Source organism: Acinetobacter sp. YH12251 (assembly GCF_013417465.1).
Taxonomy (GTDB): domain Bacteria; phylum Pseudomonadota; class Gammaproteobacteria; order Pseudomonadales; family Moraxellaceae; genus Acinetobacter; species Acinetobacter amyesii.
Window position 1 is genome coordinate 57,672 of record NZ_VPDZ01000017.1, and the last position, 45,085, is coordinate 102,756.

43 protein-coding genes and 2 pseudogenes (1 of these 45 running past the window's edge) are annotated in these 45,085 nt (G+C 41.8%); 20 read left to right on the top strand and 25 right to left on the bottom strand.

The window, feature by feature from the left end:
- The 3 genes from FTV27_RS14550 to FTV27_RS14560 form a co-directional block, all read left to right on the top strand.
- Nucleotides 1-433: the 3' end of an MFS transporter gene (locus tag FTV27_RS14550; protein ID WP_180079115.1), read on the top strand. The gene continues 953 nt to the left of window position 1, outside the view; only the last 433 of its 1,386 coding nucleotides appear in the window; its start codon lies off the left edge, out of view; the stop codon is at nt 431-433.
- A gap of 397 nt (nt 434-830) precedes the next feature.
- Complete coding sequence (locus FTV27_RS14555) at nt 831-1,067, top strand: VF530 family DNA-binding protein (protein ID WP_180008158.1); 237 nt, start codon at nt 831-833, stop codon at nt 1,065-1,067.
- A 128-nt stretch (nt 1,068-1,195) separates the two neighbouring features.
- Nucleotides 1,196-1,894, top strand: coding sequence for a DUF1826 domain-containing protein (locus tag FTV27_RS14560; protein ID WP_180079116.1), 699 nt, complete (start codon nt 1,196-1,198; stop codon nt 1,892-1,894).
- A gap of 43 nt (nt 1,895-1,937) precedes the next feature.
- Here FTV27_RS14560 and FTV27_RS14565 read toward each other — a convergent pair whose 3' ends face one another.
- The 16 genes from FTV27_RS14565 to FTV27_RS14640 form a co-directional block, all read right to left on the bottom strand.
- The gene (locus FTV27_RS14565) at nt 1,938-2,147 is read right to left on the bottom strand and encodes a hypothetical protein (protein ID WP_180079117.1); all 210 of its coding nucleotides are present in this window, start codon (nt 2,145-2,147) and stop codon (nt 1,938-1,940) included.
- A 203-nt stretch (nt 2,148-2,350) separates the two neighbouring features.
- The gene (locus tag FTV27_RS17385) at nt 2,351-2,626 is read right to left on the bottom strand and encodes a hypothetical protein (protein WP_373687159.1); all 276 of its coding nucleotides are present in this window, start codon (nt 2,624-2,626) and stop codon (nt 2,351-2,353) included.
- Nucleotides 2,627-2,820: 194 nt separating this feature from the next.
- Nucleotides 2,821-4,224: an amino acid permease gene (locus FTV27_RS14575; protein WP_180079118.1), complete on the bottom strand. Its 1,404-nt coding sequence runs from the start codon at nt 4,222-4,224 to the stop codon at nt 2,821-2,823.
- 213 nt (nt 4,225-4,437) lie between these two features.
- Nucleotides 4,438-5,076 (bottom strand): ATP-binding cassette domain-containing protein, encoded by a 639-nt coding sequence (locus tag FTV27_RS14580; RefSeq protein ID WP_180079119.1) that lies wholly within the window; start codon nt 5,074-5,076, stop codon nt 4,438-4,440.
- Nucleotides 5,063-5,761: a molybdate ABC transporter permease subunit gene (modB, locus tag FTV27_RS14585; RefSeq protein WP_180079120.1), complete on the bottom strand. Its 699-nt coding sequence runs from the start codon at nt 5,759-5,761 to the stop codon at nt 5,063-5,065. The genes FTV27_RS14580 and modB overlap by 14 nt, the downstream gene beginning before the upstream one ends.
- A 3-nt stretch (nt 5,762-5,764) precedes the next feature.
- The gene (gene modA, locus FTV27_RS14590) at nt 5,765-6,526 is read right to left on the bottom strand and encodes a molybdate ABC transporter substrate-binding protein (protein WP_180079121.1); all 762 of its coding nucleotides are present in this window, start codon (nt 6,524-6,526) and stop codon (nt 5,765-5,767) included.
- A 9-nt stretch (nt 6,527-6,535) separates the two neighbouring features.
- A complete protein-coding gene (locus FTV27_RS14595) occupies nt 6,536-7,786 on the bottom strand; it encodes a molybdopterin molybdotransferase MoeA (protein ID WP_180079122.1) in 1,251 nt (416 codons plus the stop codon).
- Nucleotides 7,783-8,706 (bottom strand): bifunctional molybdenum cofactor biosynthesis protein MoaC/MoaB, encoded by a 924-nt coding sequence (gene moaCB / locus FTV27_RS14600; protein WP_180023676.1) that lies wholly within the window; start codon nt 8,704-8,706, stop codon nt 7,783-7,785. The genes FTV27_RS14595 and moaCB overlap by 4 nt, the downstream gene beginning before the upstream one ends.
- A 93-nt stretch (nt 8,707-8,799) precedes the next feature.
- The gene (locus tag FTV27_RS14605; RefSeq protein WP_180079123.1) at nt 8,800-9,324 is read right to left on the bottom strand and encodes a molybdenum cofactor biosynthesis protein MoaE; all 525 of its coding nucleotides are present in this window, start codon (nt 9,322-9,324) and stop codon (nt 8,800-8,802) included.
- Nucleotides 9,325-9,326: 2 nt separating this feature from the next.
- Nucleotides 9,327-9,578 carry a MoaD/ThiS family protein gene (locus FTV27_RS14610; RefSeq protein ID WP_180011191.1) on the bottom strand — a complete coding sequence of 84 codons (252 nt, stop codon included), beginning with the start codon at nt 9,576-9,578 and terminating at the stop codon, nt 9,327-9,329.
- Nucleotides 9,579-9,580: 2 nt separating this feature from the next.
- Nucleotides 9,581-10,618, bottom strand: coding sequence for a GTP 3',8-cyclase MoaA (gene moaA / locus FTV27_RS14615; RefSeq protein WP_180079124.1), 1,038 nt, complete (start codon nt 10,616-10,618; stop codon nt 9,581-9,583).
- 356 nt (nt 10,619-10,974) lie between these two features.
- Entirely contained in the window at nt 10,975-11,598 is a 624-nt protein-coding gene (locus FTV27_RS14620) for a molybdenum cofactor guanylyltransferase (protein WP_373687160.1), read from the bottom strand.
- On the bottom strand, nt 11,598-14,390 hold the full coding sequence (locus FTV27_RS14625) for a nitrate reductase (RefSeq protein ID WP_180079126.1): 2,793 nt from the start codon (nt 14,388-14,390) through the stop codon (nt 11,598-11,600). The genes FTV27_RS14620 and FTV27_RS14625 overlap by 1 nt, the downstream gene beginning before the upstream one ends.
- A gap of 226 nt (nt 14,391-14,616) precedes the next feature.
- A complete protein-coding gene (gene nirD, locus FTV27_RS14630) occupies nt 14,617-16,227 on the bottom strand; it encodes a nitrite reductase small subunit NirD (RefSeq protein ID WP_180079127.1) in 1,611 nt (536 codons plus the stop codon).
- Nucleotides 16,228-16,340: 113 nt separating this feature from the next.
- Complete coding sequence (gene nirB / locus FTV27_RS14635; RefSeq protein ID WP_111884678.1) at nt 16,341-18,887, bottom strand: nitrite reductase large subunit NirB; 2,547 nt, start codon at nt 18,885-18,887, stop codon at nt 16,341-16,343.
- Nucleotides 18,888-18,953: 66 nt separating this feature from the next.
- Nucleotides 18,954-20,303, bottom strand: coding sequence for an MFS transporter (locus FTV27_RS14640; protein WP_180079128.1), 1,350 nt, complete (start codon nt 20,301-20,303; stop codon nt 18,954-18,956).
- Nucleotides 20,304-20,748: 445 nt separating this feature from the next.
- Here FTV27_RS14640 and FTV27_RS14645 point away from each other — a divergent pair, with 445 nt between their 5' ends.
- Both FTV27_RS14645 and FTV27_RS14650 read left to right on the top strand, forming a co-directional pair.
- Entirely contained in the window at nt 20,749-21,336 is a 588-nt protein-coding gene (locus tag FTV27_RS14645) for an ANTAR domain-containing response regulator (protein WP_180079129.1), read from the top strand.
- Nucleotides 21,337-21,339: 3 nt separating this feature from the next.
- Complete coding sequence (locus FTV27_RS14650) at nt 21,340-22,335, top strand: ABC transporter substrate-binding protein (RefSeq protein ID WP_180079130.1); 996 nt, start codon at nt 21,340-21,342, stop codon at nt 22,333-22,335.
- Nucleotides 22,336-22,411: 76 nt separating this feature from the next.
- On the opposite strand, the gene catM is transcribed toward FTV27_RS14650, so the two are convergent.
- The gene (catM, locus tag FTV27_RS14655) at nt 22,412-23,335 is read right to left on the bottom strand and encodes a cis,cis-muconate-binding transcription regulator CatM (RefSeq protein WP_180079131.1); all 924 of its coding nucleotides are present in this window, start codon (nt 23,333-23,335) and stop codon (nt 22,412-22,414) included.
- 103 nt (nt 23,336-23,438) lie between these two features.
- On the opposite strand from catM, the gene FTV27_RS14660 reads away from it, so the two are divergent.
- The 7 genes from FTV27_RS14660 (at nt 23,439) to FTV27_RS14690 (ending at nt 28,902) form a co-directional block, all read left to right on the top strand.
- Nucleotides 23,439-24,548 carry a muconate/chloromuconate family cycloisomerase gene (locus FTV27_RS14660; protein WP_180079132.1) on the top strand — a complete coding sequence of 370 codons (1,110 nt, stop codon included), beginning with the start codon at nt 23,439-23,441 and terminating at the stop codon, nt 24,546-24,548.
- Between the two features lie 20 nt (nt 24,549-24,568).
- A complete protein-coding gene (gene catC, locus FTV27_RS14665; protein ID WP_078190886.1) occupies nt 24,569-24,859 on the top strand; it encodes a muconolactone Delta-isomerase in 291 nt (96 codons plus the stop codon).
- Nucleotides 24,860-25,012: 153 nt separating this feature from the next.
- Complete coding sequence (locus FTV27_RS14670) at nt 25,013-25,699, top strand: 3-oxoacid CoA-transferase subunit A (RefSeq protein WP_078193765.1); 687 nt, start codon at nt 25,013-25,015, stop codon at nt 25,697-25,699.
- 19 nt (nt 25,700-25,718) lie between these two features.
- Nucleotides 25,719-26,369, top strand: a complete 651-nt coding sequence (locus tag FTV27_RS14675) for a 3-oxoacid CoA-transferase subunit B (protein ID WP_078193766.1) — start codon at nt 25,719-25,721, stop codon at nt 26,367-26,369.
- Nucleotides 26,370-26,494: 125 nt separating this feature from the next.
- Nucleotides 26,495-27,700, top strand: a complete 1,206-nt coding sequence (pcaF, locus tag FTV27_RS14680) for a 3-oxoadipyl-CoA thiolase (RefSeq protein WP_180079133.1) — start codon at nt 26,495-26,497, stop codon at nt 27,698-27,700.
- A 66-nt stretch (nt 27,701-27,766) separates the two neighbouring features.
- Entirely contained in the window at nt 27,767-28,546 is a 780-nt protein-coding gene (gene pcaD / locus FTV27_RS14685; protein ID WP_180079134.1) for a 3-oxoadipate enol-lactonase, read from the top strand.
- A gap of 71 nt (nt 28,547-28,617) precedes the next feature.
- Complete coding sequence (locus tag FTV27_RS14690; RefSeq protein WP_257230024.1) at nt 28,618-28,902, top strand: hypothetical protein; 285 nt, start codon at nt 28,618-28,620, stop codon at nt 28,900-28,902.
- 125 nt (nt 28,903-29,027) lie between these two features.
- Here the strand turns inward: FTV27_RS14690 and FTV27_RS14695 are convergent, their stop codons facing one another.
- The 3 genes from FTV27_RS14695 to FTV27_RS14705 all read right to left on the bottom strand — a co-directional run bounded on the left by FTV27_RS14695 (nt 29,028) and on the right by FTV27_RS14705 (nt 33,174).
- The gene (locus FTV27_RS14695; RefSeq protein ID WP_180079135.1) at nt 29,028-30,266 is read right to left on the bottom strand and encodes a CaiB/BaiF CoA-transferase family protein; all 1,239 of its coding nucleotides are present in this window, start codon (nt 30,264-30,266) and stop codon (nt 29,028-29,030) included.
- Nucleotides 30,267-30,316: 50 nt separating this feature from the next.
- The gene (locus FTV27_RS14700; protein WP_180079136.1) at nt 30,317-31,744 is read right to left on the bottom strand and encodes an MFS transporter; all 1,428 of its coding nucleotides are present in this window, start codon (nt 31,742-31,744) and stop codon (nt 30,317-30,319) included.
- Between the two features lie 209 nt (nt 31,745-31,953).
- Nucleotides 31,954-33,174: an acyl-CoA dehydrogenase gene (locus FTV27_RS14705; RefSeq protein ID WP_180023660.1), complete on the bottom strand. Its 1,221-nt coding sequence runs from the start codon at nt 33,172-33,174 to the stop codon at nt 31,954-31,956.
- Between the two features lie 246 nt (nt 33,175-33,420).
- Here FTV27_RS14705 and FTV27_RS14710 point away from each other — a divergent pair, with 246 nt between their 5' ends.
- The 7 genes from FTV27_RS14710 to FTV27_RS14740 all read left to right on the top strand — a co-directional run bounded on the left by FTV27_RS14710 (nt 33,421) and on the right by FTV27_RS14740 (nt 39,488).
- Nucleotides 33,421-34,356 (top strand): LysR substrate-binding domain-containing protein, encoded by a 936-nt coding sequence (locus tag FTV27_RS14710; RefSeq protein ID WP_180079137.1) that lies wholly within the window; start codon nt 33,421-33,423, stop codon nt 34,354-34,356.
- Nucleotides 34,357-34,460: 104 nt separating this feature from the next.
- Nucleotides 34,461-35,162, top strand: coding sequence for an NAD-dependent deacylase (locus FTV27_RS14715; RefSeq protein WP_180079138.1), 702 nt, complete (start codon nt 34,461-34,463; stop codon nt 35,160-35,162).
- A 187-nt stretch (nt 35,163-35,349) separates the two neighbouring features.
- Entirely contained in the window at nt 35,350-36,294 is a 945-nt protein-coding gene (locus tag FTV27_RS14720) for an ABC transporter permease (RefSeq protein ID WP_180079139.1), read from the top strand.
- A complete protein-coding gene (locus FTV27_RS14725; RefSeq protein WP_180079140.1) occupies nt 36,294-37,175 on the top strand; it encodes an ABC transporter ATP-binding protein in 882 nt (293 codons plus the stop codon). Before FTV27_RS14720 ends, FTV27_RS14725 begins: the two co-directional genes overlap by 1 nt.
- A gap of 81 nt (nt 37,176-37,256) precedes the next feature.
- A complete protein-coding gene (locus FTV27_RS14730) occupies nt 37,257-38,273 on the top strand; it encodes an isopenicillin N synthase family oxygenase (protein ID WP_180079141.1) in 1,017 nt (338 codons plus the stop codon).
- On the top strand, nt 38,270-39,151 hold the full coding sequence (locus tag FTV27_RS14735) for a hypothetical protein (protein WP_180079142.1): 882 nt from the start codon (nt 38,270-38,272) through the stop codon (nt 39,149-39,151). Before FTV27_RS14730 ends, FTV27_RS14735 begins: the two co-directional genes overlap by 4 nt.
- 7 nt (nt 39,152-39,158) lie before the next feature.
- A complete protein-coding gene (locus FTV27_RS14740) occupies nt 39,159-39,488 on the top strand; it encodes a multidrug efflux SMR transporter (RefSeq protein ID WP_180079143.1) in 330 nt (109 codons plus the stop codon).
- A 140-nt stretch (nt 39,489-39,628) separates the two neighbouring features.
- Here FTV27_RS14740 and FTV27_RS14745 read toward each other — a convergent pair whose 3' ends face one another.
- From FTV27_RS14745 to FTV27_RS14760, 4 genes are all read right to left on the bottom strand, one after another.
- Nucleotides 39,629-40,429, bottom strand: a complete 801-nt coding sequence (locus FTV27_RS14745) for a sulfite exporter TauE/SafE family protein (protein ID WP_180079144.1) — start codon at nt 40,427-40,429, stop codon at nt 39,629-39,631.
- A gap of 44 nt (nt 40,430-40,473) precedes the next feature.
- Nucleotides 40,474-40,968: a flavin reductase gene (locus FTV27_RS14750; protein WP_180021806.1), complete on the bottom strand. Its 495-nt coding sequence runs from the start codon at nt 40,966-40,968 to the stop codon at nt 40,474-40,476.
- A gap of 104 nt (nt 40,969-41,072) precedes the next feature.
- Nucleotides 41,073-42,101: a methionine synthase gene (locus tag FTV27_RS14755; protein ID WP_180079145.1), complete on the bottom strand. Its 1,029-nt coding sequence runs from the start codon at nt 42,099-42,101 to the stop codon at nt 41,073-41,075.
- Between the two features lie 79 nt (nt 42,102-42,180).
- Nucleotides 42,181-43,170 (bottom strand): putative oxygenase MesX, encoded by a 990-nt coding sequence (locus FTV27_RS14760; protein WP_180079146.1) that lies wholly within the window; start codon nt 43,168-43,170, stop codon nt 42,181-42,183.
- Nucleotides 43,171-43,794: 624 nt separating this feature from the next.
- Here FTV27_RS14760 and FTV27_RS14765 point away from each other — a divergent pair.
- A pseudogene (locus FTV27_RS14765) lies at nt 43,795-44,464 on the top strand (epoxyqueuosine reductase QueH).
- Between the two features lie 95 nt (nt 44,465-44,559).
- On the opposite strand, the pseudogene FTV27_RS14770 reads toward FTV27_RS14765, so the two are convergent.
- Nucleotides 44,560-44,964, bottom strand: a pseudogene (locus FTV27_RS14770) (ABC transporter substrate-binding protein); the annotation flags it as partial.
- Nucleotides 44,965-45,085 lie beyond the last annotated feature (121 nt).

Consider the following 45,085-nt stretch of genomic DNA (forward strand, 5'->3'; position numbering starts at 1 on the left):
TGGTCGAAAACCTATTTATATTTTAGGTTCAATCATTCAAATTTTAACTGCACTATTCTTATTCCCATTGGTTAGCACTGGTGAATATGTATACATTATGCTTGGTTTAGCAATACTCGCTATGGGAATTGGAATCACCTATGGTGTGCAAGCTGTTTATTATTCTGAATTATTTCCAGCATCAATTAGATTTTCAGGCATTTCAATTACTTATGCAATAGGATCAATCATTGGCGGTGCATTCGCACCCCTTATTGCAGCAGCCTTAATTACCAAGGGAAATGGTATTTTTTGGGTTAGTGCCTATTTAACTATTATGGCTGTAATTGCATTTTTTGCGATTTGTGTTCTTAAAGACCGCACAGGTATTTCACTGGAACCAACCGATGAAGCTGAGAATGCACAAAAGAAATCGCCATTTATTTGGAAATAATCTAAGCGTTTAGATTTTTTAAATGACTAGTACATTATGTCATTAAAAATAAGATCTGACTCGGACTTTTCAATCCGAGTTTTTTCTTGACCGATGCTTATAAATTTCTGCATATATAAACAGTCAAAAGAATTATAAGGCTGACTAACTAAAAATGAATTATTTAAATTAATTATTTTATGAATGTTAATTCTTCTTTTATTGATTTTAAGCTTATAAATCTCATACCCAAGATCTTATCTAGAGTGTTTCTTTGTTTTTAAGAAATTTTAGTCTTGCAAAATGGCTTCGGAAATATGTTAAATATTGAATATGAATCACATTTCAGTTCAAGCTCCCACTTTTTTCAACTCGCTCAGGTTATAATGATCGTCTACCAAAATACGATTGATCTAATATGAGCACCTCCAATGACCCTTTACACGGCAAAAAACTTGCTGACATCTTGGATGAATTATTGGATTACTACGGCGGTTTTGAGGGCTTAAGCCGTAAAATTGAAATTAGATGTTTTTGCATAGATCCAAGCGTTAAATCATCACTACGATTCTTACGTACTACACCTTGGGCACGTGAAAAAGTAGAAAATTTATATTTGTATGTCTTACGCCAAAAAGCCAAACAAAAAGCGTAACGATTAATACCTAAGCTCGAATAATCTTGTATAGCAGTTTATGTTTTAAGATAAAATAAAACTGTGAATCCTTCTAGCTATTCCTTGCACGCAGTATCTTCGCCTCAGATTTAATTTGATCCCTATTTATGAGCAATCCTTTTTCCCAGTATCCTCAAATTGGTGTAGTCACTACATTTTCTGAATTGATTCATCGTCATTTTGAAGGTCAAATGAATGCGCTTTGCTGGCAACGTAGCTTACAAGGCGACTTTAAAGAAATAGTCGAAAAACTCGAACTGATTGAAAATATAACCGAAATTTCCATAGATGATCTGAAGGAATTAAAGCTTTCAGCGCAAGGTCATTTAGCTAGAGAAATCATTTTAAATGACATGCAACAATTAACAGCATTTGGTGCATCACCCTCGCTGAATTTGCTTAAATGTTATGAACGCGATGATAAATTCGATTTCATCTCAACCGATGTTTATTCTTTTCATGTTGATCGATCACCCATCGCTACCGATACCTTTTTATGTACGTATTATGGTGCTTCTAGTGATATTGTGCCAAATGATCAAGTCACACAAAAAATCTTAATTCCTGAAATACGAGAGCAACTCAAAGCTTTATACGATGGCCCTGACTCAGAGTTTGATGACTTTTTAAAGGAATATTTTTTTGATTTACATTATCAACTCAAAGACAATGCTGTGCCTGTAAATTTAGGCAATGGTCATCTATGGCGTTTAGCGGTGGATCATCCTACACAGCCAGTTTTACCTTGTGTGCACCGCGCACCTGTTGAAAATGCAGGTGAATATCGGCTTATGCTGATTTGCTGATTTTAAATATTAATGGATCCTGAGTCCATACGATCCATTCTGTCTAATGAATGAACCGTAATTGAGATCGAGCTGAATTAAGGCAGCGGTAAAGCACTGGCAGTAGCCAAATATCTGTTTGTGCTTGGTCGTATTGTACCTTGGCAAATGTAGATTCGAAATTGCTGACATTTTCCGCAAAAGTACTTTGTAAGGCCATCGAAATACCAACAGCTAAGCCTAGACGTATAAACGCCGTAAAATATAAAGACATGATTTTTCCCACTCATTTATTAAAAAAAAGTGGCGGGAATGTTTTAGGCTACCCCGCCATTAGCGGGGCATAAACAGGAGGAGGTGTTTGCAGAAAGAGATCAGGCGCTTGATAAAAATTCGTCCAAACAAATTTTGGCGAATATTCAAAGGCCTGATGTGCAATAAAAAGAATCGATTGTTGGTTTTGTACAATCAAATGCGTCATAGACGGCAAATGGTCTTGATGATCTTCACCGAGTTGAGATCACTTGCGGTATTTTTGATTGGCTTGCTACTGGATTCATCAGATGCTTGATGCAACGAATGCTGTGGATTGGTTTCACTGCTGACGCATAAGGTATTTTGATGATGACCAAAATGATAGCTTTGAACAACTTGGGTTTGCTCTTCATGCACACAGAAAGCGGCTGCCACGTTCCAAAGGCTTTGGAACATGAACAATCCGACTAAGACTGTTATCCATGTCGCAGAACGCATATTGTATCAATCAAGAAAATTTTAACGATTATAAAGCTTGGAGTCGGTCGAAGGTCAAGTGAATCTTTGAATTTGTCTTAAAAATGGATTGCCATAGAGATATAACGTAACGCATTCGCTTTAATCCCCTGACACGGCACATTCTAAAGACAATCCATTGGTTCATGATTACGATTTTTATCAGCGAAACTTTTTTAATTTAGTTCTGAATCATTCTTCAACTTAGCTTTTCTTGTCACAACTAAGCCGCAGAGCACCACCAATGTCGTAACACCTAAAGATAATGAAGTTTCATAACTGTAGGCTGGAGATAAAAACATATAGATCAGCACACTTAAGATCACCAAAATGACTGCCCATGTCAGCCATGGAAATAGCCACATTTTAAACGCAACCTCAGTTCCATTTTTTTCGATTTGTGTTCTCAATTTAAGCTGTGAAAATGCAATCACTAAATAAACCAATAAGGCAATTGAACCTGTTGTAGACAGTAAAAATCCAAATACTTGGCCTGGAAATAAATAATTGACTGCACAGCAAATTAAGCCCACTACAGACGATGCCAATACTGCAATTGCAGGCACACCAGAGGCATTAATTGATGTGACCCATTGAGGTGCTTCTTTGCGTGTCCCCAATGAAAATAGCATCCTTGATGAACTATAAAGTGCGGCATTCATACAACTTGCAACCGCAATAAAGACCACACTATCAATAATCAATTTTGATTGAGGGACATTTAAACTGACCAAGACATATTGGAAGGTGCCTAATTGTTGTAATTGCGGTGAACGCCAATCGACCAATGCAACCGTTATAAAAATTGAAACCACAAAAAATAAGATAACCCGATACAACACTAAATTGGTTGCGCGTTTAATTTTTTGCTCAGGATCTTTTGATTCTGCTGCAGCGATCGATAAAATTTCTACACCAAAGAATGAGAATGCTGAAATCAATATTGCTGAAAGCACGCCACCCAGACCATTTGGCAAAAATCCATCATTTTTGAATAGATTTTCTACACCACTCACTTCAGGTGCTAAGGGCCAAAATCCAAATATGGCGGTGAGTCCAATGGCGATAAAAATTACAATAGCCAAGACTTTTATCAGAGAAAACCAAAATTCAAACTCACCAAAACTCCGAGTACTAAAAAAGTTCGCTAAACTGAGAAGCACAATAAAGAATGTCGCAAATACAGCACTTGATATTGAAGGAAACCATGCATGCAGAATTTCTGCACCAGCGATTGCTTCAATTGGAATAACTAAAACCCAAAACCACCAATATAACCATCCGATGGTAAAGCCCGCCCAAGGCCCAATGGCTTTTCTTGCATAGGTTGAAAATGAGCCGGTGTCAGGTTGAGCTACAGCCATTTCTCCCAACATTCGCATGATTAAAAAAACCAAAATACTGGTAGTAATATAAGCAAGAACGGCGGCAGGCCCTGCTTTTGCAATCGCAGCAGATGATCCAACAAACAGTCCAGCACCAATTACACCACCAATACTGATCATTGTAATATGCCGATTAGATAGCCCTGCACCCAGTTTTGCAGTTGAATTATGTGTGGCTAAGCTATCATCATGCATCGATTAGATTCCCTGTCTGCACGGTCAGTCGTACAAATCATTATTTCCAAGATCATTAGGAATAAAAAAGGGAAAACGCTGTGTTCTCCCTTGTTTTGTAACAATTTAATCTAGAAAATGAGTTTTTCATAGTTCTAATCAAAACTTTAAGATGCAGCTTAATACCATTTTTTCATCTAATTCACTGTTATTACTTATATAATTTATATTTATTTAAAAACTTATTTGACCATTTTCTAGATACAAAATATGGGCTTTTAAATAATCTAACTCATCGCCATGATGCGTAACATATATCATCGGCAGCGCCAACTGTTCTTTCACCGTGTTTAAAAATGGCAATATTTGATCTTTCAGCCTGCGGTCCAGTCCTGTCAGCGGTTCATCTAACAGCAGTAAGTCAGGCTGTGACAGCAATGCGCGTCCTATGGAAACGCGCTGCGCTTCTCCGCCAGAAAGTTCATGCGCCCGCCGTTTGAGCAGTGGCTGTAACTCAAGCAGATTAGTCACTTGCTCAAATTTAAATTTCGCATTTTCCTGAGCGCCTAAGTTCTCCGCATATTGCAGATTTTGCTGCACATTCATATGCGGAAAAAGCCATGATTTTTGAAAAATCAGCGCAATACTGCGTTGATGCATCGGCACGTTAATCTTCTGCGCCGTATCGAACACATCACGCTGATTCAGCGATATATAACCTTGCTGCGGCTGCAGCAAACCAACCAAATTTTTCAGCAGCGTAGACTTGCCGCTGCCTGATGGCCCCATAATGCCAAGCAGCTGTTCTTGCATCTGCAGCCGAGCCTGCAATTGAAAATCTGCATATTGAAACTGAAAATCACACTGAAGCATGGCCGGCTCCGAGTTTTCGCTGATAGAACTGTAAAATATAATAATTGGCAATCAATGCGCCAAAAGCCGCCAGCAGTGAAAGGATCACTAAACGCATTGCGGATTCTTCGCCATTGGGCTGCTGTATCAGCGAATAGATAGCAATTGGAATGGTTCGGGTTTCATCAGGAATATTACCCACAAAGGTAATGGTTGCGCCAAATTCGCCTAAACTTCGGCTAAATCCTAAAATGCTCCCGATTAAAATGCCCGGCAATGCCAGCGGCAGGCTAATTGATGCAAATACCCGTAACGGATGCGCGCCTAGGGAGCCTGCAACCTGCTCCAGCTGCTGATTAATCATTTGAAAAGACAAACGGATCGGCTGCACAATCAGCGGAAATGACACAATCATGGATGCTAAAACGGCACCTTTCCAATTAAAAGCCAGTTGAATGCCCCATTCATTGAGCAGCTTGCCGATCCAGCCATTTGAACCAAACAGCACCAATAGCAGATAACCTAAAACCACCGGCGGCAGCACCATCGGCATTTGTAACAGCGCTTCGACTAAAAATTTCAAATGAAACTCATAGCGCGCCAGCACCCAAGCCAGCCCAATAGCAAATGGCAAGCAAAATACAGTGGCGCAAACGGCAACCTTAGCCGACAGAAACAAGGCGCTCCACTCTTCTGGGCTGAGCATGCTTTAGCCTTTCACACCAAAGCCATAATGCTTAAAAAGCATTTTGCTTTGCGCATGGTCTTTAAGATAACGGTAAAACTTCACGGCCTCAGGTTTAGCTGCGCCTTGATGTGTTAAAGCCAATGGATAAATGATCGGTTGATGAGTATGATTTGGAAAAATCCCCGCTATTTTAACTTTAGAACTGATCAGCGCATCGGTACGGTAAACAATCCCCGCTTGGCACTCACCGCGTTCAACAAAAGCCAAAGCCGATCGTACATCATCTGTCCCGACAATCCTTCCATTCAAACTTGATTGCCAGCCCAACTTGGTTAGGCTTTGTTTGGCATATTTTCCAGCAGGTACAGACTCCATTTGCCCTGTACATAAGTGACCTTTGAATGCCTTGGCAAAATTAAACTGCGGCAAGGCTTTAAATTGCATATTCACCGCTTTAGGCGTAATCAGCACCAAATCATTGCTTAGCATGTTGAATACTTGCTTTGCAGGTATTTTCTGTTTTTGCACCAAATAATTCATCCAGTCCACATCTGCTGAAAAATACAAATCACTTGGCGCACCGGCTTCAATCTGTTTGGCTAAAGCAGATGACGCGCCAAATACCGGTACAATTTTGATGTCTGAATTCTGTGCCTGATATTGCTTTGCAATATCGCTGATAGCATTGCTTAAACTGGCTGCAGCATAAATTTTGACTGTTTCCGCCTGAGATGCGCCAGCAATGAAGCTCAGTCCTACTGCTAAAATAAATTTGAATCGCATAGCAAACTCCTAATGCTGAATAAATACGCCTTGAAGAATTTGTCCTGCTTGCACAGACTGCCCTGCAGGAATCCGAACAATGCAATTAGCTTGCATTAAATTGCTCAACATATGCGACTGCTGTTTAGACAGGCTGGTTAGTTGAAGCTTGCCTTGCTTATCAAAGTGCGCCGACATTCTTAAAAACCGCTCACGTGCATCTGCTTTTAGGTCATGTGTCATGACTGCGCTGAACCAGTCCAGCGCAAGTGTTTGACCTTGTAGGGCTTTCAATAATCTATCTGTATAAATTTGCATGCCGACATAGACTGCAGCGGGGTTGCCCGGCAGTCCGAGTAAATAACAGGAACTGCTGTCAGGACGTCGATATTGTGCAAACAGCATCGGTTTGCCGGGTTTTTGTTTCACTTTCCAGAAAATTTGCTGAAAACCGATGTCCAAGGCTGCCGGCCGAACAAAATCATAATCACCGACAGATACGCCGCCAGTCGTTAAAATTAAATCAAAGCTGTCTTTTAAACGGTTGAATAAATCTAAAACCGCCTGTTTTTCATCTGCAATATGAATCACTTCAACTTGGACGTGCTGCGACTGAAACCATGCTGAAATCAGCGGCGCATTGGCATCAAATATTTTACCAGCATGGTAATCTTCTATATTTTGCGCAACTTCATCACCTGTAATTACGACCGCAATTTTCGGATAGGCAAAAACTTCGCAGTGTGAAATACCAGCCATACTGAGCGCTGCAATTGATCCAACCGTCAGCTTTTGACCACGCGCTGCTAAACATTGTCCAAATGAAATTTCCTCACCTGCATCTCGAATATCTGCATGCGGGCTTAAGGCTGCAGTCAGTTCAATCTGCTGTCTATCCGCCTTTACAATTTCTTGCCGCGCTACAGTTGCCGTGCCTTCAGGTATCGGCGCGCCGGTAAATATGCGGACAGCTTGCCCTGCATTTAAGCTTATTTCAGCCGTTTGCCCTGCGCGGATTTCTCCAATCAGCTTAAATTGCGCGCCGGGTTTAATTTCACCCGCTGCGCAAATGGCATAGCCATCCACTGCGCTTTGCGCAAATAAAGGCAGCTGAATTGGTGAATGCACATCTGCCGCCAAATAACGGCCTAAAGCGTGCTGAAGCGCCAAAGTTTCATGCGCTAAACTTTGCGTATGTGTCTGAATCAGCGTAAGCGCTTCGTCCACTGAAATCAGTCCAGCCTCGGCCCCGCAGCCTGCGTGCAATACGGCTTGGTTCATTGGTAGCCTCCTGCATGCGGAATATTCTTCTGCACATCAAATAGATGCACCAAGGCAGGTAAAATGGCAATCAATGATTCTTTTGCGCCTTGTCTGCTGCCCGGCAGTGTAATGACTAAACTGTCATCAATATAGCCGGCAACACCGCGGCTGAGGGCTGCATAAGGGGTGCGTTTCTGCCCAAAACTGCGGGATGCTTCCATCAGCCCTGGAATTTCCCGTTTTAACAGCGGCTGAATGGTTTCAACGGTTAAATCTTTCTGGCCTAGACCTGTACCGCCCACGGTCAAAATCAGCGGATATTGCGTCTTATGCTGTTCAATAAGAGCCAAAAGCTGTTCAGGACTGTCCGGTATCACTTGATAGCTGATGTTGCTGAAGTTTGCTTCTTCTAAAATTTCGAGGACATTTTGCCCTGCAGTATCTGATTTTTTACCGGCAGCAACCGTATCTGAAAGCACAATAATCGACGCCGATAAGCTTTCTTTCAATACACGGGTAAAATGTGATTTACCGCCTTTTTTCTTTTGCAGTTTCACCTGATCTAGGCATAAATCTTCAGGCTCACAGTGAGGTTTCAGCATGTCATACAGCGTTAAACCGGCAAGACTGACCGCAGTTAATGCTTCCATTTCCACACCCGTTGGGCCAATGGTTTCGACCACAGCACTGATTTCGACATGCGCCTCAAATAATTCATATTCGACATCTGCACGGTAGATCGGCAGCGGATGACACAGCGGAATGAGTTCATCCGTGCGTTTTGCGCCCAATATACCTGCAATCCGTGCGGTTTTCAGCGCATCGCCTTTTTCTGTATTGCCATTACGCAGCAGTTCAATGCAATGTGGCGGCGCATGCAGAATTCCAGTTGCAATGGCTGTACGGTAACTTTCCGCTTTCATGCCCACATTTTTCATTGCTTTGTCCTTATCTTATTCATTTGCGTCTGCAGTATTAAATTTGGAGTTTTATAGGTGCCATTGGTAAATATTGGCGTTCAAATGCATGGTCTAATGGCTGTTTTGATGTGCATATTCACATGACTCGCCATGAATATGAGCATGCTGCGCTGCATGACTTGTCGCCTTGGGCACATGATCTTTACGAATACAGCAGCCCTCTACATATTGGCTGCTGCCGTCCATATAAAACTCTTCTTTCCAGACCGGAACTTCATGCTTAACCCGCTCAACCGCTTCTTCGCAGGCAGCAAAAGCCTCACGTCGGTGCGGCGCATAGGCCATGGCGATAATGGCGGTATCACCGACCTGCAGCGCGCCAATACGGTGTACAACCCGTACATATGACACGCCGTATTTGGCTTGAATTTCCTGTTCAATTTGCCGGATCATTTTTTCAGCCACAGGCGCATAAGCGGTATATTTCAAAGCTTTTACCGCTTTGCCTTCATGGTGATTACGCACCGCGCCTATAAATACACCTATACCGCCGCATTCAGGAAATGCCTTAATGCTGTCAAAATCGGCTTGGCTGAATACCGTGTCTTGTATGCGTGAAATATGCTTGAGCTCCATATTCAGCCTCCCGCCACAGGGGACAACAGCACAACGGTGCTGTCCTGCATCAATGCGGTTTGCCTTGGCACAATGTCTTCTCCCATAGCGCAGGCGCAGCGTTCAAGCATGCTGAACGACTCCGGAAATTGATCTGTAACTTGCTGCAAAACCTCTGCAATCGACTGCTGTGCGAAGCAAGTCAGACTCAAATTCTCTGGCAGCAGGCGTTCAATAGCGCCAAAAGATTCTATTTTGATGGTGATATGAGTCATCTTTAACCTCCAATCATATGCATGCTGATTTTTCTAGATGGGCTGGATTGGGTAGTTATGGCATGAAAGCCTTGTTCCTTCTGCCAAATGTAACCGCCTAATTTTTGCTGCAAAGCCATTGCATCGAGCGGCATTAACTCTGTTGTTTTACTGCTTTTCAGCTGCTGAATTTCATGGCTGAGATTTAAACCTTTTCGGGCAAACAGGCAGTTAAAAAACTCGCCTTGCGCATTCAGTCTTAGACGGTCGCAGCTGCCGCAAAAAGAATTGCTGATGGTTGAAATAACACCTATAGGCAAGCCGTTGATTAAGTAAGATCTGGCTGGTGACGCACCTTGACCGTGCAATGTTTGCACTTCAAAAACAGTCTTGAGTTTATCCAGTATGTCTTGTTCGGTAACGACCGCAGCTTTAGACCAGTTTTGATCACCATCCAGCGGCATAAACTCGATAAACCGCAGTTCGAAACCTTGTTGCAGCGCCCATTTTGTTAATGGAATGATTTGCTGTTCATTTAGACCTTTCATTAACACGGTATTGATTTTTATTTCAAAGCCCGCTTGCTGAGCCGCTTCAATACCTTCTAATACAGGCTGTAATTGTTTTTGTGTCAGCTGGAAAAATTGCGCTTCATCCAAACTGTCCAAGCTGATATTTATGCCATCTAGGCCAGCTTGTTTTAGGGCCTGTGCATATTGCTTCAGATAATGTCCATTGGTTGTCATGGAAATACGTTTAAGGCCTAGCTTTCTGAGGTGCTGCAGCTGTTCAATAAAATGTACAACGCCTTGACGCATAAGAGGTTCACCGCCGGTGATCCGGATTTGATCAATCCCGCGCAGCACCATAAACTCACAAAAATTGTAAAGTGATTCAAAACTAAGAAGATTATGTTTTTTCATCCATTCAGGATGTTCAGGCATACAATAGACACATTTAAAATTACAGCGGTCTGTCACTGAAATGCGCAACTTGCGTTTTTCACGGCCAAACTGATCCTTAAAAATGGTCGCTGGCTGTAATTGTGTCATGCTGTTCATGTTTATCTTCCATGGTGCTGTCATTTGCCCTGTCTTAGCTCAGTACAAATTTTGCGCCCTCTTTTCTTGCAGTAAAAATTGCAATAAGTGTTCCAACTTTGCGCTTTTTTGAATATTTATTTCAGAGGATTTGGTTTGTTTTTTTGACACACAAAATCAATAACTTATAAATAACTAATAGCAATTAAAAATATAAATTGCCGTTAAGCCCATTATCTAAGGTATAAAAGCAGTCTGTTTTATCTCTAGATATCATGCTCAAAAGCTTCATATTGGCTGTAGATTTTCTCTCTGGGTTCAAAAACAGCACATTAGGCTCATTATTTGAAATGAAAGCTCCGCAAAAGGTACAGCTTTTAGAGAAAATTCAGCTGACGGTGCTGCTGCAGCTCATCTAGAGAGTTAATGCTGTGAAAAAAGAGTGCATTATTTTGAAAACGTGCAACTTGCATGTGCATTTTACTAAAACACCCCTTTAAACTGCGCTGTTTTTGATCAAGATACACCTGCAGCATTGTGAGACTGCTTCGTTTCAGCAAACAAAATGGATACAGCGCTTTGCCATTAATTTCCACTACAGCTACTTCACACAAGGGATCCCGCTGCATGGCCTGATGCAATCTCGAAAGCACTTTCTTCGGGATATAGGTCACATCGCACGGGACAAACAAAACATAATCAGACTCAACATGTGACCACGCGCTTTTCATCCCCATCAATGGCCCTAAAAATCCGGCTTCATCATCTTGATAAAAGCGGATCGAGGGAATGAGCCGTTTATAAATCGAATGATCGCGATGGCTGTTGATCCAGACATTTTCAGCCCGTGATTTCAACTGCTGATGGATCTTAATCAGCTGAATTTCATTATCAAATTTTTGCAGCACTTTATTCATGCCGTTCATTCTGCGGGCCTGACCGCCCGCCAAAATAACCAAGTCTGTTTCTGGATAGCCTACTGATTTGGTGATTTTCTTCATCATTCTGCGTACTCCATCTGACAGGCTTTAATTAAGCCTCGAATTTCTGATAAGCACGAACCGCAATTGCCGCCAGCCTTTAAACATGCAGTAACTTGTTTTTCATGGGTAATATTCTTTTCTTTAATGGTTTCGATAATGGTATTTTTACCGACTTTAAAGCAGCTGCACACCAGCGGACCTGCACTGTTGGTCATGTTCATCGGCTGACCTGCCAGCAGCGCTTTGCGGTGCATTGCGCTTAGTCGTTCACGCTTAAACATGCCAGCAATCCAATCACGGTCTGGCAGCATAGAGCGTTGCGCAATATATAGACTGGCAATTAAATGCCCATCTTGCAGCACCACGGTATGACTCAAATCGGCAGTTTGATCTTCCAAATTCAGCCATTCAAAGCTTTCATCGGTAAATGGCAGTAATGTTTTCAGCTGCTGGACAGTGTTTCTAAATTTTTTACGATCTGCCAACTCAAAACGTGTCGCTTTCGCTGTTTTAATTTTGGTCCACCAAACCGTGTTTTGAATGGTGTTTTGCACCATTTGCTCAAAGCCGTCACGTACATACAGTACACCTTGCCACTGTATATAAAACGGCTGCACAAATACAGGCGTGTGTTTAAATTCAGGTTCGCCTGAAAGCGCATCGACCACAGGATTCACTACTTTGCCGATACGCGCATCCGATGCAACTTGGTCATTCCAATGAATTGGCGCAAAGATTTGACCGCGCCGAATTTTATTGCTGACCTGCGCACGTAAAATACATAAGCCCCAGTTAGATTTCACCTCAACCAGTTCACCATCTTTAACACCAAACTTCAGTGCATCTTGCGGGTGTATTTCACAAAATGGTTCGGCGATATGTGTACTCAAGTTTGCAGATAAACCTGTACGACTCATGGTGTGCCATTGATCACGGATACGGCCAGTATTTAAAACCAGCGGATATTCGCCGCAAATCTTGTTCAAAGGGTCAATAGCGGTTGTTGCTACAAACTTAGCTTTGGCATCGGCATGACTGAATTGGCCTGCTGCAAACAAACGGCTGACTGCATCAGCGCTCTGATCTAACTGCCAAACTGGCCATTGCACGGGCTTTAATTCAGCATAATCTTGTGCAGATAACTTACTTAAACCCTGCAAGTTAAAGTAGCGAAAAGACTCAGTGGTATCACGTTGATCTAAAGGCGCATTTTGATAAGCAGATAATTTTGCATGTTCAATAAATATGTCATAGCTGCTGCTGTAGTCAAAACCGCTATAACCCATCTTTTTCGCAACTTGTGCAATAGACCACCAGTCTGCTCTGGCTTCACCCGGCGCATCTAAAAAAGCAGTTTGACGTGAAATACGGCGTTCAGAATTGGTAACGGTTCCGTCTTTTTCACCCCAGCCCAATGCAGGTAAAAGCACATCTGCATATATTGCTGTGTCTGTGTCTTTGCAAATATCCGACACCACTACAAACTCGCATTGCTCTAAGGCACGTTTGACTTTATCTGCATCTGGCAAGCTCACAACAGGATTTGTCGCCATAATCCAGATGGCTTTTATTTTGCCGCTTTCAACCGCCTGAAACAGATCAACCGCTTTTAATCCCGCTTTATTGGCAATAAATGGACTTTGCCAAAACGCTTGTACTAATGCCTGATGCGCTGTGTTATCGACATCTAAGTGCGCAGCCAGCATATTGGCTAAGCCGCCAACCTCGCGGCCGCCCATCGCATTGGGCTGACCTGTCATAGAAAAAGGCGCTGCACCTAATTTTCCGATTTTGCCAGTCAGCAAATGGCAGTTAATAATACTGTTGGCTTTGTCTACACCGCGCGAAGACTGATTAACCCCCATAGAAAATAGCGACATAACTTTGTCAGTTTGCGCAAATTTTTCAAAAAATAGCTGTAATTTTTCTAAAGAAATACCTGTACGCTCAGCAACTGCTGTCATAGAAGCTTCTGTTTTACTTTGCTCCAGCGCTTGCGCCAAACCTTGAGTATGTTTGGTGATAAAATCTACATCACTATGATTATTTTGTACTAAATACTGCAGCAAACCGTTGAACAGTGCGACATCTTGCCCCGGTAAAATTGGCAAATGCAAATCTGCAGCCTCACAGGTACTGGTAAAGCGCGGATCAATGACCACCACGAACAAATCACGTTCTTCTTTGGCTTTCATAATGCGCTGATACAGCACGGGATGGCACCATGCTGTATTGGATCCGACCAGCACCACCATATCTGTATGCTCAAAGTCTTCATAGCTTGCTGGTACAAGGTCTTCACCAAATGCACGCTTATGTGCCGCCACAGCCGATGACATGCAAAGCCGTGAATTGGTGTCAATATTTGCAGTACCTAAATAGCCTTTGACAAATTTGTTAACGGCATAGTAATCCTCCGTCAGCAGTTGGCCCGACACATAAAAAGCGATGCTTTCACGTCCGTAAAGATCTATACATTGCTGAAATTTTTCGGCAATCAGTGCTGTTGCTGTGTTCCAATCTGTAGCCTGACGAGTATGAAATGGTGATGTTTGACGCCCAAGCATCGGCTGTAAAACACGTGTTTCTAATCCAATCGTATCGGCTAAGTTACTGCCTTTAATGCACAGCTTGCCATAGTTTGATGGATGGTTCGCATCGCCAGTCACGCTCACTTTTTGCCCTAAAGCTGTCTGTTCAACTGTTGCGCTCACGCCGCAGCCGACACCGCAATATGGACAAGTGGTTTGCGTTGTTTTAATTTTATTTTCTGTGGAGCTATGCAGTTCCACTATCGGGATGCTATTCACTTCTGCTGGCTCCTTTTCCAATTCTAACGAGGTATTGCAATAATTTTTAATATTAGACTACTTGCATAAGTAGATTTTTAATCAACACTTAATTCATATAGGAAGTTCCCTCTCCTTTTAAAGGATGAGGAACATAGTTCCGCAAGTGGGAGAGGATTTATATGAAAAGCCCCCTTATCCTAACCTTCGCCCAGTGGGAGAAGGGACTTTCAAAATTAAAGACGCATTACCCTGCTTTCTTTAATGCAAAATCCTTACCAAACAGCAATTTGTTTCGGATACTTGAAATTGGAGTTTTATCTGAAATCAATTCTGCATACCATGCCCCGTCTTCAGTATCGCCAAACAGCACAGCACCAATCACTCTATCTTTTTGAATAATAATGCGTTTATAGATTTGGCGTTTTTCATCATTCAAAATAATGTCTTCAAAATCATCCAACGGTTCAAAGTTGCCTGCAGAAAAAACATCACAGCCGCTGACTTTTAACTGCGTCGGAACCGTAGGCGCTTTGAAGGTTAAGCTGCCATGTTCGGCCAAATGCGATGCACAAATGAATGCCTGTCCCCAAAGCGGTTCAACTAAACCGAAAGTTTGGCTTCGGTGTTCAATACATTCACCCACCGCATAAATACTCGGATCAAAAGTTTGCATGGTGTCATTCACCATGACACCGCGGCCGCAGCGCAGTCCTGCACTTTGCGCAAGCTCAATATTCGGACGAATACCCACCGCAAAAACCACAAGATCTGCATCTAAAACAGTACCGTCTTGCAAACGCAGCTGCTTCACATGGCCATCTTCACCCATCAACTCTTGGGTATTTGCTGCGGTCATGATTTTTATACCTTTTTGTTCAATCGCATGATTGAGCATTAAGCTGGCTTTTTCATCTAACTGACGGTCCATAATACGATCCATCAAATGCAGTACTGTGACATTCATGCCACGCTGTTTCAGGCCATACGCAGCCTCTAGGCCAAGTAAACCGCCGCCAATCACCACTGTATTTTGCTTAGATTTACAGTAATCCAGCATGCGGTTTACATCATAAATATCACGGAAGCTGAGAACACCTTTTAAGTCAGTTCCCGGTATAGGCGGAATAAATGGCTTAGAACCTGTCGCTAAAATCAGACGGTCATAATCGATGACCAAGCCTTTTTCTGTGTATACCTGCTTGCGCGGACGGTCTATGCGTACCGCCGCATCACCTGCTACAAAACGGATATTTTTGTCTTTATACCAAGCATGTGAATGCAGCATGATATCTTCAATGGTTTTATCACCTGAAAGCACAGGGGAAAGCATAATTCGGTTGTAATTACCCCAAGGTTCTTCACCAATGACCGTAATTTCATAACGCTCTGGCGCCATATCCAGCAGATCTTCTAAGCAACGCATACCTGCTAAGCCATTGCCGACCAAAACAAGTTTCATCAACTCAGACGATGGCGCGTTATTGGTAATATAGGTTTTTTGAGCAGTTGGACTAATCAGCACACGGCCATTTTCAATTTTGCTTGGAAAAACCAAGAGTTTTTGGTCTTTATCTTCTAAGCAGCGTCCAGTAGCAAGGCTGAAATGCTGTTTATAAATGGGTGATGCCACAACACGCTCACCCTGCAAGTCACCAATAATACCGCGGGATATAACATAGGCTTGACTAAACGGATCTTGATTGCTCAGTGCATAAACCCGCTTTTCTTCACCGACACGGAATATCGCAATTTGCTGATTTTCAATCAGTGCGCCCACACCTGTATTTGGCGTAATATCTTCTAATGCACAAACATCAAACCAGTCTAAATCATTCATTTCTTTTAAAATTGTCATATTCTTCATCCTTTTTTAAACTTCTTTTAGTTCACCATCTTTCGTTTCCGCTTTAACGAGAAACCGAATAAGGATGTAAATCAAATAAAAGAAGTTTTAAATTCGTTATTCTCTTAAGCTTCAACCACTGGAATGCGTGACGAATCGCGTTCAGCTTCTGTTTTGGGTCTGATTTGACCGCGAACGGATGCAAACTGAATATGCGGATCATTTTGCTGTTCTGCTTTTGCATTCACGAAAGTCACAAAGCGTTTACGTACTTCAGGATCTTCTACAGCAGTACGCCATTCATCTTGATATGTACCCACAACATGGCTCATACGGCGTTCAAGTTCACCCGCTACGCCAAGCGAATCATTCACAACGACATCTTTCAGGTAATCTAAACCGCCTTCCATGTTGTCGCGCCATACAGAAGTACGCTGCAAACGGTCTGCTGTTTGAATGTAGAACATAAAGAAACGGTCAATGTATTTGATCAATGTTTGCGTATCTAAGTCTGATGCCAAAAGCTCTGCGTGACGTGGCTTCATACCGCCATTGCCGCATACATAAAGGTTCCAGCCCTTTTCTGTCGCAATCACGCCCACATCTTTACTTTGCGCCTCAGCACATTCACGGGTACAGCCCGACACAGCCATTTTCAGTTTGTGCGGTGAGCGAAGGCCTTTGTAGCGGTTCTCTAAATAAATCGCCAAGCCGACTGAATCGTCCACGCCATAACGGCACCAAGTACTGCCGACACAAGATTTCACCGTACGCAGTGATTTGCCGTAGGCATGGCCAGACTCAAAACCAGCAGCAATCAATTTTTCCCAGATTTCAGGCAGTTGATGCACTTGTGCACCAAACATATCAACACGCTGACCGCCTGTAAGTTTGGTATATAGACCATATTCTTTGGCAATTTGACCCACGGCAATTAATCCGTCCGGAGTAACTTCACCGCCAGCCATACGAGGTACTACTGAATATGAACCGTCTTTTTGAATATTGCCGAGGTAGTAGTCATTACTGTCTTGCAAGCCCGCATGGCTTGGTTTAAGTACAAAGTCATTCCAGCATGACGCTAGGATATTGGCTGCCGTCGGTTTACAGATATCACAGCCTAATCCATGGCCATGCTGTTGAATCAGGTCATCAAAGGTTTTGATTTCGTTCACACGTACCAAGTGATAGAGCTCTTGGCGTGAATAAGCAAAGTGTTCACATAAATGGTTATTTACAGTTACACCTTGACGCTGAAGCTCCGATTTAAGTACTTGAGTGACTAATGGCGCACAGCCGCCGCAAGCTGTTGCAGCTTTAGTACATTTTTTCAATGCGCCTAAAGAAGTCGATCCGTCAGCAATGGCTGAACAAATATCTGCTTTAGAGACGTTGTTACATGAACAAATCGTTGCGCTGTCTGGCAGCAGATCGACACCGCTTCCGCCCGATTTACCTGCAGATTGTGCATAGCCAGGCATGATTAGGCTTTCTGGGCTTTCTGGAACTTCTAAGCCATTCAGCATCATTTGCAGCAGGTCATTGTATTCTTTAGCACAGCCCACCAATACTGCACCTAGCAGCTTAGTTTTCTCTGCATTCACGACAATTTTTTTATAAACCTGAGCTGCTTCATCTGCATAGAAATAGCTTAAAGAATTTGGTGTCATTGCATGCGCATCGCCTACAGATGCAACATCAACTCCCATCAGTTTCAGCTTGGTGCTCATATCTGCACCAGCGAAAAGCGTGCAGTTTTGTTCCATCACATGCTTTGCTGCAATACGTGCCATGTCATAGCCCGGCGCAACTAGGCCATAAATTTTATTTTGCCAAAGCGCACATTCACCAATTGCATAAATGTCAGGGTTTGAAGTTTGGCAATAATCGTTAATTACAATACCGCCACGCTCACCAATGGCTAAACCACTTTGGCGCGCTAATTCATCGCGTGGGCGGATACCTGCAGAGAATAAGATGATGTCGGTTTCCAGTTCAGAACCATCACCAAACTTCATTACATGCTTCGCATTTGCACCGTCTTCAATGCAAGATGTTGCTTTTTGCGTATGGACTTTAACACCTAGATTTTCAATTTTCGAGCGTAAAACTTTACCGCCTAGATCATCAATCTGAACTGCCATTAAGCGTGGTGCAAATTCAACAACATGGGTTTCTAAGTTTAAATCACGCAGCGCTTTTGCTGCTTCTAAACCCAATAAACCGCCGCCGATCACCACACCTGTTTTAGCATTGAAGCTTGCGGCACGGATGGCATCCAAGTCTTCAATGGTACGGTACACAAAGCAGTTTTCACGCTCATTTCCTGGAATTGGCGGCACAAATGCATATGAACCTGTTGCGAGCACCAGCTTGTCAAAAGAAAGAATATCACCGTGATTGGTCGTGACCGTTTTATTGCACTGATCAATTTCAACTGCTTTGGTGCTCAGGCGTAAATCTATACCGTATGCATCAGCAAAGTCGCTGCGGCACAGGGTTAAGTCTTTCGCTGACTTGCCGCTGAAGTATTCAGTTAAGTGCACACGGTCGTAAGCTAGACGCGGCTCTTCAGCTAAAATGGTTAATTCAACATCATCACCTGCGTGTTCCAGTACAGATTCGATAAACTTGTGGCCAACCATGCCATGTCCAATCATGATGATTTTCATATTCTTTCTCCGCAATATTTTCTTTTGCACAGCCTAAGCCTCTATACGCTTAGGCTGCTATTTGTATTAGTTTTGAACTTCAGCTAGATTTCTTTCATTCACAGCTTGTTCAAATAAGCGCTGTTCTTTTTCTTTATGCTCTACAGAGAAGCGGATCATCAGCACACAGCTTGCAGCAATCACCACCAAACCGCCAAGCACCATCAGCGTGGTTTGAATATCCAACATGCCTTTAAGCAAGAATCCTGCAGCTACCGCACCAACGTTACCGCCTGCGCCGATAATGCCTGCCACGCCGCCTAAAGCATCACGGTCAATGAATGGCACCAAGGCATAGGTTGCGCCGCACGCCATATGGGTGAAGAGCGCAAAGACTGTCATGGCAAGAATGGCGAAGATTGGCGTGCTCATTTGCGAGAACAGTATTAAAAACAGTCCTTCTAGCAGAATCATCGCAAACAGAACTTTGGTACGGCCATCCAAGCCTTTGGTAGTCGCGACTTTGTCTGAAACAATGCCGCCGAGCGCGCGGGCAAACAGTGCCAATAGACCGAAGATCCCTGCTGCCATACCCGCTTCTTTTAATCCAAATTGGAAGTTGTCGACGTAATACAGCGCAATAATGTTGTGAATAAAGATTTCAATGCCGAAGCAAGCTGCATAAGCGCCAAATAAAATCCATACGCGATAGTTACGTGCAGCGTGCATGAGAATGGCTACACCGCCTTTTTTATCTGAACCGACTGCAACGCCTTGTTCACGCAGTTCTTTAAAGTTGCCTTGCGGGCAGTCTTGGGTAAATTTCCAATACAGCGCGCCTACGATCAGCATCATTACACCCGGTAGAATCAGTGCAATGCGCCAGCCCATCGCTTGCTCTACTCCAAACATAACGAGTGCGCCAAGCAATAAAGGCATGAGGGCTTGAGTTGCACCGCCGCCGGCATTACCCCAGCCTGCTGTTGCCGCATTGGCTGTACCCACCACATTAGGCGCAAACATAATGCTAGTGTGGTATTGCGTGATGACAAAGCTTGCGCCGATCGCACCGATCAGCAAGCGGAAGAAAAGAAAAGATTCATAGCTATTCGCAGATGCAACCCCAAAGACTGGGATGCTGCCGACAATTAATAATGCTGTGTAGGTCTTACGCGGGCCATATTTATCACACAAAGGGCCGACAATCAGGCGGACTAAAATCGTGATTGCAACCGCGGCAATATTAATATTGGCAATTTGATCTTTAGTCAGGTGAAATTCGCCTGCAATCACTGGCATCAACGGCGCACAGGCAAACCATGCAAAGAAGCAAACAAAGAATGCGAGCCAACTCATGTGGAAGGCCCGCATTGCTGCTGAAGAAAAATTAAATAGACTTATTTTTGTGGCTTTTTTGGCATTTAAATTTGAAGACATAACCTTCTCCTGACTGAACTGAACGCATGAATTACTCGGTTATGTCGCTAACACATAACAGAGTCGATCAGAACGGACGTCGTTGGCCGTCTAACAAATTTTTAGAGTCTTCATTGACTCAACAAATATTAAGCACGAGCCATGCCAAGTTTTTATTTTCGACTTCAATTCATCTTTACATTGCGGCTTTGAACGCCGACTTGTCAGAAATTAAGCGAATTAAGGTAAATAGATAGTCAATGTGCCTATAGAGATGCAGCTAAATGTTCAAGCGTGGTTCAGCCCTGCACAAGATCAGTGCATGGAAATGGTTCAATTTAAAAATGCGCACATAACTATGCTCAAACATAGAAGCAGATTTATATTTTGTATTGCCTTTAGATTTGGCATTTAATTTGCTTAGCAAGCTCAATACGTATCTGTTTGGCTCTGTCTGAGTGTTTGCATGCCAAAACTAAAAATAGCCCTGATTGATGATGATCAAGAACGCGCTGAATTTATTCAAGCCTCATTAATTCAGCATGACTTTGATGTGGTCGCCAGTTTTATAATTGATCATTTAAATATGTCATATCTGCAAAATATTCAGGCAGATGTGATTTTATTGGATATGGATCACCCGCATCGCGATGTCATTGAAAGCTGTGTCAGTCAATTTGACTTACCGACTATTCTGTTCACTAAAAATTCGAGTCTCGAAATTATCCGAAGCGCGATTGATGCAGGTGTCACGGCTTATATTGTCGATGGCATTGACCCTGCACGTTTGAATAGCATTTTAGAAATTTCGATTGAACAATATAAAAAGCATAAAAAACTACTGAATGATTTGGCTGAAACCAAGTGCAAACTGGCCGATCGAAAAGATATTGAAAAAGCCAAAGTGCTTTTAATACAAATGCATGGTTTAACCGAAGATCAAGCATTTAATTTACTGAGAAAAAATGCCATGAGTCACCGTATGACAATGGGTGAAATGGCGCGTCGGCTGCTTGATGCGCAAGCGTTGTTACAGTCTCAATTTAAGGAATAAACCATGCAAAAGCTTGAAAAAACAGATATTCAATTGGGCTATATTCCTTTACTCGACTGTGTTGCTTTGCTCTGGGCAGAACATCAAGGATATTTTGCTGAACAAGGGTTAAATGTCACACTGACTCAAGAACCGTCTTGGGCAAGTTTACGCGACCGTCTAGCTTTTGGTTTTTTAGATGCTGCCCATTGCTTATCGGCCATGCTGCCTGCGTCTGTGACGGGCAAAGACCATCTCGGCATCTCTTTGCAAACATCAATGACGCTCAGTACTAATTGTGCTTATATTAGTTTGAGTCAAAAGCTGTGCTATGAATTAAATATCCATGCATTAGATCTACCAAAAAATTCAGCAGAGAAAATTGCATCGGCGATAAAACAGAATCAAACGATTCAGTTGGCGCATGTTTTTCAGCATTCGATTCATCATTATATTTTAAGAGAATGGCTGGCACTTGCCGACACGGAACTCGCTCAAACGCAGACCTTTTCAACTCTTCCACCGCCTTATATAGTGGAAGCAATATCAACGCGACGAATTGATGGATTTTGTGTCGGAGAGCCGTGGAATACACAAGCTGAAATACAAGGCCATAGTCGTATTATCGTCAATAGCCAAGATATTATTGATCATATTCCAGATAAAGTTTTGGCTTTTACCCATGATTGGGCAGAAAAACATCCTAATACCTTAAACGCAATCCATCTTGCCATCCAAAAAGCGCAAAACGATCTGCTTCAACAAACGTATTTCTCAGAAATATTTTCTTTGTTAAAGCAATATCACATCATCCGTTTTGATTGTTCTGAGCAGATTCACGTCGAGGCTTTTCATCGGATCAAAAGCATTATTCAGAATTTTGGCAAGACCCAAGCACCACAAACGTCAGACTTTGAATGGATGATTCAAAAAATGCAGCAATACGATCAATTAAAGATTGAAGATGAAAAGGTTTTTGAAATAGCTCAGTCTTGTATTTATCAGGATGCTTTGGGCTAAATTTGTTGATGTTCCATAAGACTCTATCATCTGAATCGTGGATTTTAAGAAACATCAATCATCAAACCTTGATCAGTTATGCATCTGCATCGATAGCGCGTAAATCGATATTTTCTTCAAAAAAGACTTCGCGAATGCAATCCAGTATCTTTGGAATGTAATTACTATGATCCATATTGCGCACCGACAAAGAGATTGGACTATAGGCTTCCAAATCTAAGATTGGGATGTACATCAAATTTTTCATCCCAATATCACTGGCACTTTCAGGGATCAGAGAAATACCCTCTCCCGACGCCACCAAGCCCAAAGCCATATGAATTTCACGCACTTCGGTTAAATGTTTAGGCACAAGTCCTAATTCGGTAAAAATGGATTGGATGAGGGTGGAAAAATTCGGTTTAGGTGTCGTAGGGTAGGCAAAAATTGGTTCATCTAAAATTTGAGAAAGATAAATGCCTTTGTCTTTAAATTCAGCCAAATGATGATTTTTATGTATAGCTAAACGTAGCGCTTCTTTTCTTAATAAAATACGTTTAATAGACGGATCTGTTAATCGCAGTCGTCCAAAACCAATATCAATTCGACCGGTTTTTAAGGCTTCAATCTGATCGCGTGTACCACATTCTATGAGTTCAACATGAATATCTGGGTTACGTTGTCGAAATAAATAAATAATTTGTGGCAATAATGCGTATAAAAGCGAACTGACATAACCAATGCGGACAGTTTTATCGACGGCATTAATTCGCTGTGCCATGGTTGTGGCCTGGGCGGTATGCGTCAATATCTGTACAGCATGCTCATAAAAGAACATACCTGCTTCTGTGGTTTTCACGGGTCTAGAACCACGCTCAAACAAGGTAATCCCCAGTTCTTCTTCAAGTTTTTGAATTTGGCGGCTCAAAGGCGGCTGAGCAATACATAATTTTTCTGCTGCCTTGGTAATACTTTGCTCTTCAACCACGGTGACAAAGTAACGTAAGTGCCTTAATTCCATTTATATACCTTTTAAGTATCTAAAAATACCAAAATCGCTCTAGTTAAAGATATTACATTAAATTAGGGTATATAAATAGTTGGATAGATAAGAAATACGCAAGATGTATAAGTCGATTGAAACCCTGCTCGTGGAAATCCCAACAATCCGTCCACACAAGATGGCTGTTGCAACCATGCAAACGCAAACCCTTGTTTTGATTAAAATCACCACCGAAGATGGTTATATCGGTTGGGGTGAAGCGACGACGATTGGTGGTCTAGGCTATGGTGAAGAAAGCCCTGAAAGCATTCGAATCAATATTGAAACTTATTTTAGTCCTTTACTGAAAACCCTCACTGGTTTGAATGTAGCTCAAACCATGCAAGCCATTAAACGTAATATTAACGGCAATCGCTTTGCTAAATGTGCCATTCAAACTGCGCTACTCGATATTTTAGCGCAGCGTTTAAATCAGCCTTTGAGTGAAGTATTGGGCGGTCGCTTACGTGATAGCTTACCAGTTCTTTGGGTACTTGCGTCTGGCAATACAGAAAAAGACATTGCCGAAGCACAAAAAATGATTGCGGCAAAACGACATAATATTTTCAAACTTAAAATCGGTTCACGCCCCGTTGAAGCTGATGTTGAGCATGTATTAGCCATAAAAAAAGCGTTAGGTTCGGACATTTCTATTCGTGTGGATGTCAACCGTGCATGGTCTGAACTAGATGCCATTAAAGGCATTCAAATGTTACAAGATGGTGGTGTTGATCTGATTGAGCAGCCTTGCGCGATCGATAACATTGACGCGATGCGCCGTTTAACTCGTCGTTTTGATATAGCCATTATGGCAGATGAATCACTGATGGGCCCGCAAACGGCATATCAACTTGCGCGGCACAATTCTGCATCTGTTTTTGCAGTCAAAGTTGCACAGTCTGGCGGTTTAATCGAAGGCTGTGAGGTTTCTAAAATCGCCAAACTTGCGGGTATCGATTTATATGGTGGAACCATGCTTGAAGGCCCTGTGGGCACTATTGCATCGGCACATGCATTTTCTACATTTGACAATTTAGCTTATGGCACAGAGCTTTTTGGTCCATTACTGCTAACTGAAGAAATTTTAAAAACCCCACTTCAATATCAAGATTTCGAACTCAAGATTCCGACCACAGCGGGTTTAGGGATTGAAATTGATGAAAACAAAATTGATGACTTACGTCGCACATAACATTTAGCTAGGAGTGAAAAATGCTTTTCCAAGTACGCATGGATGTCAATATTCCATTAGATATGCCAGTAGAAAAAGCCAATGAAATTAAAGCTGTAGAAAAAGCTTATTCACAAGATCTACAACGTCAAGGTAAATGGCGTCATATCTGGCGGATTACTGGTCAATATTCAAATATCAGTATTTTTGATGTTGAAAGCAATGAAGAGCTACACAACATTTTACAAGGGTTGCCCCTTTACCCGTATATGAATATTGAAGTTATGGCTTTAAATCGTCATCCCTCTTCTGTTCGTAGTGATGACAGCTGATGCGATTGGATTCCAGTTGTGTAGCACATGATTGGAATCCATTTTTTGCTTTTTTAAGTTTGTAAATATTTGAAATAAAAGATTATCTGCCTTGCATGACTGAAGTGGTTAGTCAGGTAAATAGTTTTATCGTTCTTGATGAAGGATCGTAGCATGATTGATAAAAGTACCGCTTCCTTAACAGAAGCACTTTCTCAAATTAAGGATGGATCAACCATTATGATCGGCGGCTTCGGTACGGCTGGTCAGCCTGCTGAACTGATTGATGGATTGATAGAACTTGGCATCAAAGATCTCATCATCGTCAACAACAATGCAGGTAATGGTGACTATGGACTTGCTAAATTACTCAAAGCTGGTGCTGTCCGTAAGATGATTTGTTCTTTCCCTCGCCAATCCGACTCTTGGGTGTTCGATGAATTATATCGTGCAGGAAAAATAGAACTTGAGCTTGTACCACAAGGTAATTTGGCTTGCCGTATTCAGGCTGCAGGTATGGGGTTGGGTCCAATTTATACACCAACTGGTTTCGGTACGTTGCTGGCAGAAGGCAAACCTACACTCAATTATGAAGGCAAAGATTTTGTTCTCGAAAATCCAATTAAAGCTGATTTTGCTTTAATCAAAGCACATCAGGGCGACCGCTGGGGCAACTTGGTTTACAACAAATCAGCGCGTAACTTTGGCCCCATTATGGCTATGGCAGCAGATGTGACAATTGCTCAGGTTTCTGAAGTTGTTGAACTTGGTGCATTGGACCCAGAGCACATTATTACCCCTGGTATTTTTGTACAACATGTTGTGGCTGTTCAACCTGCACAGCTTGAGCAATCTGCATAAATCACGTGAGGAAAGAACCATGAGCTATACCAAATTAACCCGTGATCAAATTGCAGAACGTGTTGCACAAGATATTCCAGATGGCGCTTATGTCAATTTAGGCATTGGCTTGCCCACTAAAATTTCAAATTATTTACCAACAGACAAAGATGTTTTTCTACATTCAGAAAATGGCCTTTTGGCTTTTGGTCCTCCTCCGGCTAAAGGCGAAGAAGACCCTGAATTAATTAATGCAGGAAAAGAGTTTGTCACTATGCAAACGGGCGGCTGCTTTTTTCACCATGGTGACTCTTTTGCCATGATGCGTGGCGGGCATTTAGATATTGCAGTATTAGGCGCTTTTCAGGTTGCCCAAAATGGTGACTTAGCAAATTGGCATACTGGTGCGCCAGATGCAATTCCTGCTGTAGGTGGTGCAATGGATTTGGCTGTTGGGGCGAAAAAAGTCTTTATTACTACAGACCATGTGACCAAAAAAGGTGAACCGAAAATTGTCGCCGAATTGTCATACCCTGCGACAGGCCTGCAATGTGTCGATCGTATTTACACAGATTTGTGCGTGATTGATGTAACAGTTGAAGGCATGAAAGTGATTGAAAAAGTTGAGGGTCTGAGCTTTGACGAATTACAGTCAATGACCGGTGCAAAGCTGATAGATACGACAGCATAAAGCAAAAAGTCCCTCCTTGATTAAAGGAGGGATTTTGGGAGGATTAATATTCAAAAATTAACTTCCTGTAAATCCCTCCCAACCTCCCGTTAAAAGGGAGGAGCTGAGTTTTTAGGATTTATAAAATGAAAAATGCCTATATTATTGATGCAATCCGTACACCTTTCGGTCGCTATGCGGGCGGTTTAGCAGCAGTACGTACCGACGACCTAGGTGCCTTACCTATTAAGGCACTGATGCAGCGAAATCCAAGTATTGCTTGGGAGTCTGTTGATGACGTGATTTATGGCTGCGCGAACCAAGCCGGTGAAGATAACCGTAATGTTGCACGAATGTCGTCGCTACTTGCAGGTGTACCTTTTCAAGTTCCGGCGACAACTGTAAACCGACTTTGTGGTTCATCACTTGATGCAATTGCGATGGCAGCCCGTGCAATTAAAGCAAATGAAGCAGACTTAATTATTGCTGGCGGTGTTGAAAGTATGTCCCGTGCGCCCTTTGTTATGGGTAAATCGGAAAGTGCTTATGGACGCAGCCAAAAGATAGAAGACACCACCATGGGTTGGCGTTTTATCAATCCAATCCTCAAACAAATGTATGGCGTGGAAACCATGCCTCAAACCGCTGAAAATGTGGCAGAACAATTCAATATTAACCGTGCTGATCAAGATGCTTTTGCCTTAGAAAGTCAGCGCCGTACAGCTGCTGCACAAGCCAATGGTTTTTTTGAGAAAGAAATCATCCCTGTAATCATTCCACAGCGTAAAGGCGACCCACTGATAGTCGATACAGATGAGCATCCACGTGCATCAACGACAGCAGAAGGTTTGGCAAAACTCAAACCTGTGGTGAAAGCAGATGGGACGGTAACAGCGGGCAATGCTTCAGGGATCAATGATGGTGCGGCTGCACTACTGATTGCTTCAGATGATGCTGTTAACAGATTTAAGTTAAAGCCACGAGCCAAAATTATTGCAGCAACGGTGGTGGGTGTTGAACCCAAAATCATGGGTTTTGGTCCTGCGCCTGCCATCAAAAAGCTGTTAGCTCAAACAGGTCTAAGCCTTGAACAAATGGATGTGATCGAGCTGAATGAAGCTTTTGCGGCTCAAGCCTTAGCGGTTACCCGTGAATTAGGTTTAGAAGATGGTGCTAAACATGTTAATCCAAACGGTGGCGCTATTGCTTTGGGTCATCCTTTAGGTGCATCTGGAGCCCGTTTAGTTATGACTGCGTTAAATCAGCTTGAGGAAATTTCAGGTCAATATGCCCTCTGTTCGATGTGCATTGGTGTCGGTCAAGGCATCGCTTTGATTATTGAACGTGTTTAATCCTCAATAAAAGTCCTCCTTCTGATAGGGGGATTTAGGAGATTTATAAAATTAAGGATTCAAAATATGCCTACATTTATATCCAATGATGCAACGATTAATTACGCAACTTTTGGTGATACCAACAAACCTGCGATTGTCTTTTCTAACTCTTTAGGCACAAAGTTCAGCATGTGGCAGCCTCAGATAGAGTCGCTGCAGCAGGATTATTTTGTCATTTGTTATGATACACGTGGTCATGGTGCATCTTCTGCCCCTCAAGGGCCTTATAGCCTTGATCAATTGGGTACAGATGTCATCCATTTATTGGATCATTTAAATATTCAACAGGCCACATTTTGTGGAATATCGATGGGTGGTTTAACAGGTCAATGGCTTGCAATACATCATCCTGAACGCTTTAACCATGTCATTGTATGCAATACCGCTGCAAAAATTGGGCAAGAATCAGCTTGGAATGAACGTGCACAGTTAGTCCGTCAACAAGGTCTGAAACCAATTGCAGAAACGGCAGCATCACGATGGTTTACAGAACCCTTTATCCAAAGTAACACGGCAACTGTACAATCTTTGAGTAACGACCTCGGAGCTGGCAGCCCAGAAGGTTATGCAAGTTGTTGTGAAGCTTTGGCTAAAGCGGATTTACGCAATGAAATCTCGTCTATTCACATCCCAGTATTGATTATTGCAGGTCAACAAGACCCTGTAACTACAGTTGCAGATGGTCAATTCATGCAAGAACGCATTGCAAATAGCCAATTATTTGAAATTAATGCATCGCATATTTCAAACATCGAACAGCCAGATGCATTTAATCAGGCTTTGCAGAATTTTATACAGCAATAATAAGCAGCTGAACAAATTCAATGTAATGTTATTAAAATAGAGCCTTGCCATTGTGCAGGGCTTTATTTCGTTTGAAGGCTTATACTCTCATCAATGGAGGTGGTATCGATGATGTTGCTGTGCAATTAGTAGACTTGAAAAATAGGCATATAAATGCTTATTGCGTGCAGCATTGCGGAAATTGGTTTGTGTATAATCCAGAATTTGAATGTTATAGCTTTAAGAAAAAATATCAAGGCGCAAAAGTATGGACATCTCTTTCATACAAAAAAATAAAGACCGTATTGCAGGCCCAAGCTTTGATGAATAATTATACTTTATCTAGAAAATTAACATTAAAAGCACTCCGTAAATGAATATTGATATTGAAAAAGACCGAAGTATTGGAGTCCTTCGGTCTAAACTTTTAACTCCACTCATTCCACATAGGCGTTTAAGCCCATATATTGAAGAATAGTTTGAAGAATAATCCCATGAAATTTTAAGCTGCAGGATGATTGAGTTGATCAATGATGCCTTGTGCAGCCAATTCATTTAATTCAGCTTCAGTTTTAAATTGAGACAAAATTTCGATTGTGTGCTGCCCTAACTGCGGCGGTGCATGACGGTATTCTACAGGCGTATCAGATAATTTCATCGGTGATCCAATCACTTTAAAATCATGATTTAAAGCATGTGGAATATTCACAACCATTTGACGATGTTGAATTTGCGGTTCATTTAATGCGTCTTCTACAGAGTTGATTACACCCACTGGCACTTTTACCGCATGAATCGCATCAACCCAAACTTGAGCATCTTGAGTGAGAAAATAAGCACTCAATAATGGAATTAATTCTTCACGGTGCTTCACTCGATCTTGATTACGTAAATAGTTTGGTTGATCTAGCAGTTCTGTATAGCCAATCGCAATACACAAATCTTTAAATTGTTTGTCATTACCACAGGCAATAATAAATTCTTTATCTTTAGCTTTAAAGGTTTGATACGGTACAATATTCGGGTGATTATTTCCCATGCGCTTGGGTGCTTTGCCCGAGGTCAAATAGTTCATACCTTGATTGGCCAAAGCCGCTACCTGTACATCGAGTAATGACATATCAATATATTGACCACGTCCAGTATGTTGCCGTGCTAACAATGCCGCCTGAATTGCAATCGTTGAGTACAGTCCGGTCTGAATGTCGACCACAGCGACTCCCACCTTTTGTGCGCCACCACCGATTACATCATCAGATTCACCAGTAATACTCATCAAACCGGACATACCTTGAATGATAAAGTCATAGCCTGGTTCTTCCGCACGTGGACCATCCTGACCAAAACCAGTAATTGAGCAATATACGATATTTGGATTTAGCGTACTGAGTGATGCATAGTCCAAACCATATTTGGCAAGTGAACCTGCTTTGTAGTTTTCAATCACGACATCTGCAGTTTGGGCAATTTCACGGACTAGGGCTTGCCCTTCTTCACTGGCGATATCAATGGCTACAGAATATTTATTGCGGTTCGCACATTGGTAATAGCCTGATTCTTTCGTCGCTTGACCTTGCTGATTTGGCATCCAAGGTGGTCCCCACATACGTGTATCATCACCCACTTTTGGACGCTCAATTTTGATTACCTCTGCACCTAAATCAGCCAATATTTGACCGCACCAAGGACCTGCCAAAACACGGCTTAAGTCCAATACACGAATTCCTTTTAATGCACCCATAGTTCACTCCAGATGTGCCATAGTATTGAGCTATGGCACAGATCTTTTAATTATTTTACTGTTGCAGTTTTTGCAGATGCTTTTTGTTCTGCATCATCAACATATGTATCTACACTTGCCAGTTTTTCTTTTTCCGCATCTGAAGAAAGTGATGCTTGCTGGGGATCATATTGACGTTCACGAATGAACAAGCCCGGAATAACACCTGCAATAAAGTACGCAGCACCCATTACAATAAAGGCCATAGTGAATGATCCGCCAGCGGCAATCATACCAATGGTTGCTGGTGCTATGGCTGCGCCTAAACGTCCCATATTGTAAGCACCGCCAATAGCCGTACCGCGTACGTCCGTCGAGAAGCTTTCTGCCATATACGTTGCATTTACACCGTATGGAATACCGTATAAGAAACCGAAAGTTACGAGTAAATAGGCGATATTGGTTGGTGTGTTATAGAAAATGATGATCGGTAAGAATGCTGCCGTAGCTACCGTACCAAACACAAAGGTAATACGACGTCCGAACTTGTCAGCGGCATAGCCTGCTAAAATTTTACCCAGAATCATGGCGGTATATGCGCCTACCATATAGCCTGTCATGGCTTTAAAGTTCATGCTGAGTTCGGTTTCTAGATACGTTGGCATCCAGTTGTTGACACCGTAGTAACCGAATTGTAGAAATGCAGCGGTCGACATCCAAAAGAAGAACATTTTACGATGATTGGTATGCCCAAAAATACGTTTATAAATACTTTCAGAAGGTGCATTTTGATTGACTGCAGCATGTTGCTGTACAGGTTCAAGTTTTAATTCACGGCGTTTTAGCTGCTCAATTTTTGCTTCCTGCCAAGATTTTGGTTCAGGAACAAAACGCATAAAGATCAGGGCAAAAGCAGCAGGAATAATGGTGACATAAAATAGCATCCGCCAGCCGTGATCTGGAATAATGGCACCCGCCAGCAGCGTTGCAACGATATAACCCACGGTTTGACCGGTTTGCAAAGTCCCAAGTACCGTTGTGCGGTATTTGGTTGGTACATATTCTGCCATCAGCGTATTACACGCCATGTAAAGAGAACCCAGTCCAAAAGCGCCAATAAAACGTAAAATTAAAAATTGTTCATAGCTTTGGGTAAAGCCTAAGATACAGGTCATGATTGAGAAAAATACTACCGACCAAGCAATAGTTTTCACACGACCGAATTTATCGCACGCCCATCCACCCGAAATACCACCCAGCGCCATCCCTGCTAAAGAAGAACTACCGAGCATTCCGGCTTGAAATGTACTTAAACCAAATTCAGCCTTTAAACTGGTCAGGCTGAATGACAGCAACATGATGTCTACACCATCAATCACCAAGGAAATAAAGGCAAAAATAAAAGCCATTTTCCAAGTGTTGCTTGTAATACGATGCATCGTGCCCACGTTAGAAGGCAATTTGAGCGTTCCTGCTCCGTTTCGCATTTCGTTATTCATTTCCTTGTTCCTCATTTTCCCAAATGAGTCATCGGCATTCCTACGTCTGCACATTTGCCTTTTTTATTCTTTTTATTTCATCACTGCTCAGGCTATTGCACAGAGTTACAAGAGTGTTTCACGATGAATCCTTTATTGATTAAGTTTATTTTTGCATAAAAAGTCTCTAAGGCACTCTATGTAGAGCACCTTATCGATATATAATTCAATTAGTTACCAAAAGCCGCGATGCCTGTTTGCGCACGACCTAAGATCAGTGCATGTACATCATGCGTTCCTTCATACGTGTTGACGACTTCGAGATTGACCAAATGGCGGGCAACACCAAACTCATCAGAAATGCCGTTACCACCCATCATGTCACGCGCAACACGGGCAATATCTAAAGCCTTGCCACAGTTGTTACGTTTAATTAATGATGTGCCTTCTACAGCAGCAATGCCTTCATCTTTCATACGTCCAAATCGAAGCGCAGCTTGTAAACCCAAGGCAATCTCAGTTTGCATATCTGCCAGTTTCTTTTGAATCAGCTGATTCGCTGCCAATGGTCGGCCAAACTGTTTACGGTCCATAGTATATTGGTGCGCTGTATGCCAGCAGAATTCTGCGGCGCCCATTGCGCCCCAAGCGATACCATAACGAGCACTATTTAGACAGGTAAATGGACCTTTTAAACCACGTACTTCTGGAAAAGCATTCTCTTCAGGGACAAAGACATTGTCCATCACAATTTCACCGGTAATCGATGCACGTAAGCCAACTTTACCGTGAATTGCAGGAGCAGATAGACCTTCCCAGCCTTTTTCTAAAATAAAACCACGAATGTCACCAACATTACCTTCAGGCGATACTTCTTTCGCCCAAACAACAAACACGTCGGCAATTGGGCTGTTGGTAATCCACATTTTTGCACCCGTGAGACGATAGCCACCTTCGACTTTTTTTGCACGAGTAATCATGCTACCTGGGTCAGAGCCATGATCTGGTTCAGTTAAACCAAAACAGCCAATGTATTCGCCTGTTGCCAGCTTTGGTAGGTATTTCTGTTTTTGCGCTTCAGAGCCAAATTCATTAATGGGCACCATCACCAAAGAACTTTGAACGCTGGCCATTGAACGGTAGCCAGAATCAACATATTCAATTTCACGTGCAACGAGACCATAACTAACATAGTTTAGACCTGCGCCGCCGTATTGCTCTGGAATCGTTGGGCCAAGTAAGCCAAGTTCGCCCATTTCTCGGAAAATAGATGCATCGGTTTTTTCATGGCGGAATTGTTCGAGTACACGTGGCTGTAAACGCTCTTGACAGTATGCATGCGCAGTATCGCGAATCATGCGTTCTTCTTCAGTTAATTGCTGTTCCAAAAGAAACGGATCTTGCCAGTTAAATTGTACTTTTGGTTTTTTTACATTGACCATTTGATTCATCGCATCCTCTGCTTTTTCGGGCTTTCTTTGTTTTATTCGATGCTATGTGTGAAAAGTGATTCATTCAAACGATTAATTTGCATGTAGATATGCGCCTTTCGCATACCTGAGCTTTGTTCACAGCGTGTTTAGCACTTTAGCCACTGATTTAAGCGATGGATTGCTTTATTTATAGACTATAGTGGTATATGAAAATCATTCTTATATGCCATTTTGTGATACCTCTCGATAAAAAGGACTTTATCTATGCGGCGTAATATTCCATCATTGCAAAGCTTAATTTGCTTTGAATCTGCTGCAAAACACGCAAGTTATACGTATGCTTCTCAAGAGTTATTTATTACTCAAAGTGCTGTGTCACGCCAAATTCAACAGCTAGAAGAATATCTAGGTGTCACGCTATTTAGCCGAACGCGTCACGGTGTAGATCTCACTGAAGCAGGCAAACAATATGCAAAAAGTATTAAACCCTTTTTGCAAGGCATCGAAAAAAGCACCTCAGATATCATGACGCACAAAGGCTTAGGCGGTACTTTAAAACTGGGCGTTGTGCCAACCTTTGCCACACGTTGGCTGTTGCCAAAATTACATAAATTAAATGCGCAACATCCTGAAATTACCGTGCATTTGGAAACCAGTACCAAACCTTTTTTGTTTAATGAAAATGTCTTTGACGCGGCGATTTTTGCAGGAACGCAACAGCAAATTGAGCATTGGCCGGGCATTCAAGCGCATTATTTAATGGATGAAGAAGTGGTTCCCGTCTGCTCCCCCCAATTGATTGAAAACAACTTCCCACTTGCGGAAATGACAGATGATCACAGTTTTAATTTAAGCGATGATGAATTGCTTCAATTGCCCTTATTACAGCAAACCACCCGTCCAAGTATTTGGCAAGAATGGTTTCAAGCCCATCAGCTTCAGCATCCCAAGCCATTTGATGGTCAGCGACATGAACTATTTTCTATGCTTTCTGTGGCAGCCAGTCATGGCATGGGTATGGCACTGATTCCACAAATGCTGATCGAAGCAGAACTGAGAAAAAAAGAATTGGTGATTGCATCAAATAAGAAATTGCACGGTAGCCGAAAATATTATTTAGTCCACTCGAGCCAAGACAGTTCACCGCAAATACAAAAATTTGTCGATTGGGTGCTACAAGAATTGCACCTGATCAGTTGAAGTAATCGCTATATTTTGAGTACAGTAAATTCGCTGAATCATCCATTCAATACATGTAACCGTGCCTAATGGACGCATCAATTAAAATATAAGGCTATATATCTATGCAAAAAATTGTGGTGTTTTCAGGTGCTGGTATGAGCGCAGAAAGCGGCATCAATACTTTCCGTGACAGTGATGGTCTTTGGGAGCAGCATCGCATTGAAGATGTTGCTACGCCAGAAGCTTGGGCACGCAATCCAGCTTTAGTACAGCGTTTTTATAATGAACGCCGTAAACATATTTTAGCCGCAGAGCCAAATACAGCGCATAAATTGATTGCTGAACTCGATGATTTTTTTGATGTTCAAGTTATTACACAGAATATTGATGACCTGCATGAACGTGCAGGCAGTCAAAATGTACTGCATCTGCATGGCAATATTCGTTACGCAAAAAGCTCTGGCCCTCAGGCGCAATATACGCAGGAATTTTTCCCTATTGAAGGTACTGATTTAAACTTAGAGACCGACAAATGCCCTGAGGGTTATCCTTTACGGCCACATGTGGTCTGGTTTGGCGAAGCAGTTCCTGCCTATGAAGATGCCAGTGTAAGTGCACAAACAGCAGATATTTTTATTGTGATTGGCACGAGTCTGGCCGTCTATCCTGTGGCTGGATTGATTCACGAAATCCCTGCCAACTGCCGTGCATTTTATATCGACCCGAAAGCAGATTATCAGCGTGTACCTGAGCAGTATCAATTGATTAAAGCGGGTGCCAGCGAAGGCATGAAAAAGCTATTTGAGCAATTAGTTGCGCCATAAAAGTACATTTTGGCATTGTTCTAGATCCAAAAAATCATTTTGCCTGCTACCTTGGCAGGCTTTTTCAGATATTTAGTCCATTCAACTTTATCAATTGCAGTTAAATCACGGCATACAAGCCTTTGGCATTCAAATTGCTTAATAGTATTACGTTTTATTAAAAAAGTAATATTGGGGCTTGGTCAGTATGGGTTATGTCGCAAGAGAGCTCAGTCCAAAAAGTAAGCTATTGCTTGGCTTAGGATCATTTTTAATTCCTGTGCTCATTTGGTGTGCAGTGAGTTATTTGCCATATTTATGGCATCCGCAGGTGCAAATTACGCAGTCTGGCAGTGTGCCGTATTTTCAGATCGATAGCCGTGTAGACAAAGCGGTGTTTTATGCCGAAGCGCAATCTGCGGTCAATGCAGGTTTAGCACCACCTCAAGGTAAACTGGTCAATCCAATCTATTTACCTGCACCGCACGAAGTAGCAAAAGCATTAGTTACGGCTTTTATAACTCCACCTGCCCAACCTGATGCCCCATGGTTTCATCAAAGCTTATGGCACAGTATTAAAATTGTGTTCAGCGCTTTTTTTATTGCCTCTCTCATCGGTATTCCGCTGGGTATTCTTTGCGGTTTTTCTCAAAAAATATCACAACTGACAGAACCCTTTGTTGAGTTTTTCCGCTACTTGCCGGCTCCTGCTTTTGGTGCCTTAGCCGTTGCGATTTTAGGCATTAATGATGCACCTAAAATCGCCATTATTGTGATTGGTACGCTGTTTCAGCAAATTCTGATTATTGCGAATACCACACGGATGGTTGACCGAGGCCTGATCGAAGCAGGTTTTACGCTGGGCACCAATAAAATGAAAAGCTTATTTCATGTGGTGATTCCAGCGGCGCTTCCCGACATTTACCGCGACTTACGTGTATTGCTGGGCTGGGCTTGGACTTATCTGATCGTATCTGAACTGATTGGCACAACCTCTGGGATTACGTGGTTTATTACCCAACAAGCGCGTTACCAAAACTTTGACAATGTTTATGCCGCGATCCTCATCATTGGGGTGATTGGTTTGGTATGCGATGTGGTGCTAATGAAACTCGGTCAACGTCTATTTAAATGGAAAGCAGGAGCAAAATAATGAACAGCACAGAATTTAATGCCAGCACTTATTTCGATGCAATTTATGCACGCCCTGTCATTTTAGAAGCAAAAAAACTTACACAAAGTTTTAAGTACGGCAAAACTGAACGCACTATTTTAAATCAGTTGGATTTAAAGATTCATAAACGTGAATTTATCTGCGTGATTGGCCCATCGGGTTGCGGTAAATCGACCTTTAGCCGAATTGTGGCTGGGCTTGATCCTTACAGTAGCGGTGAATTGCTAGTCGATGGCCAAGCGATTGAAGGCCCAAGCCCCGAGCGTGGCATGGTGTTTCAAGGCTACACGCTTTTTCCATGGAAAACAGTCAAAGAAAATGTGATGTTCGGCCCTTTAATGAAAGGTGCCAGCAATGCTTCGGCTGAATCCAGCGCCCGCGAATGGATTGATATTATTGGTCTAGAAAAATACCAAGATCAGTACCCGCATGAGCTTTCTGGTGGTATGAAACAGCGTGTTGCGATTGCCCGAGCATTGGTCAATGAACCCAAAATTTTATTGATGGATGAGCCATTTGGCGCGCTTGACCCACATACCCGCGAAAAAATGCAAAAACATTTAATGGATCTTTGGCAAAACATTGATATCACGATTATTTTTGTGACACATGATATGGATGAAGCGATTTTATTGGCGGATCGTATTGTGGCGCTCAAAGCCAATCCTGGTGAAATTAAAGAAATTATTGAGGTCGATTTACCCCGTCCTCGTAATCCTGAACTCATGCTGAGTCCTGAATTTAAACAACTGCGCGAACGGGTAGATTTCTTGGTACATGCACAGGAAGACGAGCTCGACCCAGCGATGGAAAACCTACCAAAAATTCCGCGTATGACCCAAGTCAGTACGCAAAAATAACTGGATTAATCCCTCTTCATCTTTAGGACGGCCTAAATGATGTACTACAGCGTTGGACGGCCAACATTATAGGAATTGAAGATGAATGAATCTTATGTTTTGCCACTTGTTGATATATCGAAAATGCAAAGCACGCTACTGTCAGAACGCTTAGAAGTAGCCTCTGCATTGGATCAAGCCTGTAAAGATGTTGGTTTTCTTTATTTAAAAGGTGATCAGTTCAATTTTGATTTTGCGACATCACTAATTCAGGTGGCAAAGCGCTATTTCCAACAAGATACCGCCAGTAAAATGCAACACTATATTGGACTGTCGAAAAATCACAGTGGCTATGTGCCAATTGGTGAAGAACAGTTTGCAGGCAACAGCTATGACTTAAAAGAAGCCTATGACGTCAATTATGATTACCACGGCGAAACGACGGCATTTCCCTTGCTGGGCCCTACGTTATGGCCAGATGATGCCACATTTAAAAGTACGGTCAGTGATTATTACCATCATGTCCGTGGTATTAGCGAACAAATTTTTCAGGCCTTTGCTTTAGCATTGAATGTAGATGAGCATTTTTTTGATCGTAAAATTACCCATCCAACCAGCCAACTGCGTCTAATCCATTATCCCTATGACCCTGAAGTAAAAGATGCTGAAGGTATTGGCGCACATACAGACTATGAATGTTTTACACTGCTCTTGCCGACGGCACCGGGTTTACAGGTACTCAATAAACAAGGTGAATGGATGGATATTCCATTGATTGAAAATACCTTGGTGATGAATATTGGCGACATGATGGAAATTTTGTCGAATGGCAAATATTTGGCCACCAAGCACCGTGTTAAAAAAGTCTCTGAAGAGCGCTACTCTTTTCCTCTGTTCTGTGCCTGTAATTACGACACGATCATTGAGCCAGTACATTCTACTGACGCGCCCAAATATCAGCCCTTAATTGGTGGCGAACATTTATTTAATCAAACCGCGCAAACCTTTAGTTATCTCAAAAAACGTGTCGCTTCAGGTGAGCTGAGTCTTAGAAATGCTGTGCCATTGTCATCATTTGGTATGGATGAAAATACAGAAGTACGAGGAGCAAGCGCATGAATCTATTTCAGGCTTTAGCACAGCTTCCAGCAAGCCAAGAGGTTTCAGGTCCTATTCCAGACTATTTATATGGTGCTTTTCGCCGAAAAAGTATCAGTTTTTCGAATGGATTAACGGATGAAAAAACCATTGTGTATTGGTTTCAGTCACGTAGTTTCACCATCGATCTACGTTTAAAAAGCCGTGAAAATACGCCAGTGAATGAACGTCAAGGCTGGATTGGCAACACTCTTTGGGATGCTGAACAGCAATTATTGTCTTGGGACGTTAAAGCACACTCAAATTATCAAAATCATGTGCAATGGCCAGAACCTGCAAAACTACATGCGATTGGCAACTGTATTTTAGAATTCTCTCCAAGCAATGCGTATGTCGAAGACTGGCGTCAACAAGTGCATGAAGGGCTATTTTTAGGCCTGCGCTTGAAGTCAGCTTTAGATGTAGAAAGCCATCAGCCATTGCAGATGGATGGCGGTTTAATTATTTGTGATAAGCATGTGGCTTTCGCACTGAGCCGTTTACCTACAGATCAGCACACAGTTGCCAGCATCGATATATCATCTGCACCAACTATGTATGAAAAAGTGATTGAAAGCTTTGAAGTATCCATCGCTGTAGATGGTCTGCATAAGTACTATACAACGACTTTCTCTCAGCAAGATCAATCACTTAATTTTGATCATTTCAAAGTTATTGATGAAACACATTTAATGCAAAACGTCATTATTAATGGTCAAGCAATACAGCTGATGTTCGAGGTGGATATTTATGTTCCACATTATGCATTTCAGCATCGCACTGATACCACGACAGAAAGTACAGATTGGTTGCAAAATGAAAAACAGCACCTCTTGTACCATGCCGTAGAATGTCTATAGGAAATCAATGTCGTTTATATATTTGCTCATCGCAATCATTGCCGAAGTGATTGCTACATCCGCCTTAAAAGCCAGTAATGGCTTTACTGAACTTGTGCCGATTATTTTTACCGTATTGGGCTATTCCATTGCGCTCTTCTTTTTAGGTTTGACCTTTAAATCGATTCCTATGGGATTGGCCTACGCCATGTGGTCCGCTGCAGGCATTGTGCTTATTTCATGCGTGGGCTGGATTGTGTTTAAACAAAATTTAGACCTGCCTGCCATGATTGGTTTGGCCTTTATTTTATTGGGTATTGTGATTATTAATGTTTTTTCTAAAAGCACAGAGCTTTGAAATGTCAGTTTTAAAATGAAGTTTTTAAATAATATCTCTGAAATTTTAAAGACTTAAATTGCTATAGATAAAAATGCTCTAGCTTACTGTTGCACACTAGAGCATACGTTTCGAATGAAGCAAGTGTGATCAGTCTGCTACTATAAAATGCCTTTCACTAGAAAAAAGCATCCAACAATACATAACAGCACAGCAAAACATTTTTTCAGTACTGCTGGTGAAAGCGCATGCGCAGTTTTTGCGCCATATTTAGCCGTAAAGAAACTCATCACACTAATGCCCAAAAAGGCATAGATATGAATAAAGCCAATGGTATTTGGAATTTCAACTTGCTGTTGAATACCAAAAAACATAAAGCCTAATGCACCAGCAATGGCAATGGGTAAACCGCAAGCCGCAGACGTCCCGACCGCTTTTTGCATCACCACGCCATTTGCAGTTAAATACGGTACCGTAATACTGCCGCCGCCAATCCCGAAGATGGCCGATGCAACGCCGATACCCGAACCTGCTGCAATTTGTTTAGCTGTAGATGGTAGTATTTTATTTGGATCGACTGGCTTTTTTGCACCCATAAACATGGTATAAGCCACCCAAAGTAAAAACACACCGACAATCATTTGCAGATGTAAACCTGACAGCCAGCCTGCAATCCCAGCACCAGCAAAACAGCCAATCGCCATTGGCGGAGCTAAATTTTTAAATACAGGCCAAATCACAGCACCATTTTTATTGTGCGCCATCAAGGAGCTGATCGATGTCACAACAATCGTAGCCAAAGATGTGCCGAGCGCCAAATGCATAATCACATCGGGACTATAGCCCATTTGGCTAAAAACAATATAGAGCAAAGGCACAATGATAGTACCGCCGCCAACGCCAAACAGCCCTGCAGCAAAACCAGCAAATGCGCCAATAATTAAGAAAGTAATGAGTTCCACGAAATAGATACTTTTAAAGAGATGTATTGAAGAAGTTGACTGGTTTAAGCTAACTCCACTTGACCCACAGCATGATAAGCACGGTTGAAATAAACTAAACTTTCTTCCTGCTGACTTTGCTTGATTGCAACCACACGGCACATAAACACACTGTGCGTACCCACTTCTTGAATCTGTTCAATCTGACAGTCAAAACTGACCAAAGCATCTTTTAATATTGGTGAACCTGTTTCTAATACAGTCCAAGAACCCAATTTAAAACGCTCTTCAGAGTTTAATTTGCTTGAAGCAAATGCATTGGAAATGTGTTCATGCTGTGCGCCCAAAACATTGACAGACAGAACTTTATTTTCAAGAAAATGCGCATGAGAACGAGATGATTGATTCATACAAACCAGCAAAGTTGGCGGTGTATCTGTCACACTGCATACGGCTGATGCTGTAAATCCATGCATGCCTGCTTCACCCTCAGTCGTAATCACGTTGACTGCAGTCGTCAATAAAGACATTGCATTTCTAAAATCAGTTGCTTCAATCATCTCTTCAATCTCAATGGTCTATATGGCTTATCTCTTTCTCAGGTTTGGGCAATAGCAAATTTAATTTCCTTATTGCCCTTACATGAAATTGAGTCAGCTCGAATTTATGCGGTCAATTCTTGGCGAATAATGGCAGCGCCTGCGCTTAGCGCATTTAGTTTGCCTTGCGCCACTTGGCGAGGTAAAGGTGCCATACCGCAGTTCGTTGAAGGATATAGCTTGTCGGCATCTACAAATTGCAATGCTTTGCGTAATGTATTGGCTACTTCTTCTGCTGTTTCTACTCGATTGGTTGCTACATCAATTGCGCCAACCATCACTTTTTTACCGCGGATGAGTTCGATTAAATCCATCGGTACACGAGAGTTTTGGCATTCAAGTGAGATGATATCGAGCTTCGATTGCTGCAGTTTTGGGAATGATTCTTCGTATTGGCGCCATTCATTACCCAAGGTTTGTTTCCAATCGGTATTGGCTTTAATGCCATAACCATAGCAAATGTGAACAGCTGTTTCACATTTCAGACCTTCAAGCGCACGCTCTAAGGTCGCAATACCCCAGTCATTGACTTCATCAAAAAACACGTTAAACGCAGGCTCATCAAATTGAATAATGTCCACGCCTGCCGCTTCAAGCTCTAGCGCTTCTTGATTGAGGATTTTAGCAAATTCCCAAGCTAATTTTTCACGGCTTTTGTAGTGACCATCATACAAAGTATCAATCATCGTCATTGGGCCAGGCAAAGCCCATTTGATCGGCTGATTGGTTTGGCTGCGTAAGAATTTTGCATCATCAACAAACACTGCTTTCTTACGAGAAACTTCGCCCACCACAGACGGGACACTTGCATCGTAACGATTACGAATACGCATCGTTTCACGCTTTTCGAAATCTACACCTTCAAGATGTTCAATAAATGTGGTCACAAAATGCTGACGGGTTTGTTCACCATCACTGACAATATCAATGCCTGCATGGATTTGTTCATGCAAAGATAATTTCAACGCATCACGTTTTGCATCTAATAATTCTTCGCCTTCAAGCTTCCATGCTGACCACAGTTTTTCAGGTTCAGCCAGCCAAGATGGTTTAGGTAAGCTGCCAGCAGTTGAAGTTGGGAGTAAAATGGCCATATTCGATCTTCTATCTCTATTTTCTTTAAAACGGGTGTTTTAACTCACCCGCGTTTTCATCTATTTACATGTTTTAATATTAAGCTGCGGCTGCATTTTCAATACTAAAATTAGCCGCCCACTCATTCAGAATGTCTTTATATGGCTGGATAAAGTTCTCTTCCGTCCATTTGCCCTGTTTAACCGCCAACTGACCACGTTCAACACGGTCATACACAATACGGGTTAATGAATAATCGCCAAAGCTTAAGCTTGGTTGATACACTAAACCTGCTGTCGCATTGGTATTGTAAATTTCAGGACGGTAGATTTTTTGGAAACTTTCCATGGTGCTGATCGCGCTGATCAGTTCGAAATCTGTATAGTCGCTGAGCAAGTTATTTGCCGAATAGAATGCCAATGGTGCAGTCGCATTTTCAGGTTTGAAGTAACGAACGCTTAAGCCCATTTTTGCAAAATAGTCATCGGTACGTGAATAGTCATCATTAGTGTATTCCACACCTAAGATCGGATGCACATTTGCAGTACGGTAATAGGTTTTTGTCGTTGAAACACTTAAACAGATGACAGGTTGTTTCTTAAATTCAGCTTTAAATACCTCTGAATTGATCAAGTGTTGATATAGCTTGCCGTGTAAATCACCAAAATCTTCAGGTTTTTCATTAAACTTGCAGCCGAGTGCTGGTAATACCACGCTGAAGTCGTAGTCACGTACATACGATGAAAAACTGTTGCCGATCATGCCTTCAATGCGTTCATTGGTTTTATGGTCGATGATGGTGCTCTTTAAAGTTTCAATAAATGGGAAAGTTTGACCATTGCCTTTCACATCGAGTTCAGCCGAAATGATATCAATTTCAAGTGAATAACGATCTGCATTTGGGTTGTCACAAGTAGCTAAACTATTGAAACGGTTATTAATCATTGCCAAAGTACGGCGCAGATTCTCCTCACGGTGTTCACCACGTGCCAAATTGGCAAAGTTCGTTGTTAGACGTGTATTGTCAGCTGGTTTATAGTTTTCATCAAAGCGGATACGTTTGATTGAACATGCAAATTTATGACTCATGGAGATTCACTACCCTAAAATTAAAAATAATCAAAATTTCTGTATGAAGTAATTTATACGTGAAACTTAAGATGAATAAAAATGATTTAACCTCAACTCAAAGTGAGATAAATTCATGTTTAAGATTTAAATACAATGAATTTTCTTCAACTAAGCATCATTCAACTGGCGATAAAAAAAATGCCACTCAGGTAGTATTTAAATTTTATTTAATATAAATAAGGGCTTAAAAAAAATTCAATGAATAATTTTTCATTCAAACACACATCTGAAATGTGTTGAATCGTACAGATTGGCTCAAAATCTCCACTCTCAAAATTCAGCGGATTTATTCATTAGGGTGAATTTTTCTAACTTTAAAATGAAAAAAGATCAAATCACTAATTGTTTTAATATTGAATCTGTAACACTAATATACTTTTGCCCTGAGCTATAAAGTTCTTAAACCTTGCCATAAATAGATAAACCAAATATGAAATAAGCATATATTCATGTCGTTTCAGCTTTTTAGTCAATATACTGAATATGACTCAACTTATACTTAGAAAAAATCAGCATATTCGAGCTTTGGTATGTTAAGGAATCGCTAAAATATTCGGTTTATACTTATACCTTCTTAAAATCATGTCTAATATATTAGAAGGTCAGACTCTGACTCTCCCAGTAGGTCATGACAAGCTTTTACTCCACTCTTGCTGTGTGCGCCCTGTTCTGGCGAAGTCATGGAAACTTTAATTGAATCTGGTATTGATTTTTCGATCTTTTTTTACAATCCCAATATTCATCCTGTGAAAGAATATGAAATCCGTAAAGAGGAAAATATCCGCTTTGCCGAGAAACATAACATTCCGTTTATTGACTCTGACTATGACACAGACAATGGGTTTGCTCGCGCTAAAGGTATGAAAATGAGCCTGAAAAAGGCATTCGTTGCACGATGTGTTTTGATATGCGCTTCGAGCGTACTGCACTTTATGCGGCAGAACATGGTTTTAGCTTAATTAGTAGCTCACTGGGAATTTCACGCTGGAAAAATATGAAGCAGATTAATGACTGTGGTCATCGCTCCGCTTCACATTATGAAGGCATAAGTTATTAGGACTATAACTAGCGTAAAAATGGTGGCGCTGTGCGTATGCTAGAGATCAGTAAAAATGAGGAATTTTACCAGCAAGAATATTGTGGCTGCGTATATTCACTGCGTGATACCAACCGCTGGCGTATGAGTCATGGCCGTGACCGTATCAAACTGGGTGTAAAGTTTTACTCAAATGCCATGGATGAAGAAGCTTGAGTTCTGCACTTCATTATTTTCATTGATATTAAATTGATGTTGTTAGCCCTGAAGCATTTATACTGTTCAGAGCTTATTTTTATTTACGTTTCAACTTATTTCAGTTCTTCAACCAATGTTGGATAGATTGATCCATCGACATCCATTTCAGTTTTATAAATGCCATTAGCAACATTAAATTTATTTACGTGGTAGCTAGAACCATAAATCGAGTCAAAACCAATTCCTTTTTTAAAGACTTGTTTGTTGGCAGCTAAATCCAGTAAATGTGTGCCTCCAATAAACTGTTCATACTGTGCAGGATCAACGCCGACACGAGTAGACATGATTTTCACTGCATCGGCATGTGTTGCAGGGTCGTTGATGTATTTAACAGTTTTATCCCAAACTTGAATGATTTTTTTCCATTCTTCTTTGTTAGCAGATAAATGCGTCATGTTGACGGTTAATGTGTCATAAATCAGACCGGGTTTATCTTTCGATGTATAAATAATTTCTCTGTACACGACAAATTTCACAGAACCCTTATCCTATCAGGATTCTGCTTTCTTAAAATTGCCAAAATTTCCTTAAACTCTTCTTTTTTCCCAAAACCAATTAAACGCTGAATCGCCATTTGAA

Excerpts from the sequence above, each read along its gene's own strand:
- nirB (WP_111884678.1), bottom strand. The coding sequence starts at position 18,887 with ATGAAAATCATCATGATTGGACATGGCATGGTTGGCCACAAGTTTATC.
- FTV27_RS14720 (WP_180079139.1), top strand. The coding sequence starts at position 35,350 with ATGGGTTATGTCGCAAGAGAGCTCAGTCCAAAAAGTAAGCTATTGCTT.
- FTV27_RS14610 (WP_180011191.1), bottom strand. The coding sequence starts at position 9,578 with ATGACTCATATCACCATCAAAATAGAATCTTTTGGCGCTATTGAACGC.
- moaCB (WP_180023676.1), bottom strand. The coding sequence starts at position 8,706 with ATGAAAAATGTGGGCATGAAAGCGGAAAGTTACCGTACAGCCATTGCA.
- FTV27_RS14755 (WP_180079145.1), bottom strand. The coding sequence starts at position 42,101 with ATGGCCATTTTACTCCCAACTTCAACTGCTGGCAGCTTACCTAAACCA.
- FTV27_RS14660 (WP_180079132.1), top strand. The coding sequence starts at position 23,439 with ATGTATAAGTCGATTGAAACCCTGCTCGTGGAAATCCCAACAATCCGT.
- FTV27_RS14575 (WP_180079118.1), bottom strand. The coding sequence starts at position 4,224 with ATGCATGATGATAGCTTAGCCACACATAATTCAACTGCAAAACTGGGT.
- catM (WP_180079131.1), bottom strand. The coding sequence starts at position 23,335 with ATGGAATTAAGGCACTTACGTTACTTTGTCACCGTGGTTGAAGAGCAA.
- FTV27_RS14725 (WP_180079140.1), top strand. The coding sequence starts at position 36,294 with ATGAACAGCACAGAATTTAATGCCAGCACTTATTTCGATGCAATTTAT.
- FTV27_RS14760 (WP_180079146.1), bottom strand. The coding sequence starts at position 43,170 with ATGAGTCATAAATTTGCATGTTCAATCAAACGTATCCGCTTTGATGAA.
- modA (WP_180079121.1), bottom strand. The coding sequence starts at position 6,526 with ATGCGATTCAAATTTATTTTAGCAGTAGGACTGAGCTTCATTGCTGGC.
- FTV27_RS14675 (WP_078193766.1), top strand. The coding sequence starts at position 25,719 with ATGAGCTATACCAAATTAACCCGTGATCAAATTGCAGAACGTGTTGCA.
- FTV27_RS14670 (WP_078193765.1), top strand. The coding sequence starts at position 25,013 with ATGATTGATAAAAGTACCGCTTCCTTAACAGAAGCACTTTCTCAAATT.
- FTV27_RS14750 (WP_180021806.1), bottom strand. The coding sequence starts at position 40,968 with ATGATTGAAGCAACTGATTTTAGAAATGCAATGTCTTTATTGACGACT.
- FTV27_RS14735 (WP_180079142.1), top strand. The coding sequence starts at position 38,270 with ATGAATCTATTTCAGGCTTTAGCACAGCTTCCAGCAAGCCAAGAGGTT.
- FTV27_RS14555 (WP_180008158.1), top strand. The coding sequence starts at position 831 with ATGAGCACCTCCAATGACCCTTTACACGGCAAAAAACTTGCTGACATC.
- FTV27_RS14605 (WP_180079123.1), bottom strand. The coding sequence starts at position 9,324 with ATGGAGCTCAAGCATATTTCACGCATACAAGACACGGTATTCAGCCAA.
- modB (WP_180079120.1), bottom strand. The coding sequence starts at position 5,761 with ATGCTCAGCCCAGAAGAGTGGAGCGCCTTGTTTCTGTCGGCTAAGGTT.
- FTV27_RS17385 (WP_373687159.1), bottom strand. The coding sequence starts at position 2,626 with ATGCGTTCTGCGACATGGATAACAGTCTTAGTCGGATTGTTCATGTTC.
- pcaF (WP_180079133.1), top strand. The coding sequence starts at position 26,495 with ATGAAAAATGCCTATATTATTGATGCAATCCGTACACCTTTCGGTCGC.
- FTV27_RS14650 (WP_180079130.1), top strand. The coding sequence starts at position 21,340 with ATGCAAAAGCTTGAAAAAACAGATATTCAATTGGGCTATATTCCTTTA.
- nirD (WP_180079127.1), bottom strand. The coding sequence starts at position 16,227 with ATGACAATTTTAAAAGAAATGAATGATTTAGACTGGTTTGATGTTTGT.
- FTV27_RS14710 (WP_180079137.1), top strand. The coding sequence starts at position 33,421 with ATGCGGCGTAATATTCCATCATTGCAAAGCTTAATTTGCTTTGAATCT.
- FTV27_RS14620 (WP_373687160.1), bottom strand. The coding sequence starts at position 11,598 with ATGAAGAAAATCACCAAATCAGTAGGCTATCCAGAAACAGACTTGGTT.
- FTV27_RS14560 (WP_180079116.1), top strand. The coding sequence starts at position 1,196 with ATGAGCAATCCTTTTTCCCAGTATCCTCAAATTGGTGTAGTCACTACA.
- FTV27_RS14580 (WP_180079119.1), bottom strand. The coding sequence starts at position 5,076 with ATGCTTCAGTGTGATTTTCAGTTTCAATATGCAGATTTTCAATTGCAG.
- FTV27_RS14695 (WP_180079135.1), bottom strand. The coding sequence starts at position 30,266 with ATGGGTGCATTAAAAGGAATTCGTGTATTGGACTTAAGCCGTGTTTTG.
- FTV27_RS14740 (WP_180079143.1), top strand. The coding sequence starts at position 39,159 with ATGTCGTTTATATATTTGCTCATCGCAATCATTGCCGAAGTGATTGCT.
- catC (WP_078190886.1), top strand. The coding sequence starts at position 24,569 with ATGCTTTTCCAAGTACGCATGGATGTCAATATTCCATTAGATATGCCA.
- pcaD (WP_180079134.1), top strand. The coding sequence starts at position 27,767 with ATGCCTACATTTATATCCAATGATGCAACGATTAATTACGCAACTTTT.
- FTV27_RS14565 (WP_180079117.1), bottom strand. The coding sequence starts at position 2,147 with ATGTCTTTATATTTTACGGCGTTTATACGTCTAGGCTTAGCTGTTGGT.
- FTV27_RS14700 (WP_180079136.1), bottom strand. The coding sequence starts at position 31,744 with ATGAATAACGAAATGCGAAACGGAGCAGGAACGCTCAAATTGCCTTCT.
- FTV27_RS14705 (WP_180023660.1), bottom strand. The coding sequence starts at position 33,174 with ATGAATCAAATGGTCAATGTAAAAAAACCAAAAGTACAATTTAACTGG.
- FTV27_RS14730 (WP_180079141.1), top strand. The coding sequence starts at position 37,257 with ATGAATGAATCTTATGTTTTGCCACTTGTTGATATATCGAAAATGCAA.
- FTV27_RS14715 (WP_180079138.1), top strand. The coding sequence starts at position 34,461 with ATGCAAAAAATTGTGGTGTTTTCAGGTGCTGGTATGAGCGCAGAAAGC.
- FTV27_RS14645 (WP_180079129.1), top strand. The coding sequence starts at position 20,749 with ATGCCAAAACTAAAAATAGCCCTGATTGATGATGATCAAGAACGCGCT.
- moaA (WP_180079124.1), bottom strand. The coding sequence starts at position 10,618 with ATGAACAGCATGACACAATTACAGCCAGCGACCATTTTTAAGGATCAG.
- FTV27_RS14640 (WP_180079128.1), bottom strand. The coding sequence starts at position 20,303 with ATGTCTTCAAATTTAAATGCCAAAAAAGCCACAAAAATAAGTCTATTT.
- FTV27_RS14595 (WP_180079122.1), bottom strand. The coding sequence starts at position 7,786 with ATGAACCAAGCCGTATTGCACGCAGGCTGCGGGGCCGAGGCTGGACTG.